The sequence below is a fragment of the Sporosarcina sp. FSL K6-6792 genome (assembly GCF_038004885.1).
In the GTDB taxonomy this organism is placed as follows: Bacteria; Bacillota; Bacilli; order Bacillales_A; family Planococcaceae; genus Sporosarcina; species Sporosarcina psychrophila.
In genome coordinates this window covers 807,402-865,072 of the sequence record NZ_JBBOSA010000001.1, presented here as the reverse complement: position 1 = coordinate 865,072, position 57,671 = coordinate 807,402, and the positions used below count along the sequence as shown (strand labels likewise).

The following is a 57,671-nucleotide window of genomic DNA, read 5'->3' as shown; positions in this document are numbered from 1 at the left end:
TTTAAAAAATCTAGTGAAATCGACTTAGGACCACTGATGAATACATCAGATGATGGTGTTCATGCCGCTTCTATTGGTGGTATTTGGAAATCAGCAATCTTTGGTTTTGCTGGAATCAGGCTTGTCGATGGAAGACTTAGAATAAACCCAAGAATACCAAAACATTGGCATCATATGAAGTTTACGATTCATTGGCAGGCTCAGCAGGTTACTATTTCAATAACAAAATCTACCTTGTCAGTAAAGGTAGAAAACAAGGAGAGCATAATATTTGAGGTTTTTGGTGAAATTCATGAGTGTGATGATTTTATAGAAATACCATTTGGTTTAACAGAGTGAAATATCACTCGATGGAGGACCTGCATCCTCTGCATATAAAGCTAACTAATGCAGGATAACTAGTAAAGGGTGTATTAAATTTTGGTAGTTATAAAATGATTATTCATTTTATTCACTATAAAAATTCAAATGATAAGAGGGGGAAATTAAATGAAGCATCAAAAAAGAAAGATTAGTAGTCTATTGCTAATAGCTTTATTACTTCTTTTAACTGCATGTAGTAGTGGAAAAGAAGATGGTGAAAAATCGGAAGAAAGTACTAAAGAGCCTGAAAAATCAGCAGCTCAAAAAATCACGATTTTCCAAAGTAAGGTTGAAATATCAGATCAGTTGGAAGCACTGACAAAAGAATATACGAAAGAAACAGGCGTCGAAGTGGAAGTCTGGGGGACAACAGGTGATGATTACTTCCAACAACTACAAATTCGTCTGAACAGTAATCAAGGTCCGTCTATTTTTAGTCTTCAAAATGTGACAGAAGCTGAAAAACTAAAATCGTATGCTTACGATATGACTTCTGAAGGATATGTAAAACACATTGCTCCTGGAATGGAATTAGAAATTGATGATAAGATCGTTGGTGTTCCATATGGCGTCGAAGGATTTGGTATGGTTTACAACAAAGATTTAGTTAAACCTGAAGACGTTGCCGACTATGAATCTTTTGTAAGTACATTAGAAAAGTTTAAAGATGAAGATATTAATGGTTTTGGTCTTTCTAAAGAAGCTTATTTCTTAATTGGCCATATTGCAAACTATCCTTTCGCATTGCAAAACGATCATTACGAGTTCATCGATAAATTGACAGATGGTGGAGTTACGATGGCAGGCACGAAAGAATTCCAAGAGTTTGGGAAATTTATGGATGCTATTAAAAAGAATACGGTAAGTCCATTGGATGTAACGTATGACAAAGAAGTAGGTGACTTTGCTGCTGGTAAATCTGCAATGATTCATCAAGGTAACTGGGCGTGGGGGATGCTGTCTGATTTCGATGTGGATTTTGAAGTAGGCATGTTACCGTTCCCATTAATGGGCAATGATAAATTGGCAGTTGGAGTCGGTAACAACTGGACGATTAATGGGGAAAAAGATGAGGCTGAAGTTAAAGCAGCAAATGACTTTTTGAACTGGATGTTTACAACTGAAACGGGTCATCAATACATTGTTGAGGAATTCGGATTTGTTCCTGCTTTGACAAATATCGATGCAGGCAATTTAGATCCACTATCTCAAGATGTATTAAAAGCTTCAAATAGTGGTCAAACAATACCTTGGGCACTAAATTATTTCCCAGCTAATATTATTCCGAATGATTTTGCGCCAGCTGCAGAAGAATTCTTCTTGTCAAAAGATATGACAGGTGATGAATTCATTCAAAAAATGGATGGAGCATGGAAAAACGCTGTGAAATAATATCACTATAACATCATAGTTATCATGAATAGGAAGATAGATTTTTATAATCTATCTTCCTTTATTAACTAGTTGAAAGATAGACAAACTACTAGAAAGTGGTGGTTACATGCCAGGAAAAAATAATAAAGGGTGGTACATATTATTTACTGCTCCGCTATTGCTAATTTTTGTTACGGTAGTGATTATTCCTTTTTTAATAGGAATTTACTACTCCTTTTTCGAATGGGATGGGATTGCAGCAAACCCAAAAGTATTTGTAGGATTTGATAATTTCATCAAGTTATTTGGTGACACACGTTTTCTTGCATCTACATGGAAAACGACATTGTTTACATTTTTAGCAGTTATTTCAGTAAATGTGGTAGGAATAGCTTTTGCTTTACTGGTGACATCCAAACTCAGAATTGCAAATATGGCACGTACAATGGTATTTATGCCCTATTTGATCGGTGGACTAATACTAGGATACATTTGGCAATTTATCTTTTTGGATGTATTTACATTGATAGGTAAAGTGACTGGACTAGACAATGTATTTTTTAATTGGCTAATCGATATTGATTATGCATTATATGCCCTAGTTCTCGTTTTCACATGGCAAATGGCGGGATACATCATGATCATTTATATCGCGGGAATTCAAGGTATTCCCAATGACGTAGTCGAAGCATCTAAAATTGATGGTGCAAATGGGTGGCAAAGACTTAGAAAAATCACTTTTCCTTTATTAATGCCAGCTTTTACAATCAGTTTATTTTTAACTCTTTCATCAGCATTTAAAATTTATGATGTAAACTTGTCCTTAACAGGTGGTGGCCCAGCTAATTCGACGGAAATGTTTGCGATGAATATTTATAATGAAATTTTTGGTTATGGTAATTATGGATTTGGTCAAGCGAAAGCAATTGTATTTTTCTTTGTTGTTGCTGCTATTACACTGACTCAAGTCTATATTACGAAGAAGCGGGAGGTAGAGATGTGATGGAAAAAATACGAGGAATTACAAAAGAAGTATTACTCTTATTTGCAGCACTTTTCTTCTTATCTCCCATTTACATAATCATTGTAAACTCATTTAAAAATCGCCGTGAACTTTATGAAAATGCACTTGCATTGCCTGGGAAATTCAGTTTTCAGTATTATCTAGAAGCTATGGAAAAGATGAATTTTTTGACTGCGCTGGGAAACTCATTATATATTACTATTTTCTCAGTTGTGATTATTGTTGTTTTATCTTCGATGACTGCATGGATGTTAGCTAGAACGGACAATAAGTTGAGCAAAATTATTTTCATGACTTTTATAGCAACGATGCTTATACCTTTCCAAACATTGATGATGCCTTTAATGCAACTCATGAGTACTATTACGAATACGTTACACATTCCAATGTTCAATACTCGTGAAGGTTTAATTTTTATGCATGTTGGATTTAGTTCAAGTATTTCTGTCTTTCTATATCATGGTTTTATTAAGTCTATTCCAATCACTCTGGAAGAAGCAGCTACGATTGATGGAGCTTCAAAGTTTGGGGTCTTTTGGAAAATCATTTTCCCGATGTTGAAACCGATTACTGTTACTGTGATGATCCTAAACGTTATTAATATTTGGAATGATTATCTATTACCGTCCCTAACACTTACTGACAAGGGGCTTCGAACAATACCACTATCAACTTTTTATTTCTTTGGCGAATTTACGATTAAGTGGAATTTAGCAATGGCGGGATTGATGTTGACAATCATTCCAGTTGTAATTTTCTATGTACTTGCACAAAAACATATTATTAAAGGCATTGGGGAAGGGGCAGTGAAATAAATTCGTTCTTGCAGTGGGAAAGAGAATGCAAGTGTTTTCGGGTTTTATGGGAGCATTATCGGGTTCGACTCTATAGATAATGCGATTGCCCGTTATTAATATTAACTAATTAAGGAAGTGATTCTAAAATGACCACAATAAAAGATGTTGCAAAAAAAGCAGGTGTATCCATTGGTGTCGTATCAAAAGCTTTCAATAATTATGTTGATATTAGTGAAAAAACACGACAAAGAATTTTCGCTATCGCAAAAGAATTGAATTATACACCTAATGTTGTAGCCAAAAATTTATCATCAAAAAAGCAAATGACTATTGGATTGATTTCATCTGGCGTTCTTAACAATAATGAAAAAGATAACAACGCATTCGATATATTCAAAGGAGTGTATACCGCTGTTGAAGAAAGTCAAAATGAATTGTCGATTTTTCTAATAGATTCATTGAAGCAGAAACAAAAAAGTTATGCTCAATATTGTCGGGAGCGAAATATTGGTGGTGCGATTTTACAGGGAATACGCACTGATGATCCATATTATAAAGAACTAATCGATACCAATATCCCCTGTGTGATTGTCGACATTATGACAGATATGAACAATGGATTGATTGGCAGTGTCTCTATTGACAACGCCAAAGCTAGTAGAGAGATTGCTGGTTACTTAATAGAACGCAATCATCGAGACATTGTTATCGTGGCGGGGACAAAAGAAACCGATGTAAATGCAGAGAGGATTAAAGGAGTTCAGGAAGCTTTTAAAGAAAATGACTTGGAGATGTGTGATGAAGACGTGCTTTATGCTCAATTTTCCGAGCAGCAAGCGTATATTTTGGCGGAAAAGTATCTGCAAACTAAACAACCAACAGCGTTTCTTTGCTTTAGTGATTTGATGGCATTTGGTGTAATGAGGGCAGTAAAAGAAGCAGGATTAAGAATTCCTGAGGATATTTCTATTACTGGGTTTGATGATTTAGTACTTAGTGGCTATACCCAACCGAAACTTACTACAATTCGACAGGATTTCATTGAAATCGGAAGGCTTTCAGCGCAGTTGCTACAAAGTTTGATGGAAAACAAACTAGATAAGAAGCATATTTATGTCGACTATCAGTTACTCGAACGGGAAAGTGTCAAGGCGTTACGTAAGTAAAGAAGCTGCCAAATCCCGATATAATTACTTAAAAAGAAAGGGGAGTAAGACATGACACACTACCCAAAAGCTTTTATATTCGATCTTGATGGCGTTATCACAGATACAGCAGAGTTCCACTTTTTGGCGTGGCAAAAGCTTGCACAGGAACTTGGTGTATCGATGGATAGACAGTTTAATGAACAACTTAAAGGAATAAGTCGTATGGAATCTTTAGAGCGTATTTTGGAATTGACCCCCTCCTCGCGAAGCTTGTCTTATGAGGAGCGATTAAGACTGGCAAATCAAAAGAATGACCATTATTTGGAGTTTATAGACTTGATAAATCCAGATTATATATTGCCTGGCATTGAAAGTCTATTGAAGAAAATCAAAGCTCAGCATATTAAAATTGCGCTTGGCTCAGCTAGTAAAAATGCACTTAAGGTATTAGAGAAACTTTTATTGACAAATTACTTTGATTACGTTGTAGATGCTACAAAAGTAACGAAAGGAAAACCTAATCCTGAAACGTTTACAACAGCAGCGGACTTCTTGAATATTCCCTACTCTGAATGTATCGGTCTAGAAGATGCAGCCGTAGGTGTAGAGGCAATTAATAAAGCAAATATGTTTTCTGTTGGCGTTGGTGCATTAGAACATTTATCCCATGCAGACTATCTAGTAGGAAATACGTCTGAATTGATTTTTGAAGAAATTGTAAAACGATATAATGAGAAAATATAATTTAATCAAATTTGAATAAAGAAATTTAAATCTTCATACAAATATTAATTGACTAAGGAGTGATATATCAATGACGTGGAAATTAACGAAGTCAGAGTTAGATAATGAAAACTTACTGCTAAATGAAAGTCTTTTGTCCTTAGGCAATGGGTATCTAGGTGTGAGAGGGAATTTCGAGGAGGGCTATAAGGATACATATAAATCGATTCGAGGTACATATATAAATGCTTTTCATGATGAAACAGAAATAAATTATGGAGAGAAGTTGCATGGGTTTCCAGAAACACAGCAAAAGATCCTGAATGTCATTGATGGGCAATTTATACATATTTATTTGGATGACGAACTATTTTCTATGTTTGAAGGAGAAGTAATTAATGTCCAACGAAATCTGCATATGGATGCGGGTTTTGCCGAACGAATTGTACATTGGAGATCACCTAACGGAAAAGAAGTTAAAATCCATTTTAAACGACTCATTTCTTTTGTTAGAAGGGAATTATTTGCAGTAAATATTAATATAGAGCCTTTAAGCCATATTCAGCAGCTGAAAATTGTTTCGACTGTTAATGGCGATGTCTCTAACTTTGTTGATAAAAATGACCCCCGGGTAGCTTCAGGTCATGCTAAAAGACTACATGTAACGGAAGTTCGAAAGGAAGAAGAATTCAGCATAGTAAAAAACAGTACCTATATTACTAAGCTTGAAGTGGCTTGTGTTACTTCTTCTGTGATTGAATCTGGAAAGTATATGTATGAAAGTAAAACCGCAGATAATTACGTAGAAGAGACTTACTCATGCGTTGGTGATGAAACAGTGCAATTTACAAAATACAATGTTTATACAGATACACTCAGACATGGAGAAACAGTTATTGAAAATGCAATTGCTATTCAACGGCAGCTTAAAGGATCTTCTTTTGAAGATCTTTTACTGGAGCAAAGAGAATATCTAGATAATTTCTGGAGTAAATCCGATGTGAAGATTGATGGTGATGCACTGCTTCAAGAAGGCATTCGTTTTAATCTCTTTCAACTTTTACAATCAGTCGGCAAAGATCCGGTAAGTAATATTGCAGCAAAAGGTTTATCTGGTGAAGGTTATGAAGGGCATTATTTCTGGGATACTGAAATCTATATGTTTCCGGTATTCTTAATGACGAGCCCTGAAATTGCGAAAAACTTATTACTTCATAGATACTCTATTTTAGGGAGTGCTAAGGAAAGAGCTATGGAGATGGGACATGAAAAAGGGGCTTTATTCCCTTGGAGAACGATTTCCGGTCCGGAAAGCTCGTCGTTTTTCCCTGCCGGAACTGCGCAGTATCATATAAGTGCAGATATCGCATATAGTTATATTCAATATTATTTAGTAACGAAGGACGAGGCATTTTTAAAAGAGTATATGGCAGAAGTCCTATTTGAAACTGCACGTTTATGGGGTGATGTTGGTCACATGAAAAATGGCTTATTTAGAATTGATAGTGTAACTGGTCCAGACGAATATACATGCGTTGTGAATAATAATTATTATACGAATGTCATGGCAAAACATAATTTACTGTGGGCTGCTAAAGTGTATTATCTGTTAAAAGAAGAGGATGGTAATCATCTAAAACAATTAGCTGAAAGGTTAGAACTGACAGAATTAGAAGTAAGAAAATGGACTGAAGCAGGTGAAAAAATGTATCTGCCATACGATGAAACTTATAAAATCAATGCTCAGGACGATAGTTTTTTGCAAAAAGCGCGTTGGGATTTAGAGAATACTCCGAAAGATAAGTTCCCACTTTTATTGAATTATCATCCGTTAACACTTTATAGATATCAAGTATGCAAACAAGCAGATACTGTCTTGGCTCATTTTCTGCTAGAAGATGAACAAGATTTCGAAACAATTAAAAGATCCTACGATTATTACGAACAAATCACCACTCATGATTCATCATTATCTTCCTGTGTATTTAGCATAATGGCTTCCAAACTAGGCTACGAAAAGAAAGCATATGATTATTTTAATGAAACGGTTCGCCTAGATTTGGATAATACACATGGAAATACAAAAGATGGCCTTCATATGGCCAATATGGGTGGGACTTGGCTAGCAATCGTTTATGGATTTGCTGGTTTACGAGTGAAAGAAGGGGGGCTTTCATTAACACCCTCTCTTCCTAGTGAATGGGATTCACTCGGTTTTTATTTACAATATCTAGGCAGGCTACTAAAAATCCATATGGATAGAACTGAAGTAACTTATTTAGTAATAGAGGGAGAGGCGTTAACTATCTCACACAACGGAAAGTCTATTAATCTTGAAAATGGAAAAGAAGTGAAGGTCCAGTAACATGAAATATGGGGAATATTATATATATATTGATATGCGGAATATTGAATCCCATTGAATTTACTATGACATAGGGGATTTTCCCCCGCCGCTAAGCCAAAGAGCTTTGCCGCAACTCTTAGGTCCTAAGTTACACCTTTTAGGGCACCCTTACTTAGTTTATTTAGGTACCCAGTTATACAATATATAGATTTATAAAAACTTAATAATAATACGTTGTTATATAGTACTGATATTATATCCTAGATTCCAGGCTAATCGAAACCCAGTATTATCAAATGATTCGAGGAAAGGGCTTGTTATCCCAAAACATCGCAAAGCTTAATTTAATCGAAGGACAATGAGAAAATAGTTCATTCGTGCTTCATGTCATTGTGATGTAATAGTTTATATACTTCTGTTTGTGTTTACTCAATCAAAAAAGACATGTGATTCCTATTGGAACACATGTCTTTTTGGGGTGATATATGCTTCCACTCAGTTTAAATACAGGAATCTTTATATCCTTTCTTTATAAATAAAATAATCGAAATCAGCATGTCGATTCTGACCTGATGTATCTTGACACTGCATGCCGACAAATGCACCAGTAAAGAAGCCTCCACCTTTGATATAGTCATCAGAAAGCTTATGTGACGCAAATTTGACAGGTATAACAGTCCAATTCACTCCGTCAAAGGAATAAGAATACTCGTAAAAATTGGTTTTTACATCAACTCTGAGGTGAACATATTCTATAGTATCTGGAATGACGATTTCTTTACCTTGAAGCGGTTGAGCAAATATAAAGTTATCGTAAGTGCTGAGTTCAAGGATTCTACCTTTCTCTTCGTGCCAGGAAATCTGAAGTGCTGTCCAGTTTTCTGTATTATAATAGTTGACTAGTCCTGCAGATTGCTGGAAAGAGTTTGGAGTGAAGTTCACTTTCGTTTCTGCAGTAAAGTTAAAATGTTGCCAACGTCTAGCTATAAAAGCCTGAGTGAACTTTGAAGTCAAGGATTCTTTTCCGTATAGTCGCAGGTGGCCAGGATTGTCTTTTAGTGAAACAATATCTTCGCCTAATGGGATACGCAGTGATTGAAAATGATTATTTAATTCATCAATATCAAAGTCATCTTTCTCATCATAATCATTCTTCCATTTTACTTCTTCGATATCAGGTCCTTCAATTTCAAGGGACGGTCCGTTACCCCCAACCACATATGGCCAATCATTTTTCCACTCCATTCTTTGAATGGCAGTTTCCCGTCCAAGTGGGCAATAGCCTCGATCATCCAACAATGGTTGGTTTTCTCTTGGTAAGGGCCTGCCTGTTAAGTGTACTAAAAACCATTCATCTGTATGTGTATGAACAATTGAAGCATGTCCAGACTTTTGAAGTGGATTTCTAGGATATGGCCATGATGTAATCAATGGATTCTCGGGATGCACTTCATATGGTCCCCAAAGATTTTTTGATCGTGCGATTGTGGCAGCATGATCGTATTTTGTACCACCCTCTGCTGTTAATAAGTAGTAATAATCATTGATTTTATATATATGAGGGGCTTCAACTAATTTGATATCTGTCCCTTTAAAAATTATTTTAGATTCTCCAACTAGTTTTTGTTCCTCGACGTTATATTCTTGAAGAACTATACCATAAAAATTATGATGATCGATACGATGATCCCAGTACATGTTCGCTAGATACTTTCTACCGTCTTCGTCGTGATACAATGATGGATCGAAGCCGGAGCTGTTTAAGTAAGTACGCTCAGACCATTCTCCATCAATAGTTTCACTGGTTACAAGGTAATTGTGGCAATCTTTCCATTGTCCTTCTGTTACCTTCACATCCGTATAGATTAGCCAAAACTTACCGTCACTATGTGAGAGTTGGGGGGCCCATACACCCCCTGAATTAGGATTTCCCATCATATTTAATTGGCTTAATCGATTAAGGGGCCTTGAAACTAATCTCCAATTATTTAAATCCTTGGAATGATATATACCCACTCCAGGGAACCACTCAAAGGTAGAAACGGCAATATAATAATCTTCTTCTACGCGGCAAATGCTTGGATCTGGATTGAATCCAGGTAAAATTGGATTCCGAATGATTGTCATTTTAATTCACCCTTTACATAATTTTTATCTTTCACCAAATCTGAGCACCCTGAAAAATAGTGAATGCATGTAAGTGCTTACAAAATGGAGAAAGGTTAAATACAATTATAAAAATACTAATTAATGACCTATTGTTTATCAATAATCCGACAGTTATTGGCAGGGGAGTAATGGGATTAACAAATAAATGAAATCATTAATTAGCAATTTTCACAATACTATATTAGATAATACACTAGTTAATTGGATTAGCAAATTAGTGATAGTTGATTAACGAATGACTAAAGTAACAAAAGGTTTGCCGTTACTACTACTTTAAATTTGAATTATACTTCTTTGTTGGATACTAACACTTAAAAAGTTTTCTATTGAAAAAGCAGCTACGCCTAATGCGGACGAGAGTGTGGATAACTCCGAAAAATCAATTTGTAAATCACTTCGTTGAAACCATAGAGCTTGGTTAGCTACTCTTGTATTCAAAGATTCCTCTAGCCACTTTTTAGAAGAGGCCATCCGGTTACCAATAATCACTTGTTGTGGATTAAAGATATTAATAATGTTATTTATGCCTACACCTAAATAGTCCCCAGTTTGTTCGAATAGTTTGATAACATCTTTATTGCCATTCTCTGCGAGAGTTAATAAATTATTTAAGTCGCCTTCTTTGTTAGAAGGGAGGGGGATATCTAACAGGCCAGCGTTATTGATTAATGCTTGTTCTGACGCATACAATTCCCAACAACCATCATTTCCACAACGACATTTAGAACCATTAACTTGTATTGTCATATGGCCAAGCTCACCAGAAAAACCATTGGACCCTTTATACAAAGAACCATTAAGAATAAGTCCGACACCTATTCCAATCCCAGCACTTACATAAATGATATTTTCAAACTCTTTTCCAGCACCAAATTTCTTCTCTCCGTAGGCACCTGCATTTGCCTCGTTTTCAATAATGACTGGAAGGTTATATTTTTTTTGTAAAATTGACTTTAAATTAACGTTTGTCCAGTTTAGATTTGGCGCTAGCAAAACTTCCCCACTATTATCAACTATTCCCGGTACACCAACACCGATTCCAACGATTCCGTGAGGGCTAGGTGGCACAGAAGAAATTAGGGAATCGATGGTGTTAAATAATTGTTCTTCAATTTCATTATAAGAAAGGTTCTTAAAAGTCATTACTTTCTCTTGAAAAATATTTCCGTCTAGGTCAGTTAAAACGCCAAGTAAGTAATTCACCCCTAGATCTATTCCTATCGAATAGCCAGCTGAATTATTAAATAATAACATGACAGGTCTTCTCCCGCCGCTAGATTCACCTGGACCAGACTCATAGATTAAGTGATCCTCTAGTAATTCGCTCACTAAGGATGAGACGGTTCCTTTGTTTAAACCAGTTTGATTTGCAACAGCAGCTCTTGAAATAGGGGAGTTATTTTTAATTTTATCTAAAACTAAAGATTTATTGCCTTTTTTGACTACATGATGATTCCAAGTTTGATTAGCATCCATCTTCATTCCATTCAACTCTTTCTCTCTTTTTTTTCATTCTAACAAATAAAAACTTGATTAGATACAACTTCGTATTCAACTGATTTGAGTGTCTACCTAACTTTTGTGGAAAGAATTATAACGTCCTTTTCCTATTTTTGGGGAAAAACACAATTGGAAATCACAAAAATAGAGGTAGAAAAAAACTTTGTTCATCCACTAGACTAACAACTTCCTGTTTGCTATAATGAAAATGCATACAACAATCTGAATATTGTTGTTTCAAAAACTTGAGTTGGGGGAGATAAATAATGAGAAAAAAGAAAGCGTTTACAATTCTGTTATCCACTTTTGTTTTGTCTTTATTATTAGTAGGTTGTTCAGATTCAGGTAAAACATCTAGTGATACTGAAATAAAGTTTATGCATCTATGGCCCGAGGGGAGCTCTAAACAGCACCATGAAATTGTAAGTGAAATTATTGCTGATTTTGAAAAGGAACATGAAGGTGTCAAAATTGATTTAGAAGTGTTAAGCAATGAGCAATACAAAGATAAGTTAAAGGTTCTATCAACATCTAAAGAATTACCAGACGTTGGAATGACTTGGGCAGCAGGATTTTTAGAACCCTATGTAGGTGGTAATATGTTTGCTCCATTAGATGATCTTATTGATAAAGAATTAAGCGATACATTCATTCCAGGAACTGTAGAGGCTTATGCAATAGATGGGGTGACTTACGGTCTTCCACTAGAGTTGAACATTGCGACAATATATTATAATAAAACTATGTTTGCAGAGCATAATCTCGAAGCACCAGAAACATTTGAGGAACTAGAAAATGTAATTAATGTATTTAAGGCAGATGGAATACAACCTATCGCTTTAGGTAACAAAGATCCTTGGACAGGTTCGTTATGGTATATGTATCTAGCAGACCGAATTGGTGGTGCTGAAGTCCTTAATAAAGCGATCGATAGATCCGGTACTTTCGAGGATCCAGCATTAATTGAAGCAGCAGAAAAAGTACAAAACCTTGTCGATATGGGGGCATTTGTCAAAGGATTTAATGGTCTCTCTGATGAAGAAGCGAAAAGTATGTTTATGAATGAACAAGCACCAATGTATTTAATTGCAACATGGGATTTACCAAATTACACAACAAATGAAGATGTACCTCAAGAATTTAGAGATTCTGTAGAATATCTCAAGTTTCCAACTGTGGATGGGAAGGGAGATATGAATAGTTTTATTGGGGGACCTGGGGTTGGATTATTTGTTGCAGAAGATTCTGATGTAAAAGAAGAAGCTAAAGAATTTGCCGCATTTTTTGTTAAACAATGGGGCGAGAAATCTGTCACAAAAGCTGGCGTTATTCCAGCATCAAAAGTGGATGCTGGATCCTTAGACCTGCCGCAAATGTATATCGATATATTGGATGAACTTAATTCAGCAAGCAATATTACTATGTTTGCTGACGTTCAAATGAGTCCAAGTGTAGCACAAGTGCATTTAGATGCGATTCAAGCCCTTTTTGGGAATCAAATGACACCTGAAGAGTTTGCGAAAGCACATGAAGAAGCCCTTTCGAAATAGTAAATAGCATTCTGCATTGCGTAAAGTCAGATTAACAATGAAGAGGACATATCCTTAACATCGGATGGTCCTCTTCTACTTCATAAGATATGGGGTTGAGTGTAATGAATAAAGTAATGTCAAATAAGCTATATATAGCACTTTATATTTTACCAGCACTCCTGTTGATTACTGTACTAATATTTATTCCATTAATCCTTACGGGTTACTATGGATTAATGGACTGGGACGGCATTGGTGCAAAGAAATTTATTGGATTAGAAAATTATATTAATGGGATTAAGGATCTCAAATTTTGGAGTAGTGCTTATCATTCGTTTTTACTAGCAATTTTCTCGACAATGAGCTTAGCGCTATATTTGTTAGTTTCATTAATATTGGCATCCAAAATAAAAGGCGCTGATTTACTGAGGAAAATATACCTGATTCCAATGCTTTTATCTTCAGTTGCAATCGCTCAACTTTGGATCAAAGTATACAATCCGTCGAATGGTATTTTAAATGCTATTCTTATCAAAATAGGGATTGATAATCCGCCCGCGTGGTTGGCCGAGCCATCACTAGTATTATTTGCTATTTTCATACCAATTTTGTGGCAATATGCTGGATTTTATATTTTGATTTACTATGCAGCACTTAAAAATATTCCTGAATCGATGATAGAGGCAGCGAAAATTGATGGTGCATCTGCTTTTCAAATTGCCCTTAGGATTAAGCTACCTCTAATTAAAGAAGTAGTAAGCGTCACAGTCGTATTAGCTATTGTTGGATCACTAAAGTACTTCGATTTGATTTATGTTATGACTGGTGGAGGACCAAATGGAGCGAGTGAGGTTATGGCGTCCTATATGTATAAACTAGCTTTTTCAAGTTATGATTTTGGATATGGAAGTGCCATTGGATTCTTATTGTTGATCATTACCTTAGTAGTAACGTTAGTTGTTCGGAAATTTACTACTTCCAACGAGCCAATAGAATATTAGAAGGAGGTTTATGATATGGGTCGCATTGGTTACTTTTTTCTTTACGTTTGTCTAGCAGCTGTAGCGTTGTTCCAGATACTCCCAATAATATGGCTTTTCATTTTCTCACTAAAAGATAATAAAGAGATATTTGCTGGATCACCATTTGCTCTACCGTCGGAGTTTAGATGGGAAAACTACCAAAAGGTTTGGGATGGTGGAATAGGCATTTATTTCTTCAATAGTGTTTGGATTACTGGTCTAGCGATTATCCTGACAGTATTATTTGCGAGCATGGCAACTTTCGCAATTACAAGAATGAAATGGAAGTTAAGCGGTTTCGTATTGGGATTGTTTATGGTTGGACTAATGATTCCAATACACTCTGCATTGATACCACTTTTCAGTATGTTCTTAAGCGTAGACTTAATTGATAATCCTTTCGCTGTTGTCATTACATATACAGCTTATAATTTACCAATCACAATGATGATATTACTCGGCTTTTATTACACATTACCTCGTGAGATAGAAGAAGCCGCAATTATAGATGGATCTTCAGTTCATCGATTGTTTTTCCAAATTATTCTTCCAATGACTGTACCAGTAATGTCTACTACTGTGGTTATTAATATGATTTATAATTGGAATGAATTTGTATTTGTAAATACGTTTATAAGTTCAGAAAAATATAAAACATTAACAGTAGGTATTCAAAACTTTATTGGGCAATATATGACAGACTGGGGAGCAATCGGAGCAACGTTAATCATTAGTGTGTTACCAATTATTCTTGCATTCATCTTCTTTAGTAATAAAGTCGTTGAAGGGATTTCTGCTAGTGCAGTTAAAGGGTAATATGTGTATGGCACATAAAAAACTTCACACAACGGGGGATTGAGTTGCTCCGTTGTGTGAAGTTTTTTTCGTGAAAATAGTCGTTAATTCTCGATATTAACGGGATTGCCATTTTTCTTATTCGTTTTATTAAAAGCATGTAAACTGATCCACATTGTTATGTATGCGTATGAACTTCCACCAAATATGAATGCCAAGGCAGGAAAACCTTTCATAATAAAAAAGAGTGGTACAAGACAGAGTATTATCAATAAACTATTGAAGGGGTTTATTAACATAATAAAAAAGCTGTTTTTCATAACATATTGTACTTTTATATCGTAATGAACAAAGGCAGGAAAGATATAAAATAATAACATAATGAAAAGTAACATAAATGCAAATAAAGGTATATATGTCCATGTTAAATCCCCATTAGTATTACTTTGAATGTAAATAATATCAATCGTAATTAAGAAGATTATTATACTAATAAATATTCCCAAAAGATTGCTTTTTAAGAAGTCTCTCCGATAGTATTCCCAAAAGGCTTTTAAAATTGGCTTTTCTGTATTTCCTTTTAACCATTCTCTGGTTATTGCAAACATTGCTATAGTAGCTGGGAAAAAGCCGAAAATTATTCCGCCTGCTAATGAAAAAAGTATCCACAATAAATTTAAATAGGCAAACCTTGTTATCCATTCAAAAACGTTATAAATAAAGCCACTAGTAGGATTCATTGACAACCACCCTTATTTCCTGACTTATAGAATAAGCCAATCTCATTATTTAATAGAAAGAGGAATCATTAAAAGCATACACTACTCGTATAAAAAGTTCATCATTTCCAGTGATAAATGCAATCAGTTTTATAGTTGAAAACTTTGTTTAACTAATAGACAAACTAATGATTTGTGTTATAATTACAAATGTAAGCCTTTACATTCACTGTTGCTTTGTAACATAAAAAATCTAGGAGGTACAAACAATGACTTATTTCCTAAACATTGACAAGATTAAATTCGAGGGTTCATTATCAACAAATCCATATGCATTTAAATTTTATAATCCCGAGGAAAAAATCGGTGATAAAACAATGGAAGAAATATTACGCTACGGAGTCTCGTATTGGCATACATTTACGATGAATGGCTCAGATCCATTTGGCGGAGGCAACATGATTCGCTCGTGGGATAAGTTTAGTGGTATGGATTTAGCTAAAGCCCGCGTAGATGCTTCATTTGAATTTTACGATAAAATTGATGTACCATTTTTCTGTTTCCATGATATTGATATAGCACCAGAGGGTAGCAGTTTAAGAGAGTCTAATCAAAACTTAGATACAATTGTAAGTATGATCAAGGACTATATGAAAGATAGTAAAGCAAAATTACTTTGGAATACGGCGAATAACTTTACACACCCACGATTTGTTCATGGTGCTGCCACTTCAAGTAGTGCAGATGTATTTGCTTATTCTGCAGCTAAAGTGAAAAAGGGATTAGAAATCGGTAAGGAACTTGGTGCAGAAAACTACGTATTCTGGGGTGGCCGCGAAGGTTATGAAACACTTCTGAATACAAACATGAAGCTGGAGCTGGATAACTTAGCACGTTTCTATAATATGGCTATTGACTACGCCAAAGAAATTGGCTTTGATGCCCAATTTTTAATTGAACCTAAGCCAAAAGAGCCTTCAACACATCAATATGATTATGACGTAGCTACTGCACATGCATTCTTGCAAAGTTATGGTCTTGTAGATCATTTCAAGTTCAATATTGAAGCAAACCACGCGACATTAGCGGGACATACATTTGAACATGAACTTCACTATGCACGCATTAATAATATGCTGGGTTCAGTTGATGCAAACCAAGGGGATCCACTTATCGGATGGGATACAGATGAATTCCCTACGGATTTATGGTCAACAACACTTGCAATGTATGAAATTCTTAAAAATGGCGGACTTGGTAGGGGCGGCCTAAACTTCGATGCGAAAGTAAGAAGAGGTTCATTTGAGCCAGAAGATTTATTCCATGCACATATTGCTGGAATGGATGCTTTTGCAGTAGGTTTAAGGGTGGCACAAAATTTAATTGATGATAAGGTCTTGGAAAGTATAGTCGAAAATCGCTACCAGACTTACACAGAAGGTATTGGACTTGCTATTGTTGAAGGAAAAACAGACTTCCGTAAACTGGAAGAGTATGCTTATGGTTTATCAGATATAAAACAGACATCTGGTCGCTTAGAACAAATTAAAGCAACAATCAATCAATACTTATTGAAAGCTTTCGCTAACTAATTAAGTTTTGAATGGCAGGAGAGATGTAGCTATGAAGTATGTAATAGGTATAGATTTAGGAACAAGTGCTGTTAAAATTTTACTCGTCAATCAACATGGCGCTGTTGTTCAAGAGGTATCGAAATCTTACCCACTAATTCAAGAGAAAACGGGATATAGTGAGCAAAACCCTAAAGATTGGGTTGATCAGACTGTATCGGGTCTACTTGATCTTTTGAAGGATTTCGATGGGGATCCAGAAGATATTGAAGGCATTAGTTTTTCTGGGCAAATGCATGGACTTGTTTTGTTAGATGAAAATAATGAAGTATTACGTCATGCGATTCTCTGGAATGATACAAGGACAACAGCGGAGTGCAAGCGAATTTATGAAGTCGTTGGAGAAAAGCGTTTGTTATCTATTACAAAAAACCACGCATTAGAAGGATTCACTTTACCAAAAATAGTATGGGTTAAAGAACATGAGCCAGAGTTATTTAGTAAGGTTAAGACGTTTGTTCTTCCAAAAGATTACTTGCGTTACAAGCTTACAGGTAAATTACAAATGGAGTACTCTGATGCAGCTGGAACACTTCTATTGGATGTCAGTAAAAAAGAATGGAGTACAGAAATCTGTGAATTACTAGATATTGATACCAGTCTTTGTCCACCATTAGTTCACTCCTATCAGGAAGTAGGTAAGATAACATCTGAATTTGCAGAATCTACTGGTCTTGCCAACTCTACACGTGTATTTGCAGGTGGTGCTGATAATGCTTGTGGTGCTATTGGTTCAGGGATTTTAGAGGATGGAAAAACACTTTGTAGTATTGGGACATCTGGTGTTGTTTTGTCTTATGAAGCAAGTCCTGATAAAGATTTTCAAGGAAAGGTTCATTACTTTAATCATGGTGCTCCCGACGCGTTTTATACAATGGGTGTCACTCTTGCAGCGGGTTATAGCTTAACTTGGTTTAAAGACGTTTTTGCGGGGGACGAATCTTTCGATGATTTACTAGTCGATGTTGGGTCTGTCCCTGTTGGATCTAATGGACTGGTATTTACTCCTTATTTGGTGGGTGAAAGAACACCACATGCAGATGCTGCAATTCGTGCAAGCTTTATTGGAATGGACAGTTCTCATCACAGAAAAGATTTTGTTCGAGCAATTCTTGAAGGGATTACATTTTCGCTAAATGAAACTATTGATATTTTTCGTCAAAAGGGCAAACAAATCGATACGGTCATATCAATTGGCGGTGGTGCGAAAAATGAAGATTGGCTTCAGATGCAGGCTGATATTTTCGATGCTGATATTGTTAGACTTAAAAGCGAACAAGGACCAGGTATGGGGGCAGCCATGTTAGCAGCTTATGGATGTTCATGGTTTGATTCATTGAAGGATTGCGCGAATGAGTTCTTGAAGGAAGATAAACGATTTCATCCCAATAAAACTAATGTGGAAAAATATAAAAAGATGTTCGCTATTTATCAGGATATTTACGGTCAAACAAAAGATATTAATCGAAGGCTTTTAGAATTCCGTAGGTAGTCCTTTTAAATAAGAGTCTCAACTAGTTAGTTGGGACTCTTATTTATAGAAATACTAGTAACTATTCTGCATAACGGTGAAGAAGTTAATGACGAACATAACAGATAAGTGTGAAATTCTGACATAAAAGTCACTAATGAGATCTAACAAGAACAAGTGAATCCAAATAGGATAGAACTATTATATACAGTTTGAAGCATGTTCACCGAAGTTTTGCGGAAATGAAATGGATATGATTTGTTCGTAAAAGAGTGAATAATTAATATTATCGTGAGTGCCAAAACGGCTTTTATTCATTAGTATACGTATTAAAGCTTTTGTTCTTGTATTTCAAATCTGTTGTTATAGGCTTTGTTAAAAAATACTTGGATAAGTGGAGTGAGGACAAATGAATTATCGTCAAATTGGCAATACAGATTTAAAGGTAAGTGAGCTCAGCTTTGGTACTTGGGCAATTGGCGGAGCTTGGGGAAGAACGAATGATCTAGAAGCATTGAAAGCTTTAGACCACGCAATAGGAAAAGGTGTAAACTTTTTCGATACGGCAGATGTTTATGGAGATGGCCATAGTGAGGAACTATTAGCGAAAGCAACCAAAGGAAAACAATCTGAAATTCATATAGCAACTAAATTCTGTCGAGCAGGGGATGTACATGACCCTAAAACATACTCAATGGAAAGTGTTACAAAGTATTGTGAAGACAGCTTAAGACGACTTAATCGCGATCAACTTGATTTGTTTCAAATTCATTGTCCACCAATGGAGATTTTAAAGAATGGTCAAGTGTTTGAAGTACTTGATCGTTTGAAAGAACAGGGGAAAATTCGCTATTATGGTGTTAGTGTTGAAACTGTTGAAGAGGGTTTATTCTGCCTGGAGCAACCTAATGTTAGTGCATTGCAAGTCATATTTAACCTATTTCGTCAAAAGCCGTTAGAAGCACTATTTCCGCAAGTAAAGGAACAGGGGGTTGGTATTCTCGCGCGGGTTCCACTAGCAAGTGGGTTATTAACAGGGAAATTTAAAACCAATTCACAGTTTGAAATAGATGATCATCGTAATTTTAATCGAGATGGAGAAGCATTTAATATTGGAGAAACATTTGCAGGGGTAGAATTTGCAAAGGGTATAGAGTTAAGTGACAAACTTACTTGGATAGCTGAAAATAGAGGGAATATGACACGGGCAGCACTCAAGTGGATTTTAGAACACGATGCAATTTCTTGTGTAATACCTGGATTTAAAAGCGTTGCTCAAGTAGAAGATAACTTGCAAGCTGTAAACGTAGAAAGTTTTACGGAAAAGGAAATGACCAAATTGGCGGAATTTTACAAGGATGAAGTGCAACCGGAAATTAGAGGGGCGTATTGAGTTTGTAATGAGGCTGTAAAAGCGTCTATGCTTGTTTCAGCAGAAGCTTTTACTAATACATTGGTTATCACAAAAATGCCAAAGGGAAAATTCCTTAGGCATTTTTACATTACTTCGTTTTACTGGAACATCATCATATTTATGTTTATGTGTAGTTGCAAAAACGGAATCATCTAATTGCAAGGCGTATTTAAGTATTAATGTGGTACTATTAATTTTGACATAATAATCTAAAGTGAAAATGTTTTTTGAAAAAGGTAAAGAGGTGCTTTGATGATCAATCAATTACGTAAAATTTATTCTTCACTTCTTGTATATTCTGAGAGAAAGGATAACCTAGACCGTACATATAAGTGGTTTGTGACAGACGACAATGAAATAATTGGTATTAGTGAAGAAGAATTAACTTCCAAAGATGTATCTTTATTAACTACTTTCTTATTACCATATAATATAAACTTACCATTACCTACCGATGAAGAACAAAAGTGGAGAAATACAATTCATTCGACTGAAATAAATTCTAACTTTGAAATTAAAAATCCCTATCGCTTTATTTACTTTTCAATCAAAAAAAATCAAATTGACCCAATTATATTTAAAGATGCCATTCAAGAACTATTTGCAAATCCAGTTCCTATTCTATGGGAAAATGGACATGAAGGGATTATTATAGAAGAACAGACAGTCTATGAAGATAGCATCTCTTTTGAAGAGATTAAAGATATACTCATGAGCGATTTATACGTGAAAATCAACTTCTTTATAGGATCTTATAAAGACGGTTTGGAGGACATCGCTCAGTATTATCACTCATTAATAAATGCGGCTAAGAAAGTATTTATATATACGAATAAGACAGTAGTAACGTTTATTGATGCTGTGCCCTATCTACTTATCAATCAAACAGAATCAGATTTACGTTCCGATATTGGCAAAACTATTTTACAAGAATACATAAACGATGAAGAAACACTGAAAATGATTGAAACGTTTCTTCAATGTAATTTAAATATATCGGAGACTGCAAAAGTATTACATATGCACCGAAATAGCCTACAATATCGGTTGGATCGTTTTTTTGAAAAGACGGGGATTGATGTCCGACAATTTCATCATGCAATGACAGTTTACCTGGCACTTTTAGCCAGAAAGTAACTCCATTTGTTCGGAAACACCGTTCATAGTAAATATGCACGAATACTGTCCAGATCTTTGTGCATATTCACCATTACTCAAATAGTGTAAATATTGTATTCTATTAATAGTAGATGAAAGCACTTACATACACTGGAGGGAATAAAATGGCAGACTTGAAATTGGTAAATATAAGAAAAGTATATGATAAAGATGTTGTTTCCGTTAAAGATTTTAGTTTGGAAATTAGAGATAAAGAATTTTTAGTATTAGTTGGTCCATCAGGTTGTGGAAAATCAACAACACTTAGAATGATTGCTGGTTTGGAAGAAATATCAGGAGGCGATCTTTTCATCGGGGGTAAAAGAGTGAACGATGTCCCACCAAAAGATCGTGACATTGCTATGGTTTTCCAAAACTATGCATTATATCCACATATGGACGTTTACAATAATATGGCATTTGGTTTGAAGCTACGTAAATTTAAAAAAGATGAAATAAAAAAACGTGTTGATAATGCGGCTAAAATTTTGGGACTTGAGGACCTCTTAAATCGTAAACCAAAGGCACTTTCAGGTGGACAGCGTCAACGTGTTGCTTTAGGACGTGCTATTGTACGTGATGCCGAAGTATTCTTAATGGATGAGCCATTATCTAACTTAGATGCTAAGTTACGCGTACAAATGCGTGCGGAGATTCAAAAGTTGCACAGGCGCCTGCAAACAACAACTGTTTATGTAACCCATGACCAAACGGAAGCGATGACAATGGCCACGCGGCTCGTAGTAATGAAGGATGGATTTATTCAGCAAGTAGGAGCCCCTAAAGAAGTTTACGATGAACCTAACAATGTTTTTGTTGGTGGTTTTATTGGTTCTCCAGCAATGAACTTCTTAAACGGTAAACTAGAAGAGAATCATTTTGTCATGGGAGATGTAAAGGTTCTGGTACCCGAGGGTAAAATGAAATATCTTCGCGAGCAAAACTATATTGGTAAAGATATCATTCTAGGAGTTCGTCCAGAAGATATTCATGATGAACCGTTATTCCTTGATTTTTCTCCTGAAACAAAAATCAGGGCTTCGATTGAAGTTGCTGAATTAATGGGAGCCGAGATTATACTTTATTCTAAAGTAAATGACCAAGACTTTGTTGCACGTGTAGATGCGCGTTTCAATGTTGTGGCTGGAGAAACAATCGACTTAGCATTTGACCTTAATAAAGCACACTTTTTCGATAGCGAATCAGAATTACGAATTAAATAAGATTAAAAAGTAAAGCCACTAAGGGAATTAATTTTCCTTTAGTGGCTTTGTATTTGGATTCTTTGATGTTGAAAATGGTTGCCAAACACCACCTATATATCTATTTAACATCTTATCTACAAACACTACTTATTGTCGATCATAAAACTCATCTACCGGAACAAATAAACCGACTTTTCCATGTGTTTCATGATCTAACGTGGCGAAAACAATGCCAATCACCAGCCCCTTGCTATTAAATACGGGGCTACCGCTATTACCTCGATAAACCGGTGCCTTCATCATAACGACAGGTACATCCCAATCTGGTAGCTGGATATAATCAATTATCGTACCTTCATTTGCAATGCCCTTAAAACTTAAAGGATTACCAATAAAGTTTATGGCTTCATTAGCTGTAAAAGTCGTTTTTTCAGCGAGTTCTAAATGGGGTAGGTCTTGTCCATTGACTTTTAATACAGCAAGATCGACTGATGGATAGGTATATACAACTTCTGCCGTAAAACGTCCTTCTACTGGGAAAAAGACATTTACTGTGTCGGTTCCTTCGACAACATGATAGTTTGTTAGAATAGTTCCGTCACTCGAAATGGAGAAACCTGTGCCTTTGCTTTCAGCGGATTGAATAACAACAACAGATTTCTTATAGGTAGCAATGTTTTCTTGCTTCGATAATTTTGAGGAAGTTTGTAAGAATTCAATGGCTGGTATTGAATACACTTCAAAAATGATCGCAAATGTGTTGAAAACCATCACAATGGAGATAAGCCAAAATAGCCATTTTGGAAATGGGCGTTTCGTTTTGGGGTTTGTTTTTTCTTGCGCCTCTCTATAAAGGACCTCCTGTTGTGCTTCTAATACCAGTGCTTGTAGCTCTTCATCATCAATTTCCTCATTTGAATCAACGTCTTTTAAATCAGGCGGTTGTTTTTCATTCGAATTCATGCACGCACACCCTAACTATTAAATACATTTCGTTATAGTTCATTATAGCAAAGGAAAGAATACAACGTTTTTTCTTTTATTTGTTTGTCATCATTTATTAAGTCAGAACATATAATGAATGGTTCAATGACATTTAGATGGAAGAATGAATATTGTCCAAGCGTATTTTTCTTACACAATTATTTAGTAAAAGGGGAATGAGATATGAGCAGAGAAAAGCAGAGAATGTTGGTCCTTTCTATAGCATTAGCACTTGGGATTGGCGGAGTGATGCCATCTTATACTTTCGCAGCGGTGGAACAAGCTGGATCACACTTTCAAATTGGACAGATTGTCAAAGGGACAGTCGTTGAAAATTGGGGTAATGAAATAATCGTTAAAGGTGATAGCGGTGAACGCTACCATGTAGGATTGCATACTTTTACTGAGGAGAAAATCCAGGCGATGAATTTCTCAGTTGGAGCTTTGGTGCAAATCGAAGGAGAAGTCCTGGAAAGCATTGCGGATTTTTATAGCTTTGACTACTTTGTTAAAAATCTACCGCTCGGGGTGACAAAAGATGAAATTAAAAAGCTTGAACTTCTTTACAATGAGGTAATGACTTTAGAAAAGGATGAGTTATGGGAGGAGGCAGGAGAACTATGGGTGCAAATTAATCGAATAACCAATCCATATTATCTTGCAAATTGGGAGCCTGAAGCATTTGACGTCTATATAAGTATGTTTGAATATCCATTTACGTCTAATGACCTGCTGCAAATGGAAGAACTATATTATCAATGGGTTTCACTTGCAAAAAGTGGGGCGGAGATAGAATCTGGCGTTAAATTAGATCAGTTTTTTGAAATTGTCAATACTTATTATGTAGAGCCCACATTTGAAGAGTATATTATAGATTTAGGTATGACTATTTCCAAAACAGATTTTCCGGTGATAAAGAAATTATATGAGGATGCTCGCCAGGCTAGTAGTGATGGAGACGATCAACTGGCGATGGATAAATGGGAGGCATTTGACTCCGTGATGCGTCCGTATTATCGCGCTGCCAATCCAATGCCCTCATTTGATGAACAAATGGCTTATTATGATTTCGAAGTATCTAAGGAAGATCTTTCTAAACTACAAAAAGTTTATACTGGCATCATTGACTTGGAGCTTAATGGTAAATATGATGAAGTAGATAGTCAATGGGAGTCATTTTATAGCATTTTGGAGCCGTATTTCTCAATGAATGTAAATATCCCATTCCGTGCCACACAAGTCATAATCAACGGCGAGACTTTTCAAAGATAAAACGTATGTTGAAATGCCTATCGTTTCGGTAGGCATTTTTGTGTTGTCTTAAATATAACGTAAATATTTCTAAAGCATTGAAAATTAGTTTTAGGTAGACGTCTGCGTAAAGCTACTCAGTCAATACACCCTAATTTCACTACAGCTTCCAATTGCTAGCCTGAATAACTTATGACAAGTAAGAGCATATTGATAAGTAAATTGCATTTTCACCGCCGATAAATGCATTTAATAATTTACTCTTTAAATGCATTTATCATTGAAAGTAAATGAATATCTTCATTTTATGTAGAATTCATAGGAGGACCTCCATGAAAAGTATTGTCAGGGTAACCAAAGTAGAAATAACTAATTTGAAAAACGTTAAAAATGGTGAGTTTCACACAAATTCAACTTTCAATACATTGGAGAAAGCTGATGTCATAGGGTTTTATGGTCAAAATGGTTCTGGGAAAACTGCGGCAGTGGAAGCGTTCAATCTGTTAAAGACTTTATTATCAGCCAATTATAATGCTCCACTTCCCAAGCTCACATCAAATTTGCTATATTTTAATGAAAAGACTATTCGTTTATTGTTTCAATTTATTATTGAAAATCAATTCGGTGAATTCTACGTTAACTATTCAGTCTCTTTGACGGCGGGAAAAGGAAGGTATCAAGTTGTCGAAGAACAAGTAGTATATCGAGAAAATAAGGAAAATGAGCCATTCAAAGTTCTAATTTCGAAAACTGTTAAAGGATTAACGATAGGAGCTAATGAATCACATGAAATGAATGAATCTGCAAGGGTCTCAGTCATAGTAGCCAATAGAATGGCCACTAGTAACTCAACTTCTTTTGTATTTCGAGAAGAGTTAAAGGAAGTATATGAAGAGCATTTAGAAGAAACTGAAATTGAAATCATGAAAAGTCTTTCAGATGACCTTAATCGTGATTTACACATCATTGATACGATTCAATATGGTTTATTAGTTGCCAATCTTGTTATGCCTTTTAGTGTTCATTTGGAAAGAAAGCGTGGACATATACCCTATGAGATGGCGGACACAATGGTGTTACCACTGGACTTATTTAAAACGATTGACCAAGTGGTTAGTCAGACGAATATTGTCTTGCAGACCATTATCCCAGGCCTTCTAATAAAGATAAGGCAGATCAATAAGCAGAAGTTGAGTGATGGCAGTGAAGGGGTTCGCTTTGAGTTTTTATCAAAACAAGGGGAGATTGAACTTCCTTTACGAAGTGAATCGGAAGGTACATTGAAAATTATTTCTATCTTAAGTACTCTTATTGCAGTTTATAATAATCCGAACGCTTGTGTTGTAATTGATGAGCTCGATGCAGGGATTTTTGAATACTTACTTGGCGAAATATTAGAAGTTCTGAACGAAAATGCACAAGGTCAACTTTTTTTCACTTCTCATAATTTAAGAATATTAGAAGTGCTTCCAATTCGAAACTTATGGTTTACGACTCTTAACGAAGAGGATAGATACCAACAATTAAAAGGGGTTGAAAGGCTAAGCAATGCACGGGATATCTATCTACGTGCAGTGCAACTGGGCGGTCAAGAAGAAGAAGTCTATGCAGAAACGAATTTATATGATATTAAAACGGCATTCCGAAAAGCTGGGATTATACATGACAAATACTAAAAAGAAGGTCGTGTTATTACTTGTCGAGGGAAGCTGCGAAGAGGTATTGCTATACAATCGGTTACGCAGTCTTTTCGAGCAGCATAATATACGTTTCCATATTCAGCACGGCGATATTTTATATGACTTGGACAGGCCGGAAGAACCTATCAAGTCTGTGATTGGAAATGCAGTAAATGAATTTATGATAAAAAGTAAATTTCGTCCTGAAGATGTATTCTGTGTATTGCATATTATTGATATGGATGGCTGTTTCATCCCTGAAGATGCGATTGTTATTGATGACACCCAAAAAGAATTAACGCTTTACCACGAAGATCGAATAACTGTTCCGCATGAAAAACAAAAGCAACAAATAGCAGCTAGAAATATGGATAGAAGTACAAATATCAATATAATGAAGGCATTGGATAAGATAATTGCTGGTGAAATCGACTACCGTATGTATTACTTTTCAAGAAATTTGGAACATGTTCTATTCAAAGAACCCAATCCAGAAAAGGTTAGGAAATTTCCAGAAGTAGAACGGTTTATTGAGCAGTTGGAGATACCAATTGAAGACTTTTTACAGGGATCTATGCCATTGGTAAATGGTGCAGATTCTTATAAGGAAAGCTGGGAAAAGATTTCTGAAAGGACGGCTTCATTGCAAAAATATAGTAATGTGCCTTTGTTATTCGAATTTGTTAAATTACGGTCTGGCTTTCAGAGTCCCTAAAATAGCATATAGTCAGGTGTTAGTGTTCAGTTATAAGACAAAGAAAAAACCACTTTATTTCAAAAGTGGTTTCTTTTCTATGGCTTTCTATTTGATGTATTGACCTGCAACCTTACATGGAACGAATTAAAATATCTCTGACACTTTCTCGATCTAATTCTTTGTAAAGGCCAACCCCAGGTTTGATAAAAGTTTTATCGATAATTAATTCAATATCTTTGTCGTCAATCCCATAGTCGCTCAAACGATTGGGAGCATCGAGAGAATCCCAGAATGTACGAAGCGCTTTCGCTCCTTCTTTTGCGACTTCAATATCACTCTTGCCTTTATCAGAAATACCAAAAACGTTCATTGCCAACATTTTTACTCGGGATGGATCATCTTCAAGTACATGCTCTAACCAGTTTGGGAACAATATGGCCAGTCCTCCACCGTGTGGTATGTCATAAACAGCCGAAAGTGCATGTTCTATTCGATGAGACCCCCAGTCACCGCCATCTGTTCCATTCGACAATGTTTCATTAAATGCAGTTGTACTAATATACATCATCGTCTCACGATGTTCATAAGAAGTTAAGTCTTCAAGTAATTTTGGTGCAGTTTGAATCGCTGTTCGGAGTAGTGATTCAATGAATCCATCGATCATAGGCGTGTTTCTTGTACGATGGAAATAACTTTCAAGAGCATGAGACATACTATCGACAATTCCATATACTGTTTGTTTACGGGACACCGAGTACGTATAAGTCGGATCCAGGATTGAAAACTGCGGGAATACATGTGGCGAACCCCAACCAAGTTTATCCTTTGTGTCCCAGTTTGAAATAACAGATATCGGATTCATTTCAGAGCCAGTTGCCGCTAATGTAAGGACAGTTCCGATTGGGAGAGCTGATTTTATCGGAGCTTTTCGGGTAATTAAATCCCAAACATCTCCATCATACTTAGCTCCAACAGCAATAGCTTTCGTACAATCAATTGCACTTCCGCCACCGACGGCTAAAAGAATATCGATTTCCTCTGATTTGCAAATTTCAACGCCTCTATGCACCGTTGTTAAACGTGGATTTTGTTCCACACCAGGTAATTCAAATACCGTAGCTTCTGCTTTAGTGAGTTCTTTCATCACATCTTCATAGACACCATTTTGCTTAATACTGCCTCCACCATAAACTAGAAGGACTTTCTTATGAGCAACTTCTGTTGATAATTGACTAATTTGCCCCCTACCAAAATATAACTTCGTCGGGTTGTGTTGTGTAAATATATTCATCATTATTGCACCTCTTCTTAATAAAATCTTTCATCTCGCTGCAAAGGGGGATATGAGCCCCATTTAAAAAATTACAGTACGAACATTCTAGGTGGGATAACAGCTGAGAAAAGCCCTATTCGTTCAATTAATACTTTATCACGACTAGTGTTCAATCGTCGCAGATGCTGATCTAGGGTAAGGTATGTATCACTATATCTCCTATATATGTTAAGATAATGATGTCTGAAATATTGGACAATAATTTTCGGCTTGGCGACTAAAAAGATCCATCGAGCCTAAGTTCTTATTTTCTATCATAATTGAAGAGAAGAAAATGGTAACGATGTCCAATTCATTATCGAATTGCTTCATTAGATAGTTAGTGTAGCAGGGAATTAACCACCAAGCAAAGTGTATCAGTAGAGATTCAATCTCATTCAAGCTGATATACCGATTCAATTTCCTAGTTAGTTTCGGCAGTTGTCATTTAAATAATACTTTCGGGAGTGAACTACTTTTGGAGAATAATACGATATTTTTAATTGATCAAAAGGAGGGGTTAAGTCTAGAGTTCAGTAAACTGGTTTCTATGATGGATTATACTAGAGTTACAACGATTCGTGAAATCGAAAGTTTAACAGTTGAAGAATTGGATTTTCTTTATGGAGAAGAATCGAATTCAATCGGAATGTTGCTTGCTCATATGATATCGGTTGAAAAGGCATACCAAATCTTCACGTTCGAAAATCGAGATATTACAGATGATGATAGTAGTACGCTAAATCCAGGATTAGATTTAGGGAATAGTGCGCGAGATCAAATTAAAGGAAATAGCATTGATTTCTATTTGGAACAATTAGCTGAAACAAGGAACAAAACAATTGAAACGTTTAAAACATTGAAAGATGAATGGTTATTTGAACAAATGTCATTTTGGGATGGACTACCCACGAACAATTATTTTAAATGGTTTCATGTGTTTGAAGACGAACTAAATCATCGAGGTCAGATTCGAATTATAAAAAAGATGATAAATAAACCTAAAGGGCGATAAAGTGAAATAGGTGTCAAGTGACAGAATCTAACGCAAACAAGATTGTTGCAAATACTAGTTTAAAAGAGAGTAGAGAAGGGTTTCATTCGAAAAAAATGCAAATTGCAACTAAATATGTTGAATTAAAGAATCCCATTGAATTTACTGTGGCGCTCAATAATGAGAGAGGTGTGATTCTGGGTATGTAGAACGCTTGACGCCTCGCATCTAGTCTCACGGCTTCGGCTACCCCTTTGCCGCGCCTACGCTAGCGTTGTTCATTGTTGAAGAGAGTTATGATTCGGAGTGTATATGCCGATGTTATAATGTGATTATTTTTTGATGGTGATTTAATTCAAGAAAGACGCACTAGAGATTGCAGGTCTAATTCCGGTAACGAAATGCTCTTTCTCACATAGTCCATCCAGCGAAGGTGCGTCTTCGTGGTAGCCGGAGCGATGAGACTGAAAGGGGTCTTCTTTCTGGCTTATCGCGGGAGGCATCCACAAAGCGTCGAAGCGGAAATACGATAGGCGACCAGCTTTTTAGATGAATTGAGGAATATGTACAGTGGAGTTGAAACCCAATACATTATGATGAAAAACGGTTCAAGGGTATTACTCCTTGAACCGTTTTTATGTCCATATTAATCATTGTATCTTATTAGAAGTTTTTAGTATTTGTTGAAGTGCCTCCCCGATTGTACCAAATGTAAACTGAAAACCTTCCTTTTCTAATCGATCAGGAACAATCCAACGGCTTTTTAAAATCAATTCCGTTTCAGTGTTCATAAAGATGGCTCCCATTTCGAGCATCCATTTTGGCGAGGGTAATCCGATCTTTCGGTTCATCGTTTTTCGCAGTTGTGTCATGAATACTCGATTCGTGATCGGCTGGGGGGCTGAACAATTGAATATGCCATTCAATTGTTCGTTGCTTTGAAGAAATAAGATGACTCGAAACACATCTTCTATATGAATCCAACTAAACATTTGATTACCTGTTCCTTGTACTCCGCCGAGCCCAAAGCGCACGAGGTTGAGGTAGGGCTCCATCACTCCACCATCCTCACCGAGGACAATAGCAATTCTTAAAGCGACTTTCCTTGTTTGGGGTAGCTGAAAATCAAATAGGGATTTCTCCCAAGCTTGTGCTACTTCTACGGAGAATCCGGTTCCAATATCGCCACTAGCCTCCGTCATAGGTCGATCCTCCGCATGTCGATAAATCGTAGCCGAGCTTGAATTGATCCATAATGGCGGTGGGTTTTTACAGGCTAGCAGAGCACTTCCAAGTATTTCTGTGGTCCCAGTTCTGGAGTCTAGGATTTCTTTTTTATTCTTCTCATTATAACGGCAGTTGACGGACTTCCCAGCAAGATTGATGAGCATCTCGGCACCTTCTAAGGCATCTACAATGCCTACGCTATCCGTCCAAAAAAGATGATGGGGTTGTCTTGAAATGATAATTACTTCATAGCCTTTATTCGTAAACTTCTCTTCAAAGTATTGACCTATAAAACCCGTTCCACCAGCTATGACTATTTTCTTTTTCATATCATCCACTCGTTTCTTGTAGTTCTTCCTAATTGGACGATGCTTTGCTCAGTTATGTTGCAAAGTTAGATTTTGACTTAGAGAACCAAGCTCCCTTGTTGTTAGCATGAATTAAGCGACGAAAAATAATGAAACCAATGTTCTTATTGTGATACAATACATGCAAAGCATTTGCATAAGCAGGGGGAGTATGGCGTGTATCTTACCAATATCTGAATCAATATATTAAGGATTTCACTAGCTATATAGAAATCTATTTTCCCAGCTTAATTAGGAGGTAAATAGAATGATTTATGTAAAAGGAATTGTATCTTTTCTGTCCAACAGTAAATTACCAAAAACAAAAACATATATGAAAAACAAATTTGTAAGTATGAAAATTATTGAAATAACCGAGCGGTATTCAACTACTGAGGAAGAACAATCTGTAGTGATCACATGTAGTTTTACTGTTTCTATGGACGAAGACTATGTATGCAAATCACTTGAGGATTACAACGGAAAAGTTAAACCTTTTTTACAGACACATATAAAAAGTTTAATTTATAGAGTAGAAATTCATCACTTAAATTATTTAAGGAACAGTGAAATGAAATCAACTGCTCGTATATCTTCATATTAATTAATCAAAAATTTCTTCTGATGTGTAAGCAATACTAATCGTTTAGTCCTATGACCGTTTAAATGTGTGAGATATGTATAATGAGCTCTGAAATAATCTGTGTAAATAAGGGAGGCAAAACGATGGTCCAAGCATTCGATACAGCAGAAAGTTACCAATGTCCTATTTGTAAAGGCAATAATAATTGCTGTAATTCCACAGAAAAATCTCTAGGTATATGTTGGTGTAGTGGAGAGTTCTTTCCGAAAGCAATTTTCGACCTAGTACCTTACGATCAATTGAGAAAATCATGCATATGTAAAAAATGTCTAGACGAGTTCGTAGGGTGATAGAAGAGAGGGGGAATAAAATATGTACGAACAAAAAATGAAGGCAACAGACAATGATGTTATTGAATTTATTGAGAATGTAGAAAATCCGAAAAAACGTGCAGATGCTTACACGCTACTCGATATATTTAAAGAGACGACTGGCTTTGAAGCAAAAATGTGGGGACCAAGCATTATTGGTTTTGGATCGTATCATTATGTATACAAAACAGGCCACGAAGGTGACGCACCTTTGGCAGGTTTCTCTCCGCGAAAAGCAAAAACTAGTTTGTATTTTGCACCCGGAGATAGCGAACGTGATGCATTGTTGGCGACATTTGGAAAACACACTTCTGGCAAAGCATGTGTGTACATTAATAAAGTCGATGATATCGATACGAACGTATTAAAAGAGTTAATTACTCAATCGGTTACGTTTTTGCAAACACAATATCCGGAGAATTAATTACGATTTATCAGCAGATAGATATGCGTTGACCATTAACTGGATCGGGAACTATTAATTCTGACAATAAAGAAGAGCTATGCGTATACTTAGTTCCATCAAGCACACACATGGCAACAATAGAAGTGACAAAATAGCGTTTACATTCAATTGCTTAACGAATGTAAACGCTTTATTATTGGTAGTAATCAAACAGTTGTCGCTTTATAAAAAAGGAAGGGAGTGTATGTTTATGGAAAATGAACAGCAAACAAATTCAGGATTCAAAATGAAAGTCCAACGTTTTGGAAGTTTTTTAAGTGGGATGATCATGCCGAATATCGGTGCATTTATTGCTTGGGGGATTATTACAGCATTATTTATTCCAACGGGTTGGATTCCGAACGCAAGCTTTAGTGAACTGGTAGATCCTATGATTTATTACTTATTACCAATTTTAATCGGTTTTACAGGTGGCCGTCTTGTCCATGATATTCGTGGGGGAGTCGTTGGGGCAATTGTCACAATGGGGGTTATTGTTGGAGCGCCAGATGCTCCAATGTTCCTCGGTGCAATGATTGTAGGACCTTTAGGTGGATGGTCCATTAAACAATTTGATAAATTAGTTGAAGGAAAAATAAAATCAGGTTTTGAAATGCTTGTCAATAACTTTTCATCAGGCATTATTGGCTTCATTTTAGCTTTAGTTGCTTTTAAAGGAATTGGCCCAGTTGTAGAGGCGTTGAATAAAGCTCTTGGAGCAGGTGTGCAAGCGATTGTCGATGCGAATTTATTGCCAATTGCTAGCATATTGATAGAGCCAGCAAAAGTGTTGTTTTTAAATAATGCTATTAACCATGGTGTGTTAAGTCCGATTGGGCTTGAGCAAGCTACACAAACAGGTAAATCGATTCTCTTTCTATTAGAGGCCAATCCAGGACCCGGTCTCGGGATATTACTTGCGTATATGATTTTTGGTAAAGGGATGGCGAAGCAAACGGCATCGGGGGCAGGGATCATTCATTTCCTCGGGGGGATTCATGAAATTTATTTCCCGTACATTTTAATGAGACCATTGCTATTGGTTGCTGCCATTGCAGGAGGCGCTACGGGCGTATTTACATTTCAATTATTGGGAGGCGGCTTGGTTGCCACGGCATCGCCAGGTAGTATTTTTGCCATCCTTGCCATGACGCCAAAAGGTGGCTTTGTAGCTGTTATCGCGGGCGTGCTCTTTGCAACAGTTGTGTCATTCATTGTAGCATCGATTATCTTAAAAACAGGCAAGGAAACTGAAGAGGATGACTTGTTAAAAGCTACGGAAAAAACGTCTGCGTTAAAAGGTAAAGAGAGCCGTGCAGCAGACTTTATGCAACAATCGATTGCTGAAGAAGCTGTTCAAGAAGTGTCTTTTACAAATGTCGAAAGTATTATTTTTGCATGTGATGCAGGCATGGGTTCCAGCGCAATGGGTGCCTCAATTTTGAGGAATAAAGTGAAAAAAGCTGATATTGATGTTGCGGTTTCGAATATGGCTATCAGTAACTTACCGCCTGATGCGGAAGTAGTAATCACTCATAAAGATTTAACTGAACGTGCGAAAGCAAAATCACCAAACGCATATCATATTTCTGTCGAAAACTTTTTAAATAGTCCGAGATACGATGAACTTCTTGAAAAACTGAAAAAGTAATGAGTGTACACTTAAACTCAGCCTAATTCGAAAGAAATTAGGCTGAGTTTTACCAATGATTATAGAGCATTTCAGTGGGGTGTTTAACGTGGATATTTCAGCTCGGGAAAAAGTTATCTTGGATGAATTGATCAACAGAAGTGAAGAAGTAACAATTAAAGAGTTATCGGAGAAAATAGCAGTCAGCCCTCGGACCATTCACCGCGATTTGAATACGATAGAAAAGTTATTGCGTCCATACAACCTTGAACTTATAAGGAAAACTGGGGTTGGCATTCAGATTCTAGGGGAAGAAACAAATAAGGAAATATTAAAACAAAAGCTAAACACTTTCTCCTCTCGCGAGTATACATTGGACGAAAGGCAAACAATGATTCTTTGCACATTATATGAATCAACAGAACCTGTGAAGCTTTTTGCGCTTGCCAATGAACTAGGAGTGGCGATTGCAACGATTAGTTCAGATTTACTAAAGCTAGAGGAACAATTAAAACCCTTTCAACTTTTAATAGTGAAAAAAAGAGGGTATGGAATTAAAATAAGCGGATCCGAAAAAGCAAAACGAAGAGCAATGAGTTACGTGATTGCCAAGACTTTAAAAGAAGACGAGTTGTTTTCATTTATTAAAGAACGTATCCAGAAGAAGTCTGGGAATCACGAAAGTTCTATATCCAAACGGTTATTACATCTTGTTGATAGGAAAAAATTACTTGTTATTGAAGATGTCATGCAACAATTAAATCGAGTACTCCCATTTCCAATTACGGACAATGCTTATGTCGGACTCATCGTTCATTTAACTTTGGCAATTGAACGTATTATGTTAGGTGAAAACATTCAGATGGATACGATATATTTGGAGCAGTTAACAAAGGAACCGGAATACCATATTGCACACGAAATTATCACTAAATTAGCGACCCGTTTCCAGATTGATATCCCTAATGCTGAGATTGGATATATTACGATGCATCTTCAAGGAGCTAAGCTTCGTCATAATGAAGGACAATTACTTGAAGCTTCCAATTTGGAAACGTTCATGCAAGCGAAGAAACTGATTCAGTACATGGAAGATGCTACGGGTGAAGATTTGAAGGATAACGCGCCCCTCTTAGAAGGTCTTGTTACACATTTGAAGCCTGCAATTTATCGAATTCGACAGAATATGGGTATCACCAATCCATTGTTGAAAAATATTCGTAAAGACTATGAAGAACTGTTTCAACTAGTTAAGGATGCAGTAGGAGAAGTATTTCCAGAATTACGAGTTCCCGATGAAGAGACAGGTTACTTAGTTATGCACTTCGGATCTGTTTTACTTGGCTTGAGGGGCGAAAAGGACTTAAAAGCCTATATTGTTTGTTCTAGTGGCATTGGAACATCGAAAATGCTTGTATCGCGACTTCAACGGGAAATACCAGAAATTGCAGAAGTAGTGAATGTATCTCTATTTGAATTGAATGAACTTCAAATCTCAGATAGAGACTTAATTATTTCCACTATTTACTTACAAGATTTTACTAAGGAATATATGATCGTCAGTCCGTTTATGACACAAGAAGAAATTAAGCAAGTTCAGCTGTATGCAAGAAGGCAGATGCTTATAAAAAAACCGGTTGTCTTGTTAAATCGCGTTCGTTCAAGCGTTGATGAAATAATTAACAGAATGAAAAATATCCAATTATACACGGAAACTGTAGCCGAGTTATTATCGGGTTTTCAGCATTCATCACAAAATGAATATATGTCGATAAAAAAGTGTATACGGGTAGCATGCCATCAATTGGAAAAACAAAAAATTATAAAAGATGATGAAATTGTAGCAAATGCTCTATTTGCAAGAGAAGCTCTTGGTGGGATAGGAATACCTGAAACAAAGCTCGCTTTATTTCACACCCGTCATGAACAAGTTCTAAAGCCTTCGTTTACGATTCAAACACTCAAAGACCCAATCGTTATGACAGCAATGGACGGAACTGATAGCGAAGTCAAGCATTTATTACTGTTGTTAGCCCCCCATCAATACCATAAACAGGGTTTAGAAGTACTGAGTTTCATTAGTGCACTAATTATCGAAAACGAAAAAAGTGTCGAATTGTTTGAATCCAATCAGGGGACGCTTATCCATTCTTATTTGGCACATAAATTTGAGCAGTTCATAGATGAAAAAATAAATTGACTAGAGGAGTTTTTATAATGACATTACCAATTTTATCAATCGAAAACATTGTGTTGAATCAAGTACTGGCAACAAAAGAAGAAGCAATCCGCTTAACAGGGAAAATCCTTTTTGACAGAGGCTATGTTCAGTCAAGTTATATAGAAAAAATGCTTCAACGTGAAGAAATGACATCTACGTACATGGGCAATTTTGTAGCCATTCCACATGGTACAGACGATGCAAAACAAGAAGTGAAGGAGTCAGGTATTGCGATTATTCAAGTGCCTGGGGGTGTGGATTTCGGAGATGGGAATATCGTGAAATTGATCTTTGGGATTGCTGGAAAAGGGGATGAGCATTTAGAAATCCTATCGAATATTGCAATCGTAGTTTCTGATGAAGAAAATGTAGAAGCAATTGTGTATGCATCATCTAAAGATGAAGTCTTATCCTTCTTTGAAGGAGTGAACTAACATGATCGCTGTTCATTTTGGCGCTGGAAATATAGGAAGAGGTTTCATTGGGAACTTATTGTATCAATCCGGATTTGAAACATGCTTTGTAGATGTGAACAGCGAGCTTGTTAATTTGATAAACGAAAAAAAACAATACCGTGTTGAACTTGCAAATGAAGCTCACGAAGGACTACTTGTGAAAAATGTTCGGGCTATTAATAGTGCGACGAATCCGGAATTAGTAATCGAAACAATTGCCAAAGCCGATCTTGTTACAGCGGCGGTTGGGCCGAATGTATTGCCCTTTATCGCGGGATTACTTGCTGAGGGACTTAAGGAGCGTCTCATTCAAACGGGACAACCGTTAACAATCATCGCTTGTGAAAATATGATTGGTGGAAGTGCTTTTCTAAAAGAAAAAGTATATGAAAAGTTAACTGAAGACGAAAAATCCCAATTCGATAACTGTTTTAGCTTTCCGAATGCAGCGGTAGATCGGATTGTTCCTAACCAGATAAATGAAGACAAGACAGCAGTTCAAGTGGAGCCTTTTTATGAATGGGTAGTTGAGGAATCAGAGATCATTGGTGAAAATCCGCCTGTTAAAGGGATTACGTTCGTTAAAGATTTGGAACCATATATTGAAAGGAAATTATATACGGTAAATACAGGCCATGCTGCCGTTGCTTACTTTGGTTATTTGGCAGGTATCAGGAGAATGGACGAAGCACTTGCGAGTGAAGAAATCAAAACTATGACTGAGAATGTCTTGCAAGAAACCGGTAAATTACTCATTGCTAAATATCAATTTAATGAGCAAGAGCATGGCGATTATATACAAAAAATTATGGGGCGTTTTGCAAATCCCTTTATATCTGATGATGTAACACGAGTGGGTCGCTCACCTTTACGTAAACTCAAATTCAATGATAGGCTGGTCGGCCCAGCAACTCAATACGTGGAGTTGTTTGACGAGACACCGACTTTCTTGGCGCTGGGAATTGCAGCAGCATTGCGTTATGATTATTTGGAAGATCCCGAAGCAAAGCTCATTCAAGAAACAATTCAGCGGCAAGGTGTTCGTCATGCAATTGAAACATTTACTGGATTGAAGGCTGGAACAGCTCTATTTACAGCGATTGAAGAGGGATATCAAAAACTTAAGGGAAATTAAATTACAGTAATGACATAATTGAATGATGGCTGAAAGTATAAGGAGTTGTCATTTATATAAAAAGAAGCTCATTTGCATATAGATGAGCTTCTTTTTATATAAGAAAAAATGAAGTTAAAATCAATCTTGTTTTGTCAGGTAGAGATGGATTAGCTGCTTAAGCATTTAGAATTTGAGGTGGCTATCCATGTTATCGAGATTACTTGCGGCAGTGATAATCATCCACTTACAACTTTTTCTAAGGGCTTAAGTGCGGGTTTTTCGCCTTCTACTTGAACTTTTCTAATATCAACTCTGATTAATATGGAAATAACGAATGCAACTACAAACAAACCAGCGAAATAGAGCAAGCTGCTTTCGTAACTACCCGTCATATCTTTCATCCATGCAGCGAACATAGGCCCAGCAAGACCAGCTGCCGACCAAGCAGTTAGTATATAACCATGGATTGCACCAAGCTGTTTCGTTCCGAAAATGTCGGCAATGTATGCGGGAATGGATGCGAAACCACCGCCATAGCATGTGTAAATGACTGCGAGCATAATTTGAAATAGTAGTGCATTTGTTGTGAAAGGCAATAGTGCAAACAAAAAGATTTGGATTACAAAAAATGTGGTATATGTGTTTTGTCTACCTATATAATCAGAAGTAGCCGCCCAGCCAAGTCTGCCGGCTCCATTAAAGATACCGAGGACCCCAACGAGTGCTGCAGCCTGTATAGTTGTCATACCGATACTGTCAATTGCGAGTGGTTTTGCGGCTGATAATATACCAATGCCACATGTGACATTAATAAAGAGCATTAGCCATAAATAGTAAAAACGTTTGGTTTTCACTGCTTCATTCGCTGTCAATTGTGCCAAGTCTCTCTTTTGTTCGATTTTTCCTGCTTTAACTTTTTCAATAAATCCAGCGGGTGCCCAGCCTTCTTCAGGCTTCTCAAGATATAAAGAGGATAAAATCATAACTAAAAAGTAAGAAATACCTAAAATAAAGAATGTGTTTTTTAGCCCAACAGAAGTAATAAGCGCTTCCATAATTGGGCTACTAATAGCTGCAGCAAAACCGAATCCCATAATGGCAAGACCGGTCGCAAGTCCACGGCGGTCAGGGAACCATTTTACAAGAGTGGAAACTGGCGCAATGTAACCAACGCCAAGCCCAATCCCTCCCAGTACCCCATAAAATAAATATAGTAATGGAAGCGAGGAAGCGCTTACAGCAAAACCGGAACCAATTACACCCGAGCCAAAACAAATAGCTGCCATGATTCCCGCTTTTCTAGGTCCATATTTCTCCACGAAGTGACCAAGAAATGCTGCAGACAGCCCCAAAAATAGAATGGCGATACTGAATGTGAGTTGTACTTGACTTGTGGACCAACCAAACTGATCGATTAATGGATTTGTAAAATTGCTCCAAGCATATACGGAGCCGATAGAAATATGAATACCAACTGCGGATGCGGCAATCAACCACCTGTTCTTCGTTTTCTTCCCCTTCAAACCTTTTCCCCCTTTATGAAAATATGAAATTAAACAGATATAAACCTGTAATCCCCAAAGGTAATTTCTAGCAGCTGAGCCCTATATTTAAATAGCCTTTTATTTACATGAAAGATGTATAATGTGGTAATGTTAGACATTTCAGTCATCTTAGCATTCATTGCCAATTTTGTCACGAATGTTTTTTTTAGTGTAGAAAAATATTGTTGTTTTCTTCGATAATGATCCGATCCGGGTGAGTGTACAGGTTGAATGAATTTTGCCGTATAAATCCGACTGTAGTAATTCCGAGTTCATCTGCGAGTGTCAATGCCAATTCAGTAGGGGCTGATTTTGAAAGCACAATTTCACAGCCGATTTTTGCCACTTTCAATAAAATCTCCGATGAGATACGGCCACTAAACACAATTATTTTGTCTTTTACTGAAATAGTATTTCTTAAACAATGACCGTAAATTTTATCTAAAGCATTATGTCTGCCAATATCCATCCTTGACAGTACAATGCCAGTAGGATCACAAAGTGCTGCATTATGGACACCTCCAGTTTTGTGAAACATGTCTGCTGATTGATCCATTTGCTCCATCAGAAAAAAGCAATCTTCCGGGGTAAGCGTTACATGGGTTCCTGTCATTCTTTTCACTGTTAATGCATCGTTAGCAAACACAAAACCTTGTCGGCTCATGCCGCAACAGGAGGTGATGTAGCGTTTGTTTAGCAATTTTTCGTAAAAAGGATACATCTTGTCCGTTTTGATATGGACAATTCCCAGTTCTTCCTGTAGAGAAATGTCTTTGATATCTTCATACTTTGGGATGACGCCTTCAGATGCCAAAAAACCGACCGCCATGTCTTCGATGTACTCGGGCGAGCAAACGATTGTTGCAAATTCTTGGTCATTGATTTTGATAGTGACGGGGTGTTCGACTACAATTTGGTCTTCCTTTTTCGAGAAATATCCATTTGAGTATCGAAAAACAGTCCGTTTCTTATCTTGTTCCATCTACTTTCCCCCCTTGTGTTCAATTTGCCGGTCGAAAAGAAATACGGAAATTGCAATGTCCTCTTCCAATTTGATGTCTGAGAAAAGGTGGACAAATTTAGCCCCGACGAGTTCTTCCATGCCATCGGGTGGTGCTTTTTGATAGACATCTTGAATCATTCTAGTTCTTGCAGCATGGATCATTTCTTTTCCTTCAGCTGTACTGGCAATAAATTTTTCAGTAGGAGTCAAGTTCCCATAGAGTGTTGAAATAATCATATTATCAACAAAAACCGTGTGGATTCTTTCAGGTCCCTTCCCGAATAAGTCTTTGCGTAGCTTTCTGATAATATCATTAAAATCATGTATTCTTTTTAACATGTATTTATTCCTCCTCCGTAGGTAAAAGAAAATAGTTCAAAAGCCGAAAAATAGATTGTTTATTCTCTCAACTTAAAATATACTAGTGTCTAAGAGGTGTTACAGTATGAACTGCTGTGGCATTATCGAACGGTAAATAGAAATATGGATTGGTAGTTTAACATGTCCTGTTAGAAGACTATTCCACTATGAAAGTGCACTTGTCAAGTCGGTGTATTTTTTCATGGTGGTTTTTTATTTATAAAAAAGGAGGCGCATACATGCCAATCAAGATTAACGGTTCCAATTATGACTTCGTGGAAGGCAAGACGATTCTTGAGGTGATCAATCAATATCAAATTGATCATCCGCAAATATGTTACTTACCTGAAGTGGACCCAATTGAGACATGTGATACGTGTATCTTGGAAGTAGATGGCCGTCTAATGCGTGCTTGTTCAACAAAAGCTGTCTCTGGAATGAGCGTAGAGCTGGCTTCAACTCGTGCTAAAGAAGCCCAGACGGAGGCAATGGATCGAATTCTAGAAAATCACCTTTTGTATTGTACAGTGTGTGACAACAATAATGGCAACTGTAAAATACATAATACGGTGGATATGATGGAAATCGAACATCAAAAATATCCATATGAACCAAAATGCACACAGGAAAGTGTTGATTTTACACACCCATTTTACCGTTACGACCCAAATCAGTGCATTGCTTGCGGCCAGTGTGTTGAAGTATGTCAAAATTTACAGGTAAATGAAACCTTATCGATTGATTGGGAGAGGGACCGTCCAATTGTTCTGTGGGATGGGGGGGCGAAAATTAATGACTCATCTTGTGTAGGCTGCGGTCACTGTGTTACCGTATGCCCATGCAATGCACTAATGGAAAAATCAATGCTTGGTGAAGCCGGATTCATGACCGGGCTAAAAGAGGAAATCCTGACGCCGATGATTGAACTTGTCAAAGATGTTGAGCCGGGGTATAGCGGCATTATGGCCGTCTCAGATGTTGAATCGGCGATGCGCGATACGAGGACGAAGAAAACGAAAACAGTATGTACATTCTGCGGTGTTGGGTGCTCATTTGAAGTGTGGACGAAAGATAGAAAAATTTTGAAAATCCAACCCGTTTCAGATGCGCCAGTCAACGCGATTTCGACATGTATAAAAGGGAAATTCGGGTGGGATTTCGTCAACAGCGAGGAACGAATTACGACACCACTTATCCGAAAAGGCGATTCTTTTGTTGAAGCTACGTGGGAAGAAGCGCTTGACCTTGTTGCTTCGAAACTAGGTACAATAAAAAAAGAGTATGGAAAAGAAGCTGTGGGCATCATTTCATCTTCGAAGATTACAAATGAGGAAAACTATGTGATTCAAAAATTAGCACGTCAAGTATTTGAAACAAATAACGTTGATAACTGCTCACGCTATTGTCAGTCACCAGCGACAGACGGTCTATTCCGTACAGTAGGGATGGGCGGAGACGCTGGAACTATTAAAGACATAGCGAAGGCTGGACTTGTCATTATTGTCGGGGCTAATCCAGCTGAAGGACATCCAGTTCTGGCCACTCGTGTGAAGCGTGCACATAAGCTGCACGGACAAAAATTAATTGTCGCCGATTTGCGAAAAAATGAAATGGCTGACCGCTCTGATATCTTTATAAGTCCGAAGCAGGGAACTGATCAAGTGTGGCTCATGGCAGTGACAAAATACATGATTGATAAAGGATGGCACGATCAGTCGTTTATTGATGAAAATGTCCATTACTTGGGTGAATTCAAAGAAGTTCTTGAGAAATATACACTCGACTATGCTGAAACAGTATGTGGTGTATCAAGGGATATGCTAATCAAGACAGCGGAAATGATTCGTGATGCAGACGGTACTTGTATTCTTTGGGGGATGGGTGTCACACAAAATACTGGTGGATCGGATACTTCCGCCGCAATCTCCAATTTGTTACTTGCGACAGGTAATTATCGACGTCCTGGTGCTGGGGCTTATCCGCTACGTGGACATAATAACGTACAGGGTGCATGTGATATGGGATCGCTACCAGGATGGTTACCAGGCTATCAACACGTCACTGATGATAAGGCACGTCAGAAGTTCGAAAAGGCATACGGCGTGAAAATCCATAATAAGCCCGGACTTGATAATATTCAGATGCTACACTCCGTCGATGCTGGAATCATGAAAGCCATGTATATAGTTGGTGAAGATATGGCGCTCGTCGATTCTAATGCGAACTATGTACACGATGTCTTGTCTAAGCTCGACTTTCTCGTTGTGCAGGATATTTTCTTCTCAAGAACTGCGCAATATGCAGATGTCATTTTACCGGCGGTTCCATCACTTGAAAAAGACGGAACATTTACAAATACGGAAAGACGTGTGCAGCGTTTATACAAAGCACTTCCGGAATTGGGAGACGCACGCGCGGACTGGTGGATTGTACAGGAAATCGCTAACCGTCTAGGTGCAGAATGGAACTACAGTCATCCGAGTGAGATTTTTGCGGAAATGGCTAGCCTTTCACCGTTATTTAGACAAGCTGATTATAGCGTAATGGAAGATTGGGACAGCTTCTTATGGGGAAGTTTGGATGGCGAAAGTACACCGCTGTTGTACGTGGACGGATTTAATTTCCCTGATAAAAAGGCACGTTTTGCTCTGTCTGACTGGGTGGAACCTGTTGAGTTTCCCTTAGAATATGACCTCCACATCAATAACGGGCGTTTGCTAGAACATTTCCACGAAGGCAATATGACGAATAAATCGGATGGAATTCAGAAGAAAGTGCCGGAGGTTTTCGTTGAAGTTTCACCGGAACTTGCGAAAGAGCGTGGTGTGTTAAGTGGTTCCCTTGTACGCTTGATTTCGCCATATGGCGCATTAAAATTACCAGCACTCGTAACGGACCGTGTAAAGAAAAATGAATTGTTCTTGCCGATGAACTCAGTTGAAAAAGAATCAGCCATTAATTTCCTAACCGGACCTGCAGTCGATCAGCGCACGAATACACCAGCGTATAAACAGACGATGGTACGAATGGAAGTACTTCGAAAAGAAGGCGAAAACCCGTTGCCTAAGTCAAACCATCGTAATAAAGAGCGTCACCCACAAAATGGTGTTGAAGTGGAGCGGAAATGGGCGCGTCCAGGATATATACAATTAACTGAAGCTAAGAAAGAAAGGTGATATACGATGGCGGCACCAATTACTTCTATTAAATGGAACGAACTGACACCACAAGAAATCAAACAGAATAAACTGGGTGAGCTACAGTCATTAATTGCCAAACAAGACCAGGCACTCAATAAAATACTTGAAATTACTGGGGAGTTGGATGACGCAGGCGTCTTCGATGCACTGAAGGCGATGGTGAAAGCAAAGGATGATATCGCGAAAATTGCAGTAGACCAAGCATCACGTGACCCAGTAACCAATATTATCAACCATGTGCTATATGCAACTAGTGTGATTTCATCTATTGACCCTGATGTTACAGCGAAACTTGCTGCGAGCGTTAAAAGTGGATTGCATGAAGCTGAGCTCTATAGCGGTAATGGGCAAAAAGTAAGCATTTTTCAATTGATGACTGCATTAAATGATCCTGATACGAACCGTGCAGTAAAATTTGGACTGGATTTTCTGAAAGGGATGGGAAAAGGGTTAGAATAAGATAACAAGTAGGAGAAGGTTCGAAAAAGTACCAGTAATACGTCTCGATTACACACAAATAAATTGAAATCAGCCATACATGTTAATGGCTGATTTCAATTTGTGTTACACAGTACTTAATTACGTCGATAGCTCCATTGTTGGTATTGAAAGCGTACAAAGCAACCTATGCAAAAACCCAGAATTGCGATGAGTGCGGCTATGCCAACCATCGTCGTAGCGATATTAAATAATATAGTCCAATTCAATAAAAAGCTTACGCATGCAACGAATAAAAATCCGACAGCCAACCATTGGTTAAATCGTAACTGCGCGTAGTCTTCTTGAATATATTGATTAGCCGGTTTAACTAAAAAACGCTTAATAAGTACTAAAATCGGATGAAATCCCGTCAATAAACTTGAAAGATTTGCGATTAATGGAATGAGTAATATCCAAGCTGACTGTGTTAGAAGTGCAATAATTACAGTCAAAACAATCGTCCATTGATTTGCCATTACTAAAGGTTTTGGTATTGTTTTCACATTAAAACCTACTATTCTAATTGGATTTTATACAATTATATGTTATGGTGACCGGAATGTACATGAGTAAGAGGAATAAAAATAGTGTAAATGGACTTCTATAACTTCTTAGTGAAAAGTAGAAGCGATTTTTGGTATTTAGCTAAAATTGAAGTTCAAGGTTACCATGCATAAAAAAGAACTCAATTATATTTCGATTGACTTTAACTTGTGATTCTATTCAGTGTCTTGTATGAATATTCTATCTTCCTTTATTAGTTAAAATTACAGGAATGAGATGAAGGTCGACTATCAGCTCTAGATGTACAAAGCTGAAAAATGATTTTAGGAAATGATTACTGTATGAATGAATAAAAAAGCTTTTTTACTCGCGCTGTTTACAGTCATTGTATGGGGATCAGGTTCGCCGCTATACGTGCTAGTTTACTAAGTGGATATTCACTGAGCAATTTGATAAATACTCGCTTTTTAATAGCATCTAGCGTTTTCGTTATTTATGCCCTCTGGTCTGGAACTAAATTCCGGTTACCTAAAAAAGAGGATATTCTAAAGATAGGTTTACTTGGTTGGATTGGGATTAGTGTCTATCACTGGGGAGTTATATATAGAAGAAGTGACGGTGTCTGCAGGTGCCGCAGAAATGTTCATTGCTTCTGCAACAGCATTGATAGCTGTCATATTTCTGAAAGAGCGGTAAAGTACTCTCACGGGGATGTTTGTCGGTATTATCGAAATTGTTCTCATTACAGTTGGAACTAAGGGAACATCTTTCACTATTTCAAAAGGAGTTTTTTTCATTTTGAACGCATCTATTGTAAAATCTTTTTTCTTCGTTTTCCAAAAATCACTATTGAGATGTTATCGTACCAATGAAATAACCACATACTTCACTTGGGGAGGAACTGCCATTCTTCATTTACTTCCCAGGTCTCTTACAAGGCATTCAGGGTGCTACAAATGAAGCAAATTTGTCGACTATTTATTTGGAGGTTTTCCGGAGGCAACTGCTTATGTTACATGGGCTACGGAACTTTCATTGGGAGAGACGGGTTCAGTTGCAAGTATGTTATATGCTGAACCAGTTGTTGCCATTAATGTCGCCATTGCGAGTAATCCGATTTATGTAAATAAACACGTTATAAATTGTTAATTATTCAAGAAAATGAAAGACACCAGATTCCAAAACAGTCAGAATTGCTTTAGAATCTGGCGCTTTCCACAGTGCATGATACTAAGCTTGAACTAAATTATAAATAATCGAATACGTCGTCATTCAATCTCTTGGCACGAATGTTTTACAATCCGTTTCTTCACTACTTGTTGCTTTTTTTCCTTTTTGGCTGACTACGTAGATAGAATTCGCTTTACATTTGTTTCCGGGACCCCAGAATTTACAGTTACTCACTTCGCAAAGAATTTCTTGAGCCATAGTATCACACCTCCTTTTTATTATGATGAGCAAAAACAGAGGATTGATACTTTTTTCTTTTAAAATCATTCATTAAGAAAACTATCATGATTTTAAAAAATGGGGTACAATTGAAAACATTGCTCAAGCGCGTAGTATGACCAATAATATTAACTATAGTAGTTGAATAAACGAATACCCTATATAAACTGAATGAGGGCACCTTACAAGGTGTAGCCGAAGTCCTAATGCTGCAGCGAAGCAAGTTAGCATGGGGCGGGAAGTATCCTTAGCGATATAGTTAGTTCAATGGAGTTCTTTATTTCAACACATATAGCATGATTATCATTAGGAGCTGTTCGTAAATGTCTATTAAAACAGAAGTTGAAATGAAATTGAAGCAACAGGGAAATCAAAGTGAAAATCGGGGGCGACTGTTAGTAAAATGTCCGGATAAACCTGGAATTGTATCGATGTTGTCGACATTTTTACTTAATCATGATTCGAATATCATTGAATCAAGTCAGTATTCGAATGATCCCGAAAAGGGAAACTTTTTTATTCGAATGGAATTTTACTGTGAAAATTTGAAAGAAAAGTCAGCGCAAATGGAAAGTGATTTTGAGGAAATTGCTACCAATCATTCTATGGATTACCACTTTGCTTACGAAAGTGAACGGAAGCGGACAGCTATTTTTGTTTCAAAAGAGCCACATTGTTTGATTGAACTTTTGTGGGAATGGCAAAATGGTGACTTGGACACAGATATTGTAGTCGTTGTAAGTAACCATGAGGACGCACGGGAGATGGTCGAATCTTTAGGAATTCCTTTTCACTATATTCCTGCCAATAAGGACATTCGGAAAAAAGTAGAAGAAGAACAGATTCGCCTAATGGAAGAATATAGTGTTGATTTACTAATTCTTGCTCGCTATATGCAAATTCTTACGCCTGACTTTGTAAATCATTTTCAACATCGAATCATTAACATTCATCACTCTTTCTTGCCGGCGTTTATTGGAGCCCGACCATATGAACGGGCATATGATCGTGGTGTGAAACTGATAGGGGCTACTTCCCATTATGTAACAAACGATCTTGACGAAGGTCCAATAATTGAACAGGATATCGAGCGTGTAGATCATCGTGACGACGTAATAGATTTGAAAAAAATTGGAAGTCGAATTGAGCGACGTGTTCTTGCAAAAGCTGTAAAGTGGCACCTCGAAAATCGAATTATTGTCGAAGGTAACAAAACGATTGTGTTTCATTAATATTGGTTTTTTGCGTTTGGTACAGATTTTAAATAGTTAAGGAATCTAGCTTCATAGCGCCTGGAATCAGTATGTAAGTCAATGTAACGACATAATAAATAAGGCCAATTTCTCAATTAAACACGAATGATTACAATGTCGTGTTTAGTAGAAACTGGTCCTTTTTATTTATTGAATTATTACTATGTGCACTGAAAAGATATGATTTTATCCAAGTCTATTCTCCATGGAAGCCATGCATAGCCATCCCATTTAAAACCCGTGGTTGTAAAATAATCGATGTAAGTTGGATGAAACCAAAATGATGTTCGGTTTACGAGACGTAGGTAAGTATCGCGATATAAGCAACCTCGTAGCGCGCCTGGATCTATTGAAAGTGGTCCAGTTTGTTGTTTTGGGATAGTAGATGGCGGTGGATTGGTCGGTGCTGCACCTTGTTTCGTAAATTGAACTTGTTCTTGATTTTTTGGATAATGTGGCTGTCCAAAGGGGAGTTCCGAGTTATTGGGATTGTGCGGGACTGGAAACTGATTATCAGTCAAAATTGAGTGCCTCCTTTTTCGATATATACCTAGTAGTATATGTGAGAATCGTATATTGGAACCTGGTTAGTAAAGTGCTACCTTATTCGAAATTAAGCAAGTGAAGAATATAACGCGACTGTCTACTAGGGGAGAGAGCTAGTATAGGAGTAACGTGAGTATTTACTTGAACCTCATCGAACTGATTATAAACATCGGTTAAATCAGTTAGATATACTACTCTATAGAATTAAAATCAAAATCAGCCAAGTTAGTTAAATGGCTGATTTTTTCGTGCGCTATATTCTGAAATGTACAGCTGTTTAACTTAACTACAATATCAGTAATGCAGCAGACACCTTCATATACCATTAGGATTTTAAGTTAATATTTGTTAAGCGCAATGATGTACATTAAAATGCGGTCTAATTGTGACGGAATATTGTACAACATTTGGATTAGTCATGCTACAATCAACAAAAGGAGGGCGAGTATGCAGTTCGATAGTCGAAGTCGCATGATTTTTGAAGAATTGATGGGCAACCCTGGAACTACAAGTAAAGGACTGGAAGAGAAATACCGTTTAACCCGTAGGCAGCTAGGGTACAGTTTCGATAAAATCAATGACATGCTACAAGCTAAAAACCTTCCTGTTATTGAACGAACGAGACAGGGTCATTTTATAATTGATCATACAATTTTTTCGAATTATAGCAATGAGAAAGTCGTTGTTTCATCAAATAAGAACATTATTTCTGAGACACAACGTGTTTACATGATTATCCTTATGCTTTTGAGTAAAAATGAGGATCTTTCACTTATTCATTTTACCAGTGAATTAGATGTCAGCAAAAATACAATCCTAAGTGATTTAAACGAAGCCCGTAAATGGGTTGCTGAATATGATCTTGTTATTCGTTATTCTAGAAGAGATGGCTATTTAATAGAAGGTGAAGAGTTTTTCATTCGAAAACTGTTAATAAACATCATTTATAAAGTACTAGAAATGCCAAATGGAAAACTTCGGCTAAGGGAATTAGTGGGTATTAAAGAAATTGAATTGGAAGAATTGAGAATTCGACTTGAAAAGGTTGAAAACAAATTAAACTTGAAATTCACGGATGAAAAAATTGAGACATTACCTTTTACACTTATATTAGTATTACGCAGAGTGAAATCGAACGTTATGAAAACCTCATTTTCAATTAAATACGAGGAGATATCAGACACGAAGGAGCACAGGGCAACCGAAGAAATATTATTCGATTTTGAGGATATTCCAGTGCAAGAGCGTTTATTCATTACATTACATTTACTTACCGCAAATGTGTATTGGTCTGAATCTTTAATAGAGGAAACAATTCCTAATTTAGTGCAAGCATTAGATGATATGTTGCGTTTGTTTGAAAAAAGCGCAGCAATCTATTTGCAGGATAGAAAACAATTATTGACTAAACTTTTACTTCATGTGAAGCCAGCCTACTATAGGATTAAATATCAGCTAACTGAAGTGAATGATGTCGGACATACATTGATAAGTAAAAAGTACAAAGAGTTGCACCATCTTGTAGGCCAATCTACAAAACCGCTTGCCGAGTTAATCGGAAGTGATATTCCTGACAGTGAAACAGCCTTTTTAACCATGTTAATAGGCGGATGGTTAAGAAAACAAGGTGATAGTCTCCAAGAAAAAATAAAAGCGATTGTCGTTTGTCCTAAAGGTGTTTCTGTTTCACGATTAATGTTTAGTGAATTACGTGAGTTGTTTCCGGAGTTTGTCTTTTTGGATTCATTGTCGGTTAGAGAATTTTACAATTTTGATTTAGATTATGATATCGTATTCTCCCCAATTTTCTTGGAAACAGATAAAAAACTATTTCTGGCTAGTTCGCTTCTTGAACGGGGTGAGAAGTATCGGTTAAGAAAACAAGTTTTGCTCGAGTTACATGGGTATATCCCTTTTGAAGTGAATATTGAAGAAATCATTGATATCGTGAAAAAACATGCAGTTATTGAAACTGAACTGCTGTTGGAAAAAGAATTATATGAGTATGTGAATCGAGACAATAAGATATCTGTTATCAATCGGGAACCTGAACATACAGCTACTAACTTAAGCGATTTAATAACACCAAGTAATATTACTTTGATGAATTCGGTTACATCGTGGGCGGAAGCAATTCGGATAGGTGCCAAGCCGATCGTTGAAAGTGGTCATATTGATCCAAAGTATGTGGAAGCAATTATTAACTATGGTGAAGAAGATCCATATATTGTTATAGCACCTAATCTTGCAATTCCGCACGCAGCTCCCGATGAAGGTGTAAATGATGTTTCGATGAGTTTATTGAGATTGCAAGAGGGAGTTAAATTCGGAGAAAATCACTTCATTAATTTGGTGGTAATAATTGCTGCAAAAGATAAGCAACAACATTTTAGAGCGTTGATGCAATTGATGAAACTTGCAGCGTCCGAGAAAGATCGAAACGCGATTATTGAAGCGCAATCAAATGAAGAAATATATGACATAATAAAAAAATATTCGATTGATTAATTGGGATTATGGGGGTACGAAAAATGAACGATTTATATCTTAATGAATCTATTATTCTATTGGGTTTAGAAGGTACTACAAAAGAAGATGTTTTAAGTGCAATGGCTACAAATCTAGAAGAAAAAGGGTTAGTGAAAGAAACCTTTAAGGATGCAGTGATTGCCAGGGAAAAAGAATATGCAACAGGATTACCGACACTTGGAGTATCTGTAGCGATTCCACACACAGACTCAATACATGTAAATAAGAAAACAATAAGCGTAGCAGTTTTAAAAGAACCAGTCGAGTTCGGTGTGATGGGTGATCCAGATGAAACGACACCTGTTAAGTTAGTCTTTATGTTAGCAATGGATAAAGAAGATTCACAACTTAGTTTATTGCAGAATTTAATGCAAATCTTCCAAGATGAAAAAACATTGCAACTTCTAGCAAGTGAAAAAGATAAAACAAAAATCATTGATTTATTGGCGAATAAATTAAACTTTACTTTGGAAGGAGGTGGACAATAATGAAAAAGGTATTAGTAGCTTGTGGAGCGGGAATTGCAACATCAACAGTTGTAAATAACGCAATTGAAGAAATGGCAAAAGAACATAAAATTAAAGTTAACTTAGTTCAAATCAAAATTACTGAAGTTGGTAGCCATGTAGATACAGCCGATCTATTAGTAACAACTGCAATGACGAAGACAGAGTATCCATTTCCAGTAATAAATGCACGTGCGTTCTTAACTGGGATCGGTATGGAAGATACAAAAAAACAAATTTTGGATGAACTACAAAAATAAATCATCATATTACATCTAACACAATCTCGATTTCTCTAGTAGGAATCGAGATTTACTTTAAAATGTCAGGAGAATGAGGAATGCAAGGATTTGTTGATTTTATACAAGGCTTTTTAGCCCTAGGAGCAACTGTAATCTTACCTGTTGCTATCTTTTTATTAGGTTTATTTTTCGGTCAAAAACCAGGTAAGGCTTTTCGTTCTGGTTTAACAATCGGGGTTGCATTTGTTGGTATTTTCTTAGTGATAGACTTGCTTGTTATGAACCTCGGACCTGCAGCACAAGGTATGGTCGAACGTTTGGGAGTAAATTTGAATGTCATTGACGTTGGTTGGCCTGCATCATCATCCATAGCATGGGCATCAGTTGTAGCGGCTTTTATCATTCCACTTGGATTATTTGTAAACGTTGTCATGCTTGTTACGAAAACAACAAAAACAATGAACGTGGATATTTGGAATTTCTGGCACTATACTTTCATGGCTTCAATGGTCTATGCGATTTCAGGCAGCATTATCCAAGGCTTGATCGCAGCGGTTCTATTCCAGGTCATCTGTCTTAAAGTTGCAGATTGGACAGCACCTATGATGAGTGAATTCTACGATCTTCCAGGTATCTCTATCGCGACGGGCAGTACAATTTCTTATGCGCCAGGTATCTTTTTAGTTAAATTAATTCAAAAAGTTCCAGTTTTGAAGAACTGGAATGCAGATCCAGAAACTATTCAAAAACGTTTTGGTATTTTTGGAGAATCGATTTTCATCGGGTTATTCCTTGGTGCAGCGATTGGTGCATTGGCAGGATATAGTGCTGGTGAAGTAATTGAAATCGGTATGGCAATGGCTGCAGTAATGGTGTTAATGCCACGTATGGTTAAGATCTTAATGGAAGGGTTACTACCTGTATCCGAATCCGCACGTGAATGGTTGAATAAACGATTTGGTGATCGTGAAATTTATATCGGATTGGATGCTGCGGTAGCACTCGGACATCCATCAGTCATTTCAACAGCATTGATTTTAGTTCCGATTACGGTTGTTATGGCGGTTCTTTTACCGGGTAACCAAGTACTTCCGTTTGGTGACTTGGCAACAATTCCGTTTATTGTCGCATTCATCGTTGGAGCAGCTAGAGGAAATATCATTCATTCTGTAATCGTCGGTGCAATCATGATCGCGATTTCTTTATACATCGCAACAGATATCGCGCCAATGTTCACGGAAATGGCCATGAAGAGTGACTTTAATATGCCTGAAGGTTCAGCAATGATCTCAAGTCTTGACCAAGGTGGAAACATTGTGAACTGGGTCATTTATAAACTCTTTAGCCTTTTTAACTAACTCAAATGCAGGAACAGAAGTAGGATAGGAGGAATTCAGATGAAAGCATTAGTGAAAACGGAACATGGATTTGGAAATCTTGAAATTCAAGATAAACCGGAGCCTACCCCTGGCAAGGATCAAGTGAAAATCGAAGTGAAGTATGCCGGGATTTGTGGATCTGATATCCATACCTATGAAGGGCATTACAAAGTAGCGGTGCCTGTTACATTAGGGCATGAATTTTCCGGAGAGGTCGTTGAAGTAGGAGAAGGGGTTACGGAGTTTAAACTTGGCGATCGCGTAACTTCTGAAACTACTTTCTATATTTGCGGTGAATGTGAATATTGTAAGTCTGAAGATTATAATCTTTGCAACCATCGCAAAGGGTTAGGAACACAACAAGATGGCGGATTTACAAATTATTTAATCGCTCGTAAAGAAAGCGTTCATCATATTCCTGAAAACGTAGATTACCAATCAGCAGCAATGACTGAGCCATTAGCATGTACACATCATGCGGTTGCAAAAACAAGGATTACTCAAGGGGATATTGCAATTGTCATTGGACCAGGTCCGATCGGGTTGCTAACTGCACAAGTTGCTAAAAGCCAAGGTGCTACTGTAATAATCACTGGTTTAACAAACGATAAAGTACGTCTAGACAAAGCTAAGGAGCTAGGGATTGACTATACTGTGAATACACAGGAAGAAAATCTTAAAGAACTCGTCAACAGTTTGACGGATGGCTATGGTGCTCATGTAGTATTTGAATGTTCCGGTGCGGTTCCTGCAACTAAACAAGGACTTGATTTGTTACGTAAAAAAGGACAGTATTGCCAAATTGGGATTTTTGCTCAGCCAGAAATCCAGTTTGATCTTGAAAAAATCATCCAAAAAGAAATTCGTGTTGTAGGAAGCCGAAGTCAAAAATCAGCTGACTGGGAACCATCGCTTGCTCTAATGAATGATGGCTTAGTGAATGCCAAGGCGTTGGTAACACATGAGTTTGATATCACACGGTGGGATGAAGCCTATCAAGCGATAAAAAGTGGAGAAGCAATTAAAGTATTATTAACTCCTATAAAATAGATATATGTACTGGTTTAAGGTCAAGCATCAGTGGCCTTTAATAAAGCTGTTCACATAATACAGAAATGAGGATGAATTAGTAATGACAGATACATTTCTAGAGTTTATGTTGGGACCTTTTCGGTCTATAGCTGATTTTTATTTTAAACATCAGATAATCCTTAATACAATTATAGTAGGATTTGCATTATATAAATTAATTTTAAACAAAAAAAAACAGACGAAAAATGAATCAGTAAATTAAAAGTGAACAACAAACTGTATTCAGAAAAGGGCGATTGAGATGAAATCATTAAAACTTTATGGCATACAAGATTTGCGTTTTGAAGACGCAGTTCAACCAGTTATAGAAAAAAAAGATGATGTAATCGTTAAAGTGAAAGCCGTAGGAATTTGCGGTTCAGATATTTCTCGATTCAATAAGCTTGGTCCCTATGTAGAAGGCATGATATTTGGACATGAATTTGCAGGAGAAGTCGTAGAAGTTGGATCCGGCGTTGAGGTTATTAAAGTAGGAGATCGTGTTGCAGGCTGTCCAACTTTTTATTGTGGCAAATGTTACAGCTGTCAAAAGGGAGAGCTGGCACGTTGTGAAAAACTTACTGTTATCGGCGCAAGACATCCAGGTGCATATGCAGAATATGTTAAATTACCAGCTGGAAATATAGTACCTATTCCTGATAATGTAGATTATGATACAGCAGCAATGATTGAACCATCTGCAGTAGTTGTGCACGGTTTTAACCGAACCACAATGCAACCGGGTAGTGAGGTTGCTATTATGGGCTGTGGTAATATTGGGTTGTTAGCTATTCAATGGGCAAAAGTATTTGGAGCTAAAAAAGTTTATGCAATTGATATTGACGATAAGAAGCTTGAAATGGCCAAAGAAGCTGGCGCAGATGTTTTGATCAATTCACTTAATAATTCAGCCCACGAGCAAATTATGGAACATACGAATGGTCAGGGTGTTGATGTAGCAATTGAATCAGCAGGTTCACCTATCACGTCTGCACAAGTACTTGCTTTACCTAAAAAGGGTGGGGAAGTAGTCTTTATGGGAATTCCATATGGGGATGTTCCGATTGAACGCTTTTATTTCGAAAAAATAGTTAGAAATGAATTAACTGTATTGGGTTCATGGAATGCCATTTCTGCTCCATTCCCAGGTAATGAGTGGAGTACATCCGTTCATTATATGAGTACAGGGCAAATAAACGTGAAACCGATGATAACACACCGATTAAAATTAAATGAAGGACCAGAAACATTTAATAAAATTGTCAAAAGAGACGATTTTTTTGGAAAGGTCCTTTTCTATCCCGACCCAAAATGATAAGCTTGGTAAGTAAGTATTATTTTAATGAGGGAGTATGATTTAAATGGTTGAAAAACAATTTATAGTTACGGATGAGCAGGGGATTCATGCGCGACCCGCTTCAATATTAGTAAGTACAGCAACCAAATTCAAATCCGATATAAACTTGGTTTACAATGAGAAAAACGTCAATTTAAAATCAATTCTTGGCGTAATGTCTTTAGGTATTGGTTTAGGTGGAGAATTTAAAATTAGCGCCACTGGAATCGATGAACAGGATGCACTTAACGAACTTGAAGAAGCGTTGAAAAACGGAGGACTGACTAACTAATGAGCCTACTTCATGGGATTTCTGCATCAAATGGTATAGCGATAGCAAAAGCGTACCGTTTTGTTGAGCCAGATTTATCTTTCAGTAAAAAAACTGTTGAAGACATTCCGGAAGAACTTTCACGTTTTCAGTCAGCTGTCTCTATTTCGAAAAGTGAGTTAGAGTCAATTCGCGATACCGCTGCAAAAGGACTTGGTGCAGATGAAGCAGCTATCTTCGATGCACATATATTAGTTTTACTTGATCCGGAGCTTCTGACTTCAATTGAAGATAAAATTAAAACAGATCATGTGAATGCTGAGCACGCACTCAAAGAAACGTCTGATATGTTTATTACAATGTTCGAGCAAATGGATAATGAATATATGAGAGAACGGGCTTCGGACATTCGTGATGTTGCGAAACGTTTGCTGTCCCATTTGCTAAATGTTGAAATTGTAAATCCGAGCATGATTTCTGAAAAAGTAATTATTATCGCAGAAGATTTAACACCTTCAGACACGGCGCAGTTAAATCGTGAATTTGTAAAAGGTTTTACAACTAATATTGGTGGAAAGACTTCCCATTCTGCGATTATGGCGCGCACATTGGAAATTCCCGCAGTTGTAGGTACGAAGGAGGCGACTAAGCTTATCCAGGACGGTGACATCATTATTGTTGATGGGTTTAAAGGAGAGGTACATATTAATCCTACTCCGGATGTCATTGCTACATACGAAAATGAACAATTGAAGTATGAGCAACAAAAAGCTGAATGGACAAAGCTAGTAGATGAAAAAACAACTACTGCTGATGGTCATCATGTAGAGTTAGCTGCAAATATCGGCACCCCAGAAGACTTAGAGGGAGTCATCAGTAATGGTGGAGAAGGGATCGGATTATACAGAACCGAGTTTTTGTATATGGGTAGAAACCAACTCCCAACTGAAGAAGAGCAGTTCGAGGCATATAAGAAGGTTCTACAGGGAATGTCAGGTAAACCGGTCGTTGTTCGGACCCTTGATATTGGCGGGGATAAAGAACTCCCTTATTTAAATCTTCCTAAAGAAATGAATCCATTCCTAGGACTTCGTGCTATTCGTTTATGTTTGGAAGAGCAGGATATTTTCAGAACGCAATTAAGAGCTCTTTTAAGAGCCAGTTCATATGGGAATTTGAAAATCATGTTCCCGATGATTGCAACTCTTGATGAGTTCCGCCAGGCTAAAGCAATTTTGGAGGAAGAGAAACAAGAACTCCTAAATAACAATATAAATGTTGCCACTACTATTGAGGTTGGCATCATGGTAGAAATCCCTTCCACTGCAATACTGGCAGATCAGTTCGCAAAGGAAGTTGATTTCTTTAGTATTGGAACCAACGATTTAATCCAATATACGATGGCTGCGGATCGTATGAATGAACGCGTTGCCTATTTATATCAACCTTATAATCCAGCAATTCTACGGTTGGTCAAGATGGTTATTGACGCCTCACATAATGAAGGAAAATGGACTGGGATGTGTGGGGAAATGGCAGGGGATGAAATCGCTATTCCTTTACTATTGGGACTAGGCCTTGATGAATTCTCGATGAGTGCCACATCTATTTTAAAGGCCCGTACTCAAATTCTAAAATTGAACAAAAGCGATATGGTAGAACTTGCGAATGAAGCCTTGCAGATGTCAACAGCTGAGGATGTAGTTCAAACAGTTATGGCCCGCTGCAATTTGTAATTCAAAACAGTTATCATAAAACAGCATCCCAGAACTTGATTAATCGTTCAGGGGTGTTGTCTTTATTTATTGTTTTGCTGTATTCTTGTGTCAAACACCAACACCACTGTTATTCCTACGACGCCATTCTAAAGAATCCTATTTGTTGATGTATGTTAGAATTACCCCGCAATTAGCCTCGAATTAGTATGAAATAAGAATCACACTTTTAAAATTGAACCAAATATGAATTCATTCTGTAATGGGGGAAATAAAATGACTAAAAAAATGATTATGTTTGATATTGACGGAACTCTTTTAGACCACGATAAGAAATTACCTGCTTCCGCGAAGGAAGCTGTTAGATCTTTAAAAGAAGCAGGACACGAAGTAGCCTTTGCGACGGGGCGTGCTCCTTACTTTATTGAAGATTTAAGGAAAGAGTTAGAAATTGATTCCTTCATTTGTTTTAATGGTCAGTATGTTGAAATAGAAAATGAAGTCATTTATAAAAACCCTATTGATAGAGAATTATTAGCGCATTTATTGGGTTTTTCCACAACTCAAAATCATCCACT

Annotated in this window: 50 protein-coding genes (2 of these 50 cut by a window edge); 38 read left to right on the top strand and 12 right to left on the bottom strand. The window is 37.0% G+C overall.

What is annotated here, in order from left to right; all coding sequences use genetic code 11:
* The 7 genes from MKZ26_RS04275 to MKZ26_RS04245 form a co-directional block, all read left to right on the top strand.
* A protein-coding gene (locus MKZ26_RS04275) for a glycoside hydrolase family 65 protein (RefSeq protein ID WP_340764613.1) crosses the window boundary here: on the top strand, window positions 1–339 show its final stretch. Its footprint begins 2,034 nt before the window's first position; 339 of the gene's 2,373 nt are visible here — the last part of the coding sequence; its start codon lies beyond the left edge, outside the window; the stop codon is at window positions 337–339.
* 150 nt (window positions 340–489) lie between these two features.
* Window positions 490–1,755: a sugar ABC transporter substrate-binding protein gene (locus MKZ26_RS04270; RefSeq protein WP_340764612.1), complete on the top strand. Its 1,266-nt coding sequence runs from the start codon at window positions 490–492 to the stop codon at window positions 1,753–1,755.
* A 109-nt stretch (window positions 1,756–1,864) separates the two neighbouring features.
* Window positions 1,865–2,740: a carbohydrate ABC transporter permease gene (locus MKZ26_RS04265; protein ID WP_340764610.1), complete on the top strand. Its 876-nt coding sequence runs from the start codon at window positions 1,865–1,867 to the stop codon at window positions 2,738–2,740.
* Window positions 2,740–3,576 carry a carbohydrate ABC transporter permease gene (locus MKZ26_RS04260; RefSeq protein ID WP_340764608.1) on the top strand — a complete coding sequence of 279 codons (837 nt, stop codon included), beginning with the start codon at window positions 2,740–2,742 and terminating at the stop codon, window positions 3,574–3,576. The genes MKZ26_RS04265 and MKZ26_RS04260 overlap by 1 nt, the downstream gene beginning before the upstream one ends.
* 128 nt (window positions 3,577–3,704) lie before the next feature.
* A complete protein-coding gene (locus tag MKZ26_RS04255) occupies window positions 3,705–4,724 on the top strand; it encodes a LacI family DNA-binding transcriptional regulator (protein WP_340764606.1) in 1,020 nt (339 codons plus the stop codon).
* Window positions 4,725–4,775: 51 nt separating this feature from the next.
* Complete coding sequence (pgmB, locus tag MKZ26_RS04250; protein ID WP_338652509.1) at window positions 4,776–5,450, top strand: beta-phosphoglucomutase; 675 nt, start codon at window positions 4,776–4,778, stop codon at window positions 5,448–5,450.
* A 70-nt stretch (window positions 5,451–5,520) separates the two neighbouring features.
* Entirely contained in the window at window positions 5,521–7,794 is a 2,274-nt protein-coding gene (locus tag MKZ26_RS04245) for a glycoside hydrolase family 65 protein (protein ID WP_340742024.1), read from the top strand.
* 498 nt (window positions 7,795–8,292) lie between these two features.
* Here the strand turns inward: MKZ26_RS04245 and MKZ26_RS04240 are convergent, their stop codons facing one another.
* The gene (locus MKZ26_RS04240; protein WP_340764604.1) at window positions 8,293–9,903 is read right to left on the bottom strand and encodes a glycoside hydrolase family 43 protein; all 1,611 of its coding nucleotides are present in this window, start codon (window positions 9,901–9,903) and stop codon (window positions 8,293–8,295) included.
* Between the two features lie 315 nt (window positions 9,904–10,218).
* The gene (locus tag MKZ26_RS04235; protein WP_340767605.1) at window positions 10,219–11,421 is read right to left on the bottom strand and encodes an ROK family transcriptional regulator; all 1,203 of its coding nucleotides are present in this window, start codon (window positions 11,419–11,421) and stop codon (window positions 10,219–10,221) included.
* 290 nt (window positions 11,422–11,711) lie between these two features.
* Between MKZ26_RS04235 and MKZ26_RS04230 the strand changes: the two genes are divergently transcribed.
* The 3 genes from MKZ26_RS04230 (at window position 11,712) to MKZ26_RS04220 (ending at window position 14,815) form a co-directional block, all read left to right on the top strand.
* Window positions 11,712–12,995: an extracellular solute-binding protein gene (locus MKZ26_RS04230; protein ID WP_067208771.1), complete on the top strand. Its 1,284-nt coding sequence runs from the start codon at window positions 11,712–11,714 to the stop codon at window positions 12,993–12,995.
* A 104-nt stretch (window positions 12,996–13,099) separates the two neighbouring features.
* Window positions 13,100–13,978: a carbohydrate ABC transporter permease gene (locus MKZ26_RS04225; protein ID WP_067208774.1), complete on the top strand. Its 879-nt coding sequence runs from the start codon at window positions 13,100–13,102 to the stop codon at window positions 13,976–13,978.
* Window positions 13,979–13,993: 15 nt separating this feature from the next.
* The gene (locus MKZ26_RS04220) at window positions 13,994–14,815 is read left to right on the top strand and encodes a carbohydrate ABC transporter permease (protein WP_340742027.1); all 822 of its coding nucleotides are present in this window, start codon (window positions 13,994–13,996) and stop codon (window positions 14,813–14,815) included.
* A gap of 83 nt (window positions 14,816–14,898) precedes the next feature.
* Here MKZ26_RS04220 and MKZ26_RS04215 read toward each other — a convergent pair whose 3' ends face one another.
* Window positions 14,899–15,534 (bottom strand): YesL family protein, encoded by a 636-nt coding sequence (locus MKZ26_RS04215; protein ID WP_187047658.1) that lies wholly within the window; start codon window positions 15,532–15,534, stop codon window positions 14,899–14,901.
* Between the two features lie 248 nt (window positions 15,535–15,782).
* On the opposite strand from MKZ26_RS04215, the gene xylA reads away from it, so the two are divergent.
* The 5 genes from xylA (at window position 15,783) to MKZ26_RS04190 (ending at window position 22,410) form a co-directional block, all read left to right on the top strand.
* Window positions 15,783–17,105: a xylose isomerase gene (gene xylA, locus MKZ26_RS04210; RefSeq protein ID WP_067208782.1), complete on the top strand. Its 1,323-nt coding sequence runs from the start codon at window positions 15,783–15,785 to the stop codon at window positions 17,103–17,105.
* A 31-nt stretch (window positions 17,106–17,136) separates the two neighbouring features.
* The gene (gene xylB, locus MKZ26_RS04205; protein ID WP_340742029.1) at window positions 17,137–18,636 is read left to right on the top strand and encodes a xylulokinase; all 1,500 of its coding nucleotides are present in this window, start codon (window positions 17,137–17,139) and stop codon (window positions 18,634–18,636) included.
* 388 nt (window positions 18,637–19,024) lie between these two features.
* A complete protein-coding gene (locus MKZ26_RS04200; protein WP_340742030.1) occupies window positions 19,025–20,008 on the top strand; it encodes an aldo/keto reductase in 984 nt (327 codons plus the stop codon).
* A 273-nt stretch (window positions 20,009–20,281) separates the two neighbouring features.
* Window positions 20,282–21,166 (top strand): PucR family transcriptional regulator, encoded by an 885-nt coding sequence (locus tag MKZ26_RS04195; RefSeq protein ID WP_340742031.1) that lies wholly within the window; start codon window positions 20,282–20,284, stop codon window positions 21,164–21,166.
* 146 nt (window positions 21,167–21,312) lie between these two features.
* Entirely contained in the window at window positions 21,313–22,410 is a 1,098-nt protein-coding gene (locus tag MKZ26_RS04190) for an ABC transporter ATP-binding protein (protein WP_067208792.1), read from the top strand.
* Between the two features lie 129 nt (window positions 22,411–22,539).
* Here the strand turns inward: MKZ26_RS04190 and MKZ26_RS04185 are convergent, their stop codons facing one another.
* Window positions 22,540–23,355, bottom strand: a complete 816-nt coding sequence (locus tag MKZ26_RS04185) for a S1C family serine protease (RefSeq protein ID WP_340764601.1) — start codon at window positions 23,353–23,355, stop codon at window positions 22,540–22,542.
* 204 nt (window positions 23,356–23,559) lie between these two features.
* Between MKZ26_RS04185 and MKZ26_RS04180 the strand changes: the two genes are divergently transcribed.
* The 3 genes from MKZ26_RS04180 to MKZ26_RS04170 all read left to right on the top strand — a co-directional run bounded on the left by MKZ26_RS04180 (window position 23,560) and on the right by MKZ26_RS04170 (window position 27,021).
* Entirely contained in the window at window positions 23,560–24,648 is a 1,089-nt protein-coding gene (locus MKZ26_RS04180; RefSeq protein ID WP_340764600.1) for a hypothetical protein, read from the top strand.
* 311 nt (window positions 24,649–24,959) lie between these two features.
* Entirely contained in the window at window positions 24,960–26,303 is a 1,344-nt protein-coding gene (locus MKZ26_RS04175) for an AAA family ATPase (RefSeq protein ID WP_340764599.1), read from the top strand.
* The gene (locus tag MKZ26_RS04170; RefSeq protein WP_340764598.1) at window positions 26,290–27,021 is read left to right on the top strand and encodes a hypothetical protein; all 732 of its coding nucleotides are present in this window, start codon (window positions 26,290–26,292) and stop codon (window positions 27,019–27,021) included. The genes MKZ26_RS04175 and MKZ26_RS04170 overlap by 14 nt, the downstream gene beginning before the upstream one ends.
* Window positions 27,022–27,133: 112 nt before the next feature.
* On the opposite strand, the gene MKZ26_RS04165 is transcribed toward MKZ26_RS04170, so the two are convergent.
* Window positions 27,134–28,294 carry an iron-containing alcohol dehydrogenase gene (locus MKZ26_RS04165; protein ID WP_340767604.1) on the bottom strand — a complete coding sequence of 387 codons (1,161 nt, stop codon included), beginning with the start codon at window positions 28,292–28,294 and terminating at the stop codon, window positions 27,134–27,136.
* Between the two features lie 571 nt (window positions 28,295–28,865).
* Between MKZ26_RS04165 and MKZ26_RS04160 the strand changes: the two genes are divergently transcribed.
* Window positions 28,866–29,330 carry a DinB family protein gene (locus MKZ26_RS04160; protein ID WP_067213926.1) on the top strand — a complete coding sequence of 155 codons (465 nt, stop codon included), beginning with the start codon at window positions 28,866–28,868 and terminating at the stop codon, window positions 29,328–29,330.
* A 629-nt stretch (window positions 29,331–29,959) separates the two neighbouring features.
* Here MKZ26_RS04160 and MKZ26_RS04155 read toward each other — a convergent pair.
* Entirely contained in the window at window positions 29,960–30,865 is a 906-nt protein-coding gene (locus MKZ26_RS04155) for a TIGR01777 family oxidoreductase (RefSeq protein ID WP_340764596.1), read from the bottom strand.
* Between the two features lie 286 nt (window positions 30,866–31,151).
* Here MKZ26_RS04155 and MKZ26_RS04150 point away from each other — a divergent pair, with 286 nt between their 5' ends.
* From MKZ26_RS04150 to MKZ26_RS04120, 7 genes are all read left to right on the top strand, one after another.
* A complete protein-coding gene (locus tag MKZ26_RS04150; protein ID WP_340764595.1) occupies window positions 31,152–31,487 on the top strand; it encodes a hypothetical protein in 336 nt (111 codons plus the stop codon).
* A 62-nt stretch (window positions 31,488–31,549) separates the two neighbouring features.
* Window positions 31,550–31,816 (top strand): cysteine-rich CWC family protein, encoded by a 267-nt coding sequence (locus MKZ26_RS04145; RefSeq protein WP_340764594.1) that lies wholly within the window; start codon window positions 31,550–31,552, stop codon window positions 31,814–31,816.
* A gap of 22 nt (window positions 31,817–31,838) precedes the next feature.
* A complete protein-coding gene (locus MKZ26_RS04140; RefSeq protein WP_187047668.1) occupies window positions 31,839–32,261 on the top strand; it encodes a DUF1801 domain-containing protein in 423 nt (140 codons plus the stop codon).
* Window positions 32,262–32,493: 232 nt separating this feature from the next.
* Entirely contained in the window at window positions 32,494–33,933 is a 1,440-nt protein-coding gene (locus tag MKZ26_RS04135; protein ID WP_340764592.1) for a PTS mannitol transporter subunit IICB, read from the top strand.
* A gap of 88 nt (window positions 33,934–34,021) precedes the next feature.
* The gene (locus MKZ26_RS04130) at window positions 34,022–36,112 is read left to right on the top strand and encodes a BglG family transcription antiterminator (protein WP_340764591.1); all 2,091 of its coding nucleotides are present in this window, start codon (window positions 34,022–34,024) and stop codon (window positions 36,110–36,112) included.
* 17 nt (window positions 36,113–36,129) lie between these two features.
* Window positions 36,130–36,567 (top strand): PTS sugar transporter subunit IIA, encoded by a 438-nt coding sequence (locus MKZ26_RS04125; RefSeq protein WP_067208818.1) that lies wholly within the window; start codon window positions 36,130–36,132, stop codon window positions 36,565–36,567.
* Window position 36,568: 1 nt separating this feature from the next.
* Window positions 36,569–37,723, top strand: a complete 1,155-nt coding sequence (locus tag MKZ26_RS04120) for a mannitol-1-phosphate 5-dehydrogenase (RefSeq protein WP_340764589.1) — start codon at window positions 36,569–36,571, stop codon at window positions 37,721–37,723.
* A gap of 218 nt (window positions 37,724–37,941) precedes the next feature.
* Here MKZ26_RS04120 and MKZ26_RS04115 read toward each other — a convergent pair whose 3' ends face one another.
* The 3 genes from MKZ26_RS04115 to MKZ26_RS04105 form a co-directional block, all read right to left on the bottom strand.
* Window positions 37,942–39,228, bottom strand: coding sequence for an L-lactate MFS transporter (locus tag MKZ26_RS04115; protein WP_340764587.1), 1,287 nt, complete (start codon window positions 39,226–39,228; stop codon window positions 37,942–37,944).
* Window positions 39,229–39,415: 187 nt separating this feature from the next.
* Window positions 39,416–40,231 (bottom strand): formate dehydrogenase accessory sulfurtransferase FdhD, encoded by an 816-nt coding sequence (fdhD, locus tag MKZ26_RS04110; RefSeq protein WP_340764585.1) that lies wholly within the window; start codon window positions 40,229–40,231, stop codon window positions 39,416–39,418.
* Window positions 40,232–40,591, bottom strand: a complete 360-nt coding sequence (locus MKZ26_RS04105) for a DUF2294 domain-containing protein (RefSeq protein ID WP_340764583.1) — start codon at window positions 40,589–40,591, stop codon at window positions 40,232–40,234.
* Window positions 40,592–40,851: 260 nt separating this feature from the next.
* On the opposite strand from MKZ26_RS04105, the gene fdhF reads away from it, so the two are divergent.
* Entirely contained in the window at window positions 40,852–43,788 is a 2,937-nt protein-coding gene (gene fdhF / locus MKZ26_RS04100; protein WP_340764581.1) for a formate dehydrogenase subunit alpha, read from the top strand.
* A gap of 6 nt (window positions 43,789–43,794) precedes the next feature.
* Window positions 43,795–44,271, top strand: coding sequence for a DUF1641 domain-containing protein (locus tag MKZ26_RS04095; protein ID WP_340764580.1), 477 nt, complete (start codon window positions 43,795–43,797; stop codon window positions 44,269–44,271).
* Between the two features lie 116 nt (window positions 44,272–44,387).
* Here MKZ26_RS04095 and MKZ26_RS04090 read toward each other — a convergent pair whose 3' ends face one another.
* Together MKZ26_RS04090 and MKZ26_RS04085 are read right to left on the bottom strand one after the other, a co-directional pair.
* Window positions 44,388–44,795: a DUF4395 domain-containing protein gene (locus MKZ26_RS04090; protein ID WP_340764578.1), complete on the bottom strand. Its 408-nt coding sequence runs from the start codon at window positions 44,793–44,795 to the stop codon at window positions 44,388–44,390.
* Between the two features lie 1,273 nt (window positions 44,796–46,068).
* Entirely contained in the window at window positions 46,069–46,224 is a 156-nt protein-coding gene (locus MKZ26_RS04085) for a DUF1540 domain-containing protein (RefSeq protein WP_082786555.1), read from the bottom strand.
* A gap of 344 nt (window positions 46,225–46,568) precedes the next feature.
* On the opposite strand from MKZ26_RS04085, the gene purU reads away from it, so the two are divergent.
* Window positions 46,569–47,477, top strand: coding sequence for a formyltetrahydrofolate deformylase (purU, locus tag MKZ26_RS04080; protein ID WP_340764576.1), 909 nt, complete (start codon window positions 46,569–46,571; stop codon window positions 47,475–47,477).
* Between the two features lie 182 nt (window positions 47,478–47,659).
* On the opposite strand, the gene MKZ26_RS04075 is transcribed toward purU, so the two are convergent.
* Window positions 47,660–48,019: a collagen-like protein gene (locus tag MKZ26_RS04075; RefSeq protein ID WP_340764574.1), complete on the bottom strand. Its 360-nt coding sequence runs from the start codon at window positions 48,017–48,019 to the stop codon at window positions 47,660–47,662.
* 472 nt (window positions 48,020–48,491) lie between these two features.
* Between MKZ26_RS04075 and MKZ26_RS04070 the strand changes: the two genes are divergently transcribed.
* The 9 genes from MKZ26_RS04070 to MKZ26_RS04030 all read left to right on the top strand — a co-directional run.
* Window positions 48,492–50,552, top strand: coding sequence for a BglG family transcription antiterminator (locus MKZ26_RS04070; RefSeq protein ID WP_340764573.1), 2,061 nt, complete (start codon window positions 48,492–48,494; stop codon window positions 50,550–50,552).
* A gap of 23 nt (window positions 50,553–50,575) precedes the next feature.
* Window positions 50,576–51,061, top strand: coding sequence for a PTS sugar transporter subunit IIA (locus MKZ26_RS04065; protein ID WP_340764571.1), 486 nt, complete (start codon window positions 50,576–50,578; stop codon window positions 51,059–51,061).
* A complete protein-coding gene (locus tag MKZ26_RS04060; RefSeq protein ID WP_340764569.1) occupies window positions 51,061–51,339 on the top strand; it encodes a PTS sugar transporter subunit IIB in 279 nt (92 codons plus the stop codon). The genes MKZ26_RS04065 and MKZ26_RS04060 overlap by 1 nt, the downstream gene beginning before the upstream one ends.
* Window positions 51,340–51,419: 80 nt before the next feature.
* Window positions 51,420–52,679 carry a galactitol-specific PTS transporter subunit IIC gene (locus MKZ26_RS04055; protein WP_340764567.1) on the top strand — a complete coding sequence of 420 codons (1,260 nt, stop codon included), beginning with the start codon at window positions 51,420–51,422 and terminating at the stop codon, window positions 52,677–52,679.
* A gap of 39 nt (window positions 52,680–52,718) precedes the next feature.
* Complete coding sequence (locus MKZ26_RS04050; RefSeq protein WP_340764565.1) at window positions 52,719–53,750, top strand: zinc-binding dehydrogenase; 1,032 nt, start codon at window positions 52,719–52,721, stop codon at window positions 53,748–53,750.
* A gap of 283 nt (window positions 53,751–54,033) precedes the next feature.
* Window positions 54,034–55,086 (top strand): galactitol-1-phosphate 5-dehydrogenase, encoded by a 1,053-nt coding sequence (locus MKZ26_RS04045; RefSeq protein WP_340764563.1) that lies wholly within the window; start codon window positions 54,034–54,036, stop codon window positions 55,084–55,086.
* Between the two features lie 46 nt (window positions 55,087–55,132).
* Complete coding sequence (locus MKZ26_RS04040) at window positions 55,133–55,399, top strand: phosphocarrier protein HPr (protein WP_067208839.1); 267 nt, start codon at window positions 55,133–55,135, stop codon at window positions 55,397–55,399.
* Entirely contained in the window at window positions 55,399–57,114 is a 1,716-nt protein-coding gene (gene ptsP, locus MKZ26_RS04035; protein WP_340764561.1) for a phosphoenolpyruvate--protein phosphotransferase, read from the top strand. Before MKZ26_RS04040 ends, ptsP begins: the two co-directional genes overlap by 1 nt.
* A gap of 255 nt (window positions 57,115–57,369) precedes the next feature.
* On the top strand, window positions 57,370–57,671 hold the start of the coding sequence (locus MKZ26_RS04030; protein ID WP_340764560.1) for a Cof-type HAD-IIB family hydrolase. The gene runs 481 nt beyond the window's last position; the window shows 302 of its 783 coding nt (coding positions 1–302); its start codon is at window positions 57,370–57,372; its stop codon lies beyond the right edge, outside the window.

What these genes read in the sequence shown, in the direction of transcription:
- MKZ26_RS04270 (WP_340764612.1), top strand. Translation starts at nt 490, where the DNA reads ATGAAGCATCAAAAAAGAAAGATTAGTAGTCTATTGCTAATAGCTTTA.
- MKZ26_RS04265 (WP_340764610.1), top strand. Translation starts at nt 1,865, where the DNA reads ATGCCAGGAAAAAATAATAAAGGGTGGTACATATTATTTACTGCTCCG.
- MKZ26_RS04260 (WP_340764608.1), top strand. Translation starts at nt 2,740, where the DNA reads ATGGAAAAAATACGAGGAATTACAAAAGAAGTATTACTCTTATTTGCA.
- MKZ26_RS04255 (WP_340764606.1), top strand. Translation starts at nt 3,705, where the DNA reads ATGACCACAATAAAAGATGTTGCAAAAAAAGCAGGTGTATCCATTGGT.
- pgmB (WP_338652509.1), top strand. Translation starts at nt 4,776, where the DNA reads ATGACACACTACCCAAAAGCTTTTATATTCGATCTTGATGGCGTTATC.
- MKZ26_RS04245 (WP_340742024.1), top strand. Translation starts at nt 5,521, where the DNA reads ATGACGTGGAAATTAACGAAGTCAGAGTTAGATAATGAAAACTTACTG.
- MKZ26_RS04240 (WP_340764604.1), bottom strand. Translation starts at nt 9,903, where the DNA reads ATGACAATCATTCGGAATCCAATTTTACCTGGATTCAATCCAGATCCA.
- MKZ26_RS04235 (WP_340767605.1), bottom strand. Translation starts at nt 11,421, where the DNA reads ATGGATGCTAATCAAACTTGGAATCATCATGTAGTCAAAAAAGGCAAT.
- MKZ26_RS04230 (WP_067208771.1), top strand. Translation starts at nt 11,712, where the DNA reads ATGAGAAAAAAGAAAGCGTTTACAATTCTGTTATCCACTTTTGTTTTG.
- MKZ26_RS04225 (WP_067208774.1), top strand. Translation starts at nt 13,100, where the DNA reads ATGAATAAAGTAATGTCAAATAAGCTATATATAGCACTTTATATTTTA.
- MKZ26_RS04220 (WP_340742027.1), top strand. Translation starts at nt 13,994, where the DNA reads ATGGGTCGCATTGGTTACTTTTTTCTTTACGTTTGTCTAGCAGCTGTA.
- MKZ26_RS04215 (WP_187047658.1), bottom strand. Translation starts at nt 15,534, where the DNA reads ATGAATCCTACTAGTGGCTTTATTTATAACGTTTTTGAATGGATAACA.
- xylA (WP_067208782.1), top strand. Translation starts at nt 15,783, where the DNA reads ATGACTTATTTCCTAAACATTGACAAGATTAAATTCGAGGGTTCATTA.
- xylB (WP_340742029.1), top strand. Translation starts at nt 17,137, where the DNA reads ATGAAGTATGTAATAGGTATAGATTTAGGAACAAGTGCTGTTAAAATT.
- MKZ26_RS04200 (WP_340742030.1), top strand. Translation starts at nt 19,025, where the DNA reads ATGAATTATCGTCAAATTGGCAATACAGATTTAAAGGTAAGTGAGCTC.
- MKZ26_RS04195 (WP_340742031.1), top strand. Translation starts at nt 20,282, where the DNA reads ATGATCAATCAATTACGTAAAATTTATTCTTCACTTCTTGTATATTCT.
- MKZ26_RS04190 (WP_067208792.1), top strand. Translation starts at nt 21,313, where the DNA reads ATGGCAGACTTGAAATTGGTAAATATAAGAAAAGTATATGATAAAGAT.
- MKZ26_RS04185 (WP_340764601.1), bottom strand. Translation starts at nt 23,355, where the DNA reads ATGAATTCGAATGAAAAACAACCGCCTGATTTAAAAGACGTTGATTCA.
- MKZ26_RS04180 (WP_340764600.1), top strand. Translation starts at nt 23,560, where the DNA reads ATGAGCAGAGAAAAGCAGAGAATGTTGGTCCTTTCTATAGCATTAGCA.
- MKZ26_RS04175 (WP_340764599.1), top strand. Translation starts at nt 24,960, where the DNA reads ATGAAAAGTATTGTCAGGGTAACCAAAGTAGAAATAACTAATTTGAAA.
- MKZ26_RS04170 (WP_340764598.1), top strand. Translation starts at nt 26,290, where the DNA reads ATGACAAATACTAAAAAGAAGGTCGTGTTATTACTTGTCGAGGGAAGC.
- MKZ26_RS04165 (WP_340767604.1), bottom strand. Translation starts at nt 28,294, where the DNA reads ATGAATATATTTACACAACACAACCCGACGAAGTTATATTTTGGTAGG.
- MKZ26_RS04160 (WP_067213926.1), top strand. Translation starts at nt 28,866, where the DNA reads ATGATGGATTATACTAGAGTTACAACGATTCGTGAAATCGAAAGTTTA.
- MKZ26_RS04155 (WP_340764596.1), bottom strand. Translation starts at nt 30,865, where the DNA reads ATGAAAAAGAAAATAGTCATAGCTGGTGGAACGGGTTTTATAGGTCAA.
- MKZ26_RS04150 (WP_340764595.1), top strand. Translation starts at nt 31,152, where the DNA reads ATGATTTATGTAAAAGGAATTGTATCTTTTCTGTCCAACAGTAAATTA.
- MKZ26_RS04145 (WP_340764594.1), top strand. Translation starts at nt 31,550, where the DNA reads ATGTGTGAGATATGTATAATGAGCTCTGAAATAATCTGTGTAAATAAG.
- MKZ26_RS04140 (WP_187047668.1), top strand. Translation starts at nt 31,839, where the DNA reads ATGTACGAACAAAAAATGAAGGCAACAGACAATGATGTTATTGAATTT.
- MKZ26_RS04135 (WP_340764592.1), top strand. Translation starts at nt 32,494, where the DNA reads ATGGAAAATGAACAGCAAACAAATTCAGGATTCAAAATGAAAGTCCAA.
- MKZ26_RS04125 (WP_067208818.1), top strand. Translation starts at nt 36,130, where the DNA reads ATGACATTACCAATTTTATCAATCGAAAACATTGTGTTGAATCAAGTA.
- MKZ26_RS04120 (WP_340764589.1), top strand. Translation starts at nt 36,569, where the DNA reads ATGATCGCTGTTCATTTTGGCGCTGGAAATATAGGAAGAGGTTTCATT.
- fdhD (WP_340764585.1), bottom strand. Translation starts at nt 40,231, where the DNA reads ATGGAACAAGATAAGAAACGGACTGTTTTTCGATACTCAAATGGATAT.
- MKZ26_RS04105 (WP_340764583.1), bottom strand. Translation starts at nt 40,591, where the DNA reads ATGTTAAAAAGAATACATGATTTTAATGATATTATCAGAAAGCTACGC.
- fdhF (WP_340764581.1), top strand. Translation starts at nt 40,852, where the DNA reads ATGCCAATCAAGATTAACGGTTCCAATTATGACTTCGTGGAAGGCAAG.
- MKZ26_RS04095 (WP_340764580.1), top strand. Translation starts at nt 43,795, where the DNA reads ATGGCGGCACCAATTACTTCTATTAAATGGAACGAACTGACACCACAA.
- MKZ26_RS04085 (WP_082786555.1), bottom strand. Translation starts at nt 46,224, where the DNA reads ATGGCTCAAGAAATTCTTTGCGAAGTGAGTAACTGTAAATTCTGGGGT.
- purU (WP_340764576.1), top strand. Translation starts at nt 46,569, where the DNA reads ATGTCTATTAAAACAGAAGTTGAAATGAAATTGAAGCAACAGGGAAAT.
- MKZ26_RS04070 (WP_340764573.1), top strand. Translation starts at nt 48,492, where the DNA reads ATGCAGTTCGATAGTCGAAGTCGCATGATTTTTGAAGAATTGATGGGC.
- MKZ26_RS04065 (WP_340764571.1), top strand. Translation starts at nt 50,576, where the DNA reads ATGAACGATTTATATCTTAATGAATCTATTATTCTATTGGGTTTAGAA.
- MKZ26_RS04060 (WP_340764569.1), top strand. Translation starts at nt 51,061, where the DNA reads ATGAAAAAGGTATTAGTAGCTTGTGGAGCGGGAATTGCAACATCAACA.
- MKZ26_RS04055 (WP_340764567.1), top strand. Translation starts at nt 51,420, where the DNA reads ATGCAAGGATTTGTTGATTTTATACAAGGCTTTTTAGCCCTAGGAGCA.
- MKZ26_RS04050 (WP_340764565.1), top strand. Translation starts at nt 52,719, where the DNA reads ATGAAAGCATTAGTGAAAACGGAACATGGATTTGGAAATCTTGAAATT.
- MKZ26_RS04045 (WP_340764563.1), top strand. Translation starts at nt 54,034, where the DNA reads ATGAAATCATTAAAACTTTATGGCATACAAGATTTGCGTTTTGAAGAC.
- MKZ26_RS04040 (WP_067208839.1), top strand. Translation starts at nt 55,133, where the DNA reads ATGGTTGAAAAACAATTTATAGTTACGGATGAGCAGGGGATTCATGCG.
- ptsP (WP_340764561.1), top strand. Translation starts at nt 55,399, where the DNA reads ATGAGCCTACTTCATGGGATTTCTGCATCAAATGGTATAGCGATAGCA.